52 protein-coding genes (2 of these 52 running past the window's edge) are annotated in these 56,197 nt (G+C 66.9%); 24 read left to right on the forward strand and 28 right to left on the reverse strand.

From position 1 onward, the window contains the following. Positions 1-1,417, reverse strand: partial view of a nitrite reductase large subunit NirB gene (gene nirB, locus ASC95_RS02360; protein ID WP_057296179.1) — the 5' portion only. It extends 1,118 nt beyond the left edge of the window; the window shows 1,417 of its 2,535 coding nt (coding positions 1-1,417); its start codon is at positions 1,415-1,417; its stop codon lies beyond the left edge, outside the window. 294 nt (positions 1,418-1,711) lie between these two features. Beyond that, positions 1,712-2,668, reverse strand: a complete 957-nt coding sequence (locus tag ASC95_RS02365) for an MBL fold metallo-hydrolase (RefSeq protein ID WP_057296180.1) — start codon at positions 2,666-2,668, stop codon at positions 1,712-1,714. A gap of 50 nt (positions 2,669-2,718) precedes the next feature. Between ASC95_RS02365 and def the strand changes: the two genes are divergently transcribed. Both def and ASC95_RS02375 read left to right on the forward strand, forming a co-directional pair. Then, positions 2,719-3,258: a peptide deformylase gene (def, locus tag ASC95_RS02370; RefSeq protein WP_082567426.1), complete on the forward strand. Its 540-nt coding sequence runs from the start codon at positions 2,719-2,721 to the stop codon at positions 3,256-3,258. A 77-nt stretch (positions 3,259-3,335) separates the two neighbouring features. Next, a complete protein-coding gene (locus ASC95_RS02375) occupies positions 3,336-5,315 on the forward strand; it encodes a DUF6600 domain-containing protein (RefSeq protein ID WP_057296181.1) in 1,980 nt (659 codons plus the stop codon). 22 nt (positions 5,316-5,337) lie between these two features. Here ASC95_RS02375 and ASC95_RS02380 read toward each other — a convergent pair whose 3' ends face one another. After that, a complete protein-coding gene (locus ASC95_RS02380; RefSeq protein ID WP_057296182.1) occupies positions 5,338-5,982 on the reverse strand; it encodes an arylesterase in 645 nt (214 codons plus the stop codon). Here ASC95_RS02380 and ASC95_RS02385 point away from each other — a divergent pair. Beyond that, positions 5,981-6,652: an ABC transporter ATP-binding protein gene (locus ASC95_RS02385; RefSeq protein WP_057296183.1), complete on the forward strand. Its 672-nt coding sequence runs from the start codon at positions 5,981-5,983 to the stop codon at positions 6,650-6,652. The genes ASC95_RS02380 and ASC95_RS02385 overlap by 2 nt on opposite strands. On the opposite strand, the gene ASC95_RS02390 is transcribed toward ASC95_RS02385, so the two are convergent. From ASC95_RS02390 to ASC95_RS30345, 6 genes are all read right to left on the reverse strand, one after another. Beyond that, a complete protein-coding gene (locus ASC95_RS02390; protein ID WP_057296184.1) occupies positions 6,649-7,878 on the reverse strand; it encodes a cystathionine gamma-synthase family protein in 1,230 nt (409 codons plus the stop codon). The genes ASC95_RS02385 and ASC95_RS02390 overlap by 4 nt on opposite strands. Before the next feature lie 71 nt (positions 7,879-7,949). Continuing rightward, positions 7,950-8,753 carry a peptidylprolyl isomerase gene (locus tag ASC95_RS02395; protein WP_057296185.1) on the reverse strand — a complete coding sequence of 268 codons (804 nt, stop codon included), beginning with the start codon at positions 8,751-8,753 and terminating at the stop codon, positions 7,950-7,952. Positions 8,754-8,828: 75 nt separating this feature from the next. After that, on the reverse strand, positions 8,829-9,089 hold the full coding sequence (locus ASC95_RS02400; protein ID WP_056198339.1) for a BolA family transcriptional regulator: 261 nt from the start codon (positions 9,087-9,089) through the stop codon (positions 8,829-8,831). Next, positions 9,086-9,718, reverse strand: a complete 633-nt coding sequence (locus tag ASC95_RS02405) for a septation protein A (RefSeq protein WP_057296186.1) — start codon at positions 9,716-9,718, stop codon at positions 9,086-9,088. Before ASC95_RS02405 ends, ASC95_RS02400 begins: the two co-directional genes overlap by 4 nt. Beyond that, positions 9,715-10,140 (reverse strand): peptide-methionine (R)-S-oxide reductase MsrB, encoded by a 426-nt coding sequence (gene msrB, locus ASC95_RS02410; RefSeq protein WP_057296187.1) that lies wholly within the window; start codon positions 10,138-10,140, stop codon positions 9,715-9,717. Before msrB ends, ASC95_RS02405 begins: the two co-directional genes overlap by 4 nt. Further along, positions 10,137-10,328 carry a hypothetical protein gene (locus ASC95_RS30345; protein ID WP_157255921.1) on the reverse strand — a complete coding sequence of 64 codons (192 nt, stop codon included), beginning with the start codon at positions 10,326-10,328 and terminating at the stop codon, positions 10,137-10,139. The genes msrB and ASC95_RS30345 overlap by 4 nt, the downstream gene beginning before the upstream one ends. Before the next feature lie 215 nt (positions 10,329-10,543). Between ASC95_RS30345 and ASC95_RS02415 the strand changes: the two genes are divergently transcribed. The 6 genes from ASC95_RS02415 (at position 10,544) to ASC95_RS02440 (ending at position 17,446) form a co-directional block, all read left to right on the forward strand. Beyond that, entirely contained in the window at positions 10,544-12,190 is a 1,647-nt protein-coding gene (locus ASC95_RS02415) for a 3-(methylthio)propionyl-CoA ligase (protein ID WP_057296188.1), read from the forward strand. A gap of 93 nt (positions 12,191-12,283) precedes the next feature. Further along, positions 12,284-13,534: a branched-chain amino acid ABC transporter substrate-binding protein gene (locus tag ASC95_RS02420; RefSeq protein ID WP_057296189.1), complete on the forward strand. Its 1,251-nt coding sequence runs from the start codon at positions 12,284-12,286 to the stop codon at positions 13,532-13,534. A gap of 174 nt (positions 13,535-13,708) precedes the next feature. Beyond that, positions 13,709-14,668, forward strand: coding sequence for a branched-chain amino acid ABC transporter permease (locus tag ASC95_RS02425; RefSeq protein WP_235537736.1), 960 nt, complete (start codon positions 13,709-13,711; stop codon positions 14,666-14,668). A gap of 5 nt (positions 14,669-14,673) precedes the next feature. Next, positions 14,674-15,972 (forward strand): branched-chain amino acid ABC transporter permease, encoded by a 1,299-nt coding sequence (locus ASC95_RS02430; RefSeq protein WP_057296191.1) that lies wholly within the window; start codon positions 14,674-14,676, stop codon positions 15,970-15,972. Next, positions 15,969-16,739 (forward strand): ABC transporter ATP-binding protein, encoded by a 771-nt coding sequence (locus ASC95_RS02435; RefSeq protein WP_057296192.1) that lies wholly within the window; start codon positions 15,969-15,971, stop codon positions 16,737-16,739. The genes ASC95_RS02430 and ASC95_RS02435 overlap by 4 nt, the downstream gene beginning before the upstream one ends. Continuing rightward, positions 16,736-17,446, forward strand: a complete 711-nt coding sequence (locus ASC95_RS02440) for an ABC transporter ATP-binding protein (RefSeq protein ID WP_369820576.1) — start codon at positions 16,736-16,738, stop codon at positions 17,444-17,446. Before ASC95_RS02435 ends, ASC95_RS02440 begins: the two co-directional genes overlap by 4 nt. A gap of 10 nt (positions 17,447-17,456) precedes the next feature. Here ASC95_RS02440 and ASC95_RS02445 read toward each other — a convergent pair whose 3' ends face one another. After that, a complete protein-coding gene (locus ASC95_RS02445) occupies positions 17,457-17,972 on the reverse strand; it encodes a diguanylate cyclase domain-containing protein (RefSeq protein ID WP_057296193.1) in 516 nt (171 codons plus the stop codon). A gap of 243 nt (positions 17,973-18,215) precedes the next feature. On the opposite strand from ASC95_RS02445, the gene ASC95_RS02450 reads away from it, so the two are divergent. The 3 genes from ASC95_RS02450 to ASC95_RS02460 are packed head-to-tail and all read left to right on the forward strand — an operon-like array spanning position 18,216 to position 21,884. Further along, positions 18,216-18,770, forward strand: a complete 555-nt coding sequence (locus tag ASC95_RS02450; protein ID WP_057296194.1) for an ECF-type sigma factor — start codon at positions 18,216-18,218, stop codon at positions 18,768-18,770. 3 nt (positions 18,771-18,773) lie between these two features. Beyond that, positions 18,774-21,470 (forward strand): serine/threonine-protein kinase, encoded by a 2,697-nt coding sequence (locus ASC95_RS02455; protein WP_057296195.1) that lies wholly within the window; start codon positions 18,774-18,776, stop codon positions 21,468-21,470. 27 nt (positions 21,471-21,497) lie between these two features. After that, complete coding sequence (locus tag ASC95_RS02460) at positions 21,498-21,884, forward strand: hypothetical protein (protein WP_057296196.1); 387 nt, start codon at positions 21,498-21,500, stop codon at positions 21,882-21,884. Positions 21,885-21,917: 33 nt separating this feature from the next. Here the strand turns inward: ASC95_RS02460 and ASC95_RS02465 are convergent, their stop codons facing one another. Then, a complete protein-coding gene (locus ASC95_RS02465; protein WP_057296197.1) occupies positions 21,918-22,769 on the reverse strand; it encodes a J domain-containing protein in 852 nt (283 codons plus the stop codon). Between the two features lie 76 nt (positions 22,770-22,845). Then, positions 22,846-25,011 (reverse strand): sodium-translocating pyrophosphatase, encoded by a 2,166-nt coding sequence (locus ASC95_RS02470; RefSeq protein WP_057296198.1) that lies wholly within the window; start codon positions 25,009-25,011, stop codon positions 22,846-22,848. Positions 25,012-25,174: 163 nt separating this feature from the next. Here ASC95_RS02470 and ppa point away from each other — a divergent pair, with 163 nt between their 5' ends. Then, positions 25,175-25,714 carry an inorganic diphosphatase gene (gene ppa / locus ASC95_RS02475; protein WP_057296199.1) on the forward strand — a complete coding sequence of 180 codons (540 nt, stop codon included), beginning with the start codon at positions 25,175-25,177 and terminating at the stop codon, positions 25,712-25,714. 51 nt (positions 25,715-25,765) lie between these two features. Here the strand turns inward: ppa and ASC95_RS02480 are convergent, their stop codons facing one another. Both ASC95_RS02480 and ASC95_RS02485 read right to left on the reverse strand, forming a co-directional pair. Continuing rightward, positions 25,766-28,129, reverse strand: coding sequence for a sensor histidine kinase (locus tag ASC95_RS02480; protein WP_162250704.1), 2,364 nt, complete (start codon positions 28,127-28,129; stop codon positions 25,766-25,768). Continuing rightward, positions 28,126-28,908 carry a DNA-binding response regulator gene (locus ASC95_RS02485; RefSeq protein WP_235537662.1) on the reverse strand — a complete coding sequence of 261 codons (783 nt, stop codon included), beginning with the start codon at positions 28,906-28,908 and terminating at the stop codon, positions 28,126-28,128. The genes ASC95_RS02480 and ASC95_RS02485 overlap by 4 nt, the downstream gene beginning before the upstream one ends. A gap of 150 nt (positions 28,909-29,058) precedes the next feature. Here ASC95_RS02485 and ASC95_RS02490 point away from each other — a divergent pair, with 150 nt between their 5' ends. Continuing rightward, positions 29,059-33,942, forward strand: a complete 4,884-nt coding sequence (locus tag ASC95_RS02490) for an autotransporter-associated beta strand repeat-containing protein (RefSeq protein WP_057296201.1) — start codon at positions 29,059-29,061, stop codon at positions 33,940-33,942. 18 nt (positions 33,943-33,960) lie between these two features. On the opposite strand, the gene ASC95_RS02495 is transcribed toward ASC95_RS02490, so the two are convergent. Further along, positions 33,961-35,103: a GNAT family N-acetyltransferase gene (locus ASC95_RS02495; RefSeq protein ID WP_057296202.1), complete on the reverse strand. Its 1,143-nt coding sequence runs from the start codon at positions 35,101-35,103 to the stop codon at positions 33,961-33,963. Between the two features lie 54 nt (positions 35,104-35,157). Between ASC95_RS02495 and ASC95_RS02500 the strand changes: the two genes are divergently transcribed. Both ASC95_RS02500 and ASC95_RS02505 read left to right on the forward strand, forming a co-directional pair. After that, positions 35,158-37,161 carry an NAD(+) synthase gene (locus ASC95_RS02500; RefSeq protein ID WP_082567542.1) on the forward strand — a complete coding sequence of 668 codons (2,004 nt, stop codon included), beginning with the start codon at positions 35,158-35,160 and terminating at the stop codon, positions 37,159-37,161. A 33-nt stretch (positions 37,162-37,194) separates the two neighbouring features. Next, complete coding sequence (locus ASC95_RS02505; RefSeq protein ID WP_056198291.1) at positions 37,195-37,533, forward strand: P-II family nitrogen regulator; 339 nt, start codon at positions 37,195-37,197, stop codon at positions 37,531-37,533. Here ASC95_RS02505 and ASC95_RS02510 read toward each other — a convergent pair. From ASC95_RS02510 to ASC95_RS02540, 7 genes are all read right to left on the reverse strand, one after another. After that, complete coding sequence (locus ASC95_RS02510; protein ID WP_057296203.1) at positions 37,530-38,141, reverse strand: LysE family translocator; 612 nt, start codon at positions 38,139-38,141, stop codon at positions 37,530-37,532. The two genes, ASC95_RS02505 and ASC95_RS02510, sit on opposite strands and share 4 nt — an antisense overlap. Before the next feature lie 64 nt (positions 38,142-38,205). Then, positions 38,206-38,991 (reverse strand): AraC family transcriptional regulator, encoded by a 786-nt coding sequence (locus ASC95_RS02515; RefSeq protein WP_057296204.1) that lies wholly within the window; start codon positions 38,989-38,991, stop codon positions 38,206-38,208. A gap of 18 nt (positions 38,992-39,009) precedes the next feature. Then, a complete protein-coding gene (locus ASC95_RS02520) occupies positions 39,010-39,387 on the reverse strand; it encodes a diacylglycerol kinase (protein ID WP_057296205.1) in 378 nt (125 codons plus the stop codon). A gap of 73 nt (positions 39,388-39,460) precedes the next feature. Continuing rightward, positions 39,461-39,934 carry an RDD family protein gene (locus ASC95_RS02525; RefSeq protein WP_235537663.1) on the reverse strand — a complete coding sequence of 158 codons (474 nt, stop codon included), beginning with the start codon at positions 39,932-39,934 and terminating at the stop codon, positions 39,461-39,463. 35 nt (positions 39,935-39,969) lie between these two features. Beyond that, positions 39,970-40,824: a DUF3106 domain-containing protein gene (locus tag ASC95_RS02530; protein WP_082567430.1), complete on the reverse strand. Its 855-nt coding sequence runs from the start codon at positions 40,822-40,824 to the stop codon at positions 39,970-39,972. Further along, positions 40,811-41,326 (reverse strand): DUF3619 family protein, encoded by a 516-nt coding sequence (locus ASC95_RS02535; RefSeq protein ID WP_082567431.1) that lies wholly within the window; start codon positions 41,324-41,326, stop codon positions 40,811-40,813. Before ASC95_RS02535 ends, ASC95_RS02530 begins: the two co-directional genes overlap by 14 nt. Then, on the reverse strand, positions 41,323-41,892 hold the full coding sequence (locus ASC95_RS02540; RefSeq protein WP_056198279.1) for an RNA polymerase sigma factor: 570 nt from the start codon (positions 41,890-41,892) through the stop codon (positions 41,323-41,325). The genes ASC95_RS02535 and ASC95_RS02540 overlap by 4 nt, the downstream gene beginning before the upstream one ends. A gap of 230 nt (positions 41,893-42,122) precedes the next feature. On the opposite strand from ASC95_RS02540, the gene ASC95_RS02545 reads away from it, so the two are divergent. The 3 genes from ASC95_RS02545 (at position 42,123) to ilvC (ending at position 45,629) form a co-directional block, all read left to right on the forward strand. Beyond that, a complete protein-coding gene (locus ASC95_RS02545) occupies positions 42,123-43,907 on the forward strand; it encodes an acetolactate synthase 3 catalytic subunit (protein WP_057296208.1) in 1,785 nt (594 codons plus the stop codon). 165 nt (positions 43,908-44,072) lie between these two features. Continuing rightward, positions 44,073-44,564 (forward strand): acetolactate synthase small subunit, encoded by a 492-nt coding sequence (gene ilvN, locus ASC95_RS02550; RefSeq protein ID WP_056198275.1) that lies wholly within the window; start codon positions 44,073-44,075, stop codon positions 44,562-44,564. Positions 44,565-44,612: 48 nt separating this feature from the next. Continuing rightward, a complete protein-coding gene (gene ilvC / locus ASC95_RS02555) occupies positions 44,613-45,629 on the forward strand; it encodes a ketol-acid reductoisomerase (RefSeq protein WP_057296209.1) in 1,017 nt (338 codons plus the stop codon). A 47-nt stretch (positions 45,630-45,676) separates the two neighbouring features. Here ilvC and ASC95_RS02560 read toward each other — a convergent pair whose 3' ends face one another. Together ASC95_RS02560 and ASC95_RS02565 are read right to left on the reverse strand one after the other, a co-directional pair. Beyond that, positions 45,677-46,084 carry a DUF1810 domain-containing protein gene (locus tag ASC95_RS02560; RefSeq protein ID WP_057296210.1) on the reverse strand — a complete coding sequence of 136 codons (408 nt, stop codon included), beginning with the start codon at positions 46,082-46,084 and terminating at the stop codon, positions 45,677-45,679. Beyond that, complete coding sequence (locus ASC95_RS02565; RefSeq protein ID WP_057296211.1) at positions 46,081-46,419, reverse strand: NIPSNAP family protein; 339 nt, start codon at positions 46,417-46,419, stop codon at positions 46,081-46,083. The genes ASC95_RS02560 and ASC95_RS02565 overlap by 4 nt, the downstream gene beginning before the upstream one ends. Positions 46,420-46,489: 70 nt before the next feature. Between ASC95_RS02565 and pssA the strand changes: the two genes are divergently transcribed. From pssA to pbpG, 4 genes are all read left to right on the forward strand, one after another. Then, positions 46,490-47,314, forward strand: a complete 825-nt coding sequence (gene pssA, locus ASC95_RS02570; RefSeq protein WP_057296212.1) for a CDP-diacylglycerol--serine O-phosphatidyltransferase — start codon at positions 46,490-46,492, stop codon at positions 47,312-47,314. A 198-nt stretch (positions 47,315-47,512) separates the two neighbouring features. Next, on the forward strand, positions 47,513-49,201 hold the full coding sequence (gene leuA, locus ASC95_RS02575; RefSeq protein WP_057296213.1) for a 2-isopropylmalate synthase: 1,689 nt from the start codon (positions 47,513-47,515) through the stop codon (positions 49,199-49,201). Next, positions 49,198-50,739 (forward strand): 2-isopropylmalate synthase, encoded by a 1,542-nt coding sequence (locus tag ASC95_RS02580; RefSeq protein WP_057296214.1) that lies wholly within the window; start codon positions 49,198-49,200, stop codon positions 50,737-50,739. Before leuA ends, ASC95_RS02580 begins: the two co-directional genes overlap by 4 nt. Positions 50,740-51,129: 390 nt before the next feature. Beyond that, positions 51,130-52,125, forward strand: coding sequence for a D-alanyl-D-alanine endopeptidase (gene pbpG, locus ASC95_RS02585; RefSeq protein ID WP_235537664.1), 996 nt, complete (start codon positions 51,130-51,132; stop codon positions 52,123-52,125). A 54-nt stretch (positions 52,126-52,179) separates the two neighbouring features. Here pbpG and ASC95_RS02590 read toward each other — a convergent pair whose 3' ends face one another. Next, positions 52,180-52,950 (reverse strand): IclR family transcriptional regulator, encoded by a 771-nt coding sequence (locus ASC95_RS02590; protein WP_057296216.1) that lies wholly within the window; start codon positions 52,948-52,950, stop codon positions 52,180-52,182. Positions 52,951-53,104: 154 nt separating this feature from the next. Here ASC95_RS02590 and ASC95_RS02595 point away from each other — a divergent pair, with 154 nt between their 5' ends. Further along, positions 53,105-54,118 (forward strand): TIGR03790 family protein, encoded by a 1,014-nt coding sequence (locus ASC95_RS02595; RefSeq protein WP_057296217.1) that lies wholly within the window; start codon positions 53,105-53,107, stop codon positions 54,116-54,118. Here ASC95_RS02595 and hpnE read toward each other — a convergent pair. The 3 genes in view from hpnE to hpnC are tightly spaced (each overlapping or abutting the next) and all read right to left on the reverse strand, a layout consistent with a single transcriptional unit that may run on beyond the window. Continuing rightward, a complete protein-coding gene (gene hpnE, locus ASC95_RS02600; protein ID WP_057296218.1) occupies positions 54,046-55,335 on the reverse strand; it encodes a hydroxysqualene dehydroxylase HpnE in 1,290 nt (429 codons plus the stop codon). The two genes, ASC95_RS02595 and hpnE, sit on opposite strands and share 73 nt — an antisense overlap. Beyond that, the gene (gene hpnD, locus ASC95_RS02605) at positions 55,332-56,180 is read right to left on the reverse strand and encodes a presqualene diphosphate synthase HpnD (protein WP_057296219.1); all 849 of its coding nucleotides are present in this window, start codon (positions 56,178-56,180) and stop codon (positions 55,332-55,334) included. The genes hpnE and hpnD overlap by 4 nt, the downstream gene beginning before the upstream one ends. Beyond that, on the reverse strand, positions 56,177-56,197 hold the end of the coding sequence (hpnC, locus tag ASC95_RS02610; protein ID WP_235537665.1) for a squalene synthase HpnC. The gene runs 807 nt beyond the window's last position; 21 of the gene's 828 nt are visible here — the last part of the coding sequence; the start codon falls outside the window, past its right edge — the gene reads right to left on this strand; its stop codon occupies positions 56,177-56,179. The genes hpnD and hpnC overlap by 4 nt, the downstream gene beginning before the upstream one ends.

The following is a 56,197-nucleotide window of genomic DNA, read 5'->3' on the forward strand; positions in this document are numbered from 1 at the left end:
CCATCTCGAACTTCATCACCTGGGTGACCAGGGGCACGCAGCCGCCGCAGGTGGCGCCGGCCTTGGTGCAGGCCTTCAGGGCGCCGATGGTGGTGGCACCGTCGCCCACAGCCGAGCAGATCTGGCCCTTGCTGACGTTGTTGCACGAGCAAAGCTGGGCGCTGTCGGGCAGCGCATCGGGGCCGATGCCGACCTTGGCCTTGCCGTCGCTGCTCGGCAGGATCAGAAACTCGGGGTCGGCCGGCAGCTTGATGCCATTGAGCGCCATCTGCTGCAGCGTGCCGTATTCCGCGGCATCGCCCACCAGCACGGCGCCAAGCAGCTTCTCGCCGTCCTCGCTGACGACGATCTTCTTGTAGACCTGCTTGCGCTCGTCCACGTACTGGTAGCTGCGGCAGTGGGGCGTCTTGCCATGGGCGTCGCCGATGCTGGCCACATCCACGCCCATCAGCTTGAGCTTGGTGGAGAGGTCGGCGCCGGGGAAGGCGGCTTCGGCGTCACCAGCGATGTGGCGGGCGGCCACGCGGGCCATCTCGTAGCCGGGGGCGACCAGGCCGTAGGTTTGCTCATTCCAGGCCGCGACCTCGCCGATGGCGTAGACGTTGCGGTCGCTGGTGCGGCAGTGGTCGTCGATGACGACGCCGCCGCGCGGGCCGATGGCCAGCACGCACTGGCGGGGCAGTTCGTCGCGCGGGCGGATGCCGGCGGAGAACACGATCATGTCGGTTTCTAGCCAGGTGCCATCGGCGAACACCATGCGGTGGCGCGCCATGGCACCGTCGGTGATCTCGACCGTGTTGCGGCCGGTGTGTACTTGCACGCCGAGGTCTTCGATCTTCTTGCGCAGCACGCGGCCGCCGCCCTCGTCGATCTGCACGGCCATCAGGCGCGGTGCGAACTCGACGACATGTGTCTGCAGGCCCATGTCGCGCAGTGCCTTGGCGCACTCCAGGCCCAGCAGGCCGCCGCCGATGACGACGCCGGTCTTGGAGACCGCGCCGCTGGCCTTCATGCCCTCCAGGTCCTCGATGGTGCGATAGACATGGCAGTGCGGGCGGTCCCGGCCCGGCACGGCCGGCACGAAGGGGTAGGAGCCGGTGGCCAGCACCAGCTTGTCGTAGTGGACGACCTCGCCGTCGGCCAGCGTGATGGTGTGGTCGCGGCGCTCGATGGCCACGGCCTTGGCGGCCAGGCGCAGCTTGAAGCCGGTCTCCTCGAAGAAGCCCTCGGGCACCAGGGACAGGTCCTCGGCCGATTTGCCCGAAAAGTATTCGGACAGGTGCACGCGGTCATAGGCCGGGCGCGGCTCCTCGCACAGTACCGTCACCTGCAAGTCGGCGGCAGCGGGCCCCTCTGCAAGGGACTCGAGAAATTTCTGGCCCACCATTCCGTGGCCGATGAGGACGATGTGCTGCATGTCTGTTCAGGGCGAAGCAGGCTGCGCCGACGGGCTTGGAGAGGCCAGATCGGAGCCACCAGTAAGAAGGCCCCGAGAGCAGCGGTCTGCTCGGTCGGGGCCGGAAAATGAGGTTCGCCGCCTTTGGCGATGCTGGGTCAGCAGAGGGCCGCTTCAGCGCAGCGCCTCACCCCCTACTTCGCAAGGACCATGCCTGCGCCAGAAATGGGCATCACCCAGGAGTTGTCGTGCACCACGCAGGGGTGGCACAGGGCCGGTGCGGCGCAATGCACCGCCAAGGGGCGCATTGCCCCGTCAGCGGGCCGGGCGGTCCAGCATCACTTCCAGGCCCTGCGCATTCAGCTCGGCGTCCAGGCCCAGCCAGTCGGCGGCCTGGGCGTCTGCCGGATGGCCGTGGGTGCGCAGGCGGGCGAGATAGCCGGCCAGCAGGCCGGCCTTGAGCTGCTCGTGACGGTCCGGTGCGGAGCGCAAGGACTCCGCCAACGCCACCATCTCGTCCACCTGCTCCAGCATCAACGCGGCCAGGCGCTGCACCTCGTCCACCGAGCCGCCGATGCGGCCGTAGTGGGTGACCTGCATGGCCAGCGGCTGTGCGGCCAGCAAGCGGGCGACGGTGGCCTTCAGCGCTTCGGGCTCGAACTGCACGGGGGTGCTCGTTGGCAGAATCCAGGCGCGGCCGTCGACGTCGAAGGCGCGATAGGACAGGCCGAAGGTATCGCCGGTGAACCAGCTGCGGCTGCGCTCGTCCCAGATCGCATGGTGATGCCGGGCGTGGCCCGGGCTGTCGATGAGGCGCAGTGGCCGGCCGGCGAGGTGGACGACCTGCTCTTCATGGCTGGCCTCGGCCCGTTCGGCCGGCACCGGCACCAGCTTGCCGTAGCTGCGTTGCATCTCCTCTTCGCCATAGACGGCCAGCGCACCCAGCCATAGCGCCTTGGGGTCGACCATATGCCGCAGGCCGCGTGGATGCACCAAGGCCTTGGCCCGGGGCAGGGCTTCCATCAGCAGGCCGACGCCCCCGGCATGGTCGAGGTGGACATGGGTCGGGATGACCCAGTCCACGGCTTCCGTCGTCAGCCCCAGTGCGTTCAGCGCCGCCAGCAGCCGCGGTACTGCGTGATTCGTGCCGGTATCGATGAAGGCAGCGCGGCCGTCCTCGACCATCAGATAGGCGGCGTCGAAGCGCGGGCGCTGGAAGCCGGTATCGATCGCGTAGATGCCGTGGCCGAGGTCTTCGATGAAATCAAGCATGAACGGGGGCTTCCTAGAATCACCGATCACGATAGCCCAAGGAGGCCGCAGTGGCGGTGCACGAGATTCTGAAGATGGGCGACCCGCGCTTGCTGCGCGTGGCCCAACCGGTCACCGCCTTCGGCACGCCGGAGCTGAAAGCGCTGATCGCCGACATGTTCGAAACCATGGCTGCCGCCAATGGCGCGGGCCTGGCGGCGCCGCAGATCGGCGTGGACCTGCGCCTGGTCATCTTTGGCTACACGAAGAATGTGCGCTACCCCGACGCGCCGCCGGTGCCGCCCACCGTATTGATCAATCCTCAGATCGAAGTGCTGGACGGCGGCCGCACCGAGGGGTGGGAAGGCTGCCTGTCGGTGCCCGGGCTGCGCGGCGTCGTCGAGCGCGATGAGCGCATCCGCTACACCGGCTTCGATGCCGAGGGCGCAGTGATCGACCGCATCGCCGAGGGTTTCCATGCCCGCGTCGTGCAGCATGAATGCGACCATCTGGACGGCATCCTCTATCCGATGCGGATCAAGGACTTCAGGCGTTTCGGCTTCACGTCGGTGCTCTTCCCGGAGCTCGACCCCACGTCCGACGACGATTAAGAGACGGAAACACTTGTAAGCGCGGTGCACCGCACTTGGATCTTGTGCGTTGCGCAGGCGCAAAGGAGCATTGGCTCATGACCACGTCCATCGAATCCAAGCTTGTCCTGAAGCGCAACCGCTGGCGTATGCTGGCTCTGGCGCTGTTCATCGCGGTCGCGCCTGGCGTTAAGGCGCAGGACACCGACCGTGATCCGCCGACCCGCGCGGCCCGGGTCGTCGACGTTGTCGGCGATGCCTGGCTGTTCGACCACGACACCCGCGAATGGACGCGGCTGTTGCGCAACCAGACCGTCGGCGAGGGTGATCGCGTGCGCACCGACGACCGCGCCCGTATCAGCCTGCGTTCCGGCTCGACGAGCATCTGGGTTGACGAACGCAGCGACCTGGAGTTGAGCCAGCTCGATGAAGGCCAGACCCTGCTGCAGATCGACCGCGGCGACGTCGCCGTGCGCCTGCGCAACCCCGAGAACGCCACCGAGACCCGGCTGCGCACCCGTGAGGGTACGGCGCAGCCCGAGCGCGAGGGCCTCTACCGCGTGGAGCAACTCGACCGCGGCAGCAAGGCCTACGTCTGGCAGGGCCGCCTGCGATTTGAATGGGCTCGCACCGCCTCGCCCGTGACGTTGGGCACCGGCGAGCAGGCCGAATTCTGGTGGCCCGACGGTCCCCGCGCCGAGCGCGGTCCGCTGTTCAGCGACGGCTTTGGCGACTGGGTGCTGGCCGAAAGCCGCGAGGAAGGTGACCGCCCCGTTGCACGCTATGTGTCTCCCGAGATGACCGGCGCCGAGGACCTGGATCGTTACGGTCGCTGGGAGACCGCGCCCGAGTACGGCACGGTCTGGATTCCGACGACCGTTGCCGTCACGGACTGGGCGCCCTACCGCTATGGCCGCTGGACCTGGACGCGTCATTGGGGCTGGACCTGGGTGGATGACGCGCCCTGGGGTTTCGCGCCCTTCCACTATGGCCGCTGGGTCAGCTGGGGCGGGCGCTGGTGCTGGGCGCCAGGCGCCTATGTGCACCGCCCGGTCTACGCACCGGCCCTGGTGGGCTGGGTCGGCGGTGGCTCCGTCAGCATCGGCATCAGCGTGGGCAGCCGCCCGCCGCCGCCACGCTTTGGCTGGTACCCGCTGGCGCCGCGTGAGGTCTATGTGCCGGCCTACCACCACAGCCCTCGCTATGTGAACCGCGTCAACGATCCGCGCGACGTGCGCGATCCCGTCACCGTGCGGCGCCCGCACCGCTACCGCGATGCACCGGCGGCCGTCAGCACCTTGCCGGCCCCCGGTGCGGCCATCCAGCCGCTGCCGGTTCGCGGCCCGGACCGCCGACCCGAGCCAGGCTGGAATCGCCCGCTGCCGACCGCACCCGGCCGTGGCGACCTGGCAGCTGTGCTGCCGGCAGCACCCACCCGGCCGCCGGAGACCGAGCTGCCGCGCCGCAATCCCCGTGCGCCGGAGGCCAATATGGGCTGGCGCAGCGAGGGCAACCAGCGGCCCCAGCGCCGCGATCAACGCGGTCCCGATGTGCAGCCGCAGGTGCCTGTGCCCACCGTGGCACAGCCGGCCGTTCCGGCCATCGCTCCGCAGCCACAGGTGCCGCAGCAGCGCCCCAGCGTCGAGCAGCCGCAGCGCAACGGCGACAACGTGCCCTGGCGCGTGCCGCAGCAGCAACAACAGCAGCAGCAACAGCTGCAACGAGAAGCGCAGCAGCGCGATACCCAGCATCGCGAAGCCCAGCAACGTGAAATGCAGCAGCGTCGCGAGGACATGCAGCAACGCGAGGCGCAGCAGCGAGATGCGCAGCAACGCGAAGCCCAACAGCGTGAGATGCAACAACGCGAGATGCAGCAGCGTCGCGAAGAGCAGCAACGCCGCGTGTCCCAGCCCGAGCCGCAGCGCCAGATCGAGGTGGCACGCCCGCAGCCTCAGCCGCAACCGCAGGCACAACCCCGTGCGCAGCCGCGCGAAGAAGGCCCGAAGCGTGGTCGCGAGGACGGCGTGCCGACGCGCGGCGACAAGCAGCCGCGGGAGCCCAAGCAGCAAGAGCGTTGAAGCGGCGGCTTGGTACGGCCGCCTAAAGCAGCGGCTTCAACGCCGGCCAGACGTTGTCCAGCATCAGCGGATGCGCCTTGGCCAGCGGGTGGATGCGGTCGCCCTGGAACCAGTCCATTGCGTCCGCCCGGTCTGCCACGCCCTTGAGCAGGAAGGGCACGAAGGCCGCGCGCGTCTGGCTCGCCACCTGCTGGAACAGGTCGGCGAACTCCTTGCCGTACGCGGTGCCGTAGTTGGGGGGCACCTGCATGCCGGCAATCAGGACCTTGGCGCCGCTTTCCTGGGCGGCGCGCGCCATGGCCAGCAGGTTGTCTCGCGTGCTCGCCAGCGGCAGGCCACGCAGCGCGTCGTTGCCACCCAGCTCGAGGATGACGATGGCAGGCTTGTGCGTGCGCAGCGCGACCGGCAGCCGGCTGCGGCCGCCTGCCGTCGTGTCGCCACTGATGCTGGCATTGACGACGCGATGCGGCTTCTTCTGTTCGGCCAGGCGCTTCTGCAGCAGGGCCACCCAGCCATCGCCGGCCTTCAGGCCGTATTCAGCGGACAGGCTGTCGCCCACGACCAGGATGACCGGCGCCTCGGCCGCCGCGGCAACCCCTGACGACCAACTACCGATCACCCCCAGGCTAAAGTGCGCCAACACCCATCGCCGCCGCAGTCCCGACATGCCCGAAGCCCTTGTTCAAGTTGACCAGATCACTAAGCGCGTGCGTGACGCGACCGGCGAGCTGACGATTCTGCATGACATCAGCTTTGAGCTGACCGCAAGGGAATCCGTGGCCATCGTCGGCGCTTCCGGCTCCGGCAAGAGCACGCTGCTGGCCATCCTCGCCGGCCTGGACACGCCCAGTGACGGCTCGGTCACGCTGCGCGGCCAGGACCTGTTCACGCTGGACGAGGACCAGCGCGCCGCCGTGCGCGCCCGCGAGCTGGGTTTTGTCTTCCAGAGCTTCCAGTTGCTGCCCAATCTGACGGCGCTGGAGAACGTCATGCTGCCGCTGGAGCTGCGCGGCGACCGCGACGCGCGCGAGCAGGCCGCCGCCATGCTGTCCCGCGTCGGCCTGGGCGAACGCCTGGGCCACTACCCACGCGTGCTGTCCGGCGGCGAGCAGCAGCGCGTGGCGCTGGCCCGTGCCTTCGTATTGCGCCCGGCGCTGCTGCTGGCCGATGAGCCCACCGGCAGCCTGGACTTCGCCACCGGCGCCTCGGTGATGGCGCTGATGTTCGAGCTGAATCGCGAGGCCGGCACGACGCTGGTGCTGGTCACCCACGACCGCGAAATCGCTGCGCGCTGCGAGCGCCAGCTGAAGATCGAGGCCGGCCGACTGGCTGCTTAGACTGCAAGCGCCTGGTCGAAATCGGCGATCAGGTCTTCGACCGCCTCGAGGCCGACCGACAGGCGCACCAAACCCTCGGCGATGCCCATCGCGGCGCGGGCCTCCTGGCCCATCTCCCAGAAGATGGTCGGCGCCACGGGGATGATCAGAGTGCGCGTGTCGGCCAGGCCGGTGGCCTTGAGGGGCAGGCGCAGGCGGTTCAACACATCGACGAGGCGCTCGGGGTCGCGCAGCTCGAAGCTCAGCATCCACGAACCGCTGCCGAACCAGGCAAGCGCCTTGTCGTGCTCGGGGTGGGTCTCGAGCATCGGGTAATGGACGTGTTCGATGGCCGGATGGGCGGCCAGGTGGCGGGCCAGCGTGAGGGCCGTGTCGCTGCTGCGTTGCAGGCGCAGCGTCAGGGTCTCGGCGCCGACAAGGATGCGGTGAGCGGCCTCGCTGGACAGCGTGCCGCCCATGTCGCGCAGGCCCTTCTTGCGGATCTGCTGCAGGCCCCAGCCGCGCGCGTCGCCCTGGCGGTAGGCCGGGAAGATGTTCGGGTAGGTCGACCAGTCGAAGCAGCCGGTGTCGGTGATTGCGCCGCCCAGCGCCTCGCCATGGCCGGCCAGCGTCTTGGTCAGGGAGTTCATCACCAGGCCAGCACCGAAGCGGCGCGGCTGGCACAGGGCTGGCGAGGTGACGGTGTTGTCGACGACGTAGAGCAGGCCGCGCTCACGGCACAGTGTGCCAATGCCTTCGAGGTCGGGAATGCGGGTGCTGGGGTTGGCGATGGTCTCGACGAAGACCAGCCGGGTCTCGGGCCGCAGCGCGGCCTGCACCGCGGCGGCCTCGCCGGCATCGACGCGGCTGACCGCGATGCCCAGCCCCTCCAACGTCTGGAACAGGCTGTTGGTGTTGCCGAAGACGCGGTTGCTGGTGACGAGATGGTCGCCCGCCTTCAGCAGCGTCAGGAAGAGGGCGCTCAGGGCCGCCATGCCGGTGGCGAAGCTGACGGTGCCGATGCCGCCTTCCATCTCCGTGACGACCGCTTCCAGAGCGGCCGTTGTCGGCGTGCCCTGGCGGGCGTAATTGAAGCTGCCTTTGCTCTTGCCCTGGAAGACGGCGATCAGGTCCTCCACCTTCTCGTAGGCGTACTGCACGGAAGGGTGGATGGGCGTATGGACGCCGCCGAACTGGCGGTCGGGGCCGCTGGCGTGGACGAGACGGGTGCTGAGAGCGTCGGACATGGTGGTATCGGGTCCAGATGGCAGAAGACCCGCCGTAGCGGGTCTTGCAACAAGCGATTGGCGGGGCCGGCTTACTTGCTGAAGGTGTAGTCGGTCTTGGCCTTCTTGATCAGGCTGTCCTGGAACTCGGCCATCTTCTGCTGCTCGATGCGCTGCTTGATCTGGGCCTTGACGTCGTCGAAGGCCGGGAAGGTCGCGGGACGGGTGTCTTCGAGCTTGATGATGTGATAGCCGAACTGGCTCTTGACCGGCTCCTGCGTCATCTCGCCCTTTTGCAGCGCCGTCATGGCCTTGCTGAATTCGGGCACGAAGTTGTTCGGGTTGGCGAAATCCAGGTCGCCGCCCTTTTCTGCGGAGCCGGTGTCCTTGGAGTTCTTCTTGGCCAGTTCCTCGAAATTGGCGCCGCCCTTGATCTGGGCGATCAGGGCCTTGGCGTCCTCTTCCTTCTCGACCAGGATGTGGCGGGCGCGGTATTCGTTGCCGGTATTGGCGGCCTTGAACTTGTCGTACTCGCCCTGGGCTTCGGCATCGGTGACCGGGTTCTTGGCCTTGAAGTCGTCCATCAGGCCGCGGATCAGCAGCATCTGGCGGGCCAGGTCCATCTGGGCCTTGTAGTCGGCGGTCTGCGGAACGCCGCGCTTCTCGGCTTCCTGCATGAAGATCTCGCGGCGCACGACCTCGTCCTTGACCTGGGCTTCCAGCTCAGGCGAGCGTTGCTGCTGGCCGCTCTTGGTGACTTGCTGGATCAGCGTCTCGACACGCGCCTTGGGCACGGGCTTGCCGTTGACGGTGGCGACGTTCTGCGCGACTGCAGCAGCCGGCAGCAGGGCCGAAATGGTGGCCGCGACGACGGCGGCGAGCGCAAGCTTCTTCATGGGTGGGGGAATTTGAATCAGGCTAAAAAAATCGCGCCCGGTACGGGGCGCGCGGTTCAATCACGCTCGACTTGATCAATGTTCACCCGGGGCGCGGGCGTCAATTGCCAGCGCGTGGATGCCGCGCTGCATCAGGTCGGACAAACAATGATAAACGAGGCGGTGCCGGGCCAATCTTTGCAGGCCGGTAAAGCGATCCGACACGACAGCCACGTGAAAGTGGCCGCCCTCGCGTGCGCCGGCATGGCCGGCGTGCTGGGCGCTGTCGTCGCGGATGCTGAGTTCCAGTGGCGCCAGCTCCGCGCGCAGGCGGGCCTCGATCTCCGCACTGATCATGGCTTGCTGTCCTCTTCCGGTGGCAGGTGCTTGCTGAGATACAGGCCCTGGGCCAGCGTGAACAGCACGATGAGGCCGGTTACGCCAAAGACCTTGAAGTTGGCCCAGGCCGAGGTCGAGAAGTGGTAGGCCACATAGAGGTTGAGCACGCCCATCGCGGCGAAGAACAGCACCCACGCGCGGTTGAGCTTGAGCCAGATCAGGTCGGGCAGGGCGAGTTCGCTGCCGAGCATGGACTGGATCAGGTTCTTGCCGAATGCTGCCTGCGAGATCCACAGCGTCAGCGCCATGGCCCAGTACAGGCCGGTGGGCTTCCACTTGATGAAGGTCTCGTTGTGGAACCAGATCGTGGCACCGCCCAGAGTCACGACCAGCACGAGGCTGATCCACAGCATCAGATCGATCTTCTTGCCGCGCAGCTTCAGGATGGCCGCCTGCGCGAGCGTGGCGATCATGACAACCAGCGTGGCCAGCAGGACCGGCGCTTCCTGGGCGCCGACGACACCGCCGGAGACCAGGAAGCCGAAATGTTCGGTCGAGAACGCTGCCGCTGCTTCGGCGTGCCCTTCAGCGCCCTTGAAAACGATGAAGAAAAGAATCAGCGGAAGAAAGTCGAGCAGCAGTTTCATGCGCCGGGATTGTCTTTCACGAAATCGATGGAAGCCGAGTTGATGCAGTAACGCTCACCCGTCGGCTCGGGCCCGTCAGGAAAGACGTGCCCGAGATGGCTGCCACATTTGTTGCATCTCACTTCGACACGCACCATGCCGTGGCTACGGTCGACGATGCGCTCGATGACTTCGCTGTTGACCGGGGCCCAATAGCTCGGCCAGCCGCAGCCGGCGTCGAACTTGGTGTCGGACTCGAACAGCGGCGTGCCGCAGCCGATGCAGTTGTAGTGGCCGTCCTTGAAGTGGTCCCAGTACTTGCCGGTGAAGGCGCGTTCCGTGCCGGCGTGGCGGGCCACCTGGTATTGCGTGGCGTCGAGTTGTTCGCGCCATTCGGCGTCGGTTTTCTGGACGAGGTAGGTCTTGCTGGAATCGTGGCTCATTGTGAACAGGACGCTTCGAGGCTTGGGGCCCAAACGGGCGGCAGGGCCGCGTCGCTGGGGAGAGCGGGTTTGTCGAATGGGAGGCTCAGAACTTTCAGCAGCCGTTCGATCGCTGTGAAATCCTTCTGCTGGGCGGCACGGATGGCGGCGGAGCGTTTGGTCCGAGCGAGGCCATCGATCAGTTGCATCGTCTTAGTTTAGTGAGAGGGCCTTTGGCCTCACTCGCCCGGGTGTTTCCCCGGGGGCCGAGGGTCGCGGTTGTGACGTTCAGGTGTCTGAACCGGGGGCTAGACTGGGTCGATAAGGAAGCGCCGAGCACGCCCTCGCGATGCGGCGCCCAAAGGGGCGACGCGGCGCTTGCGGGAGCTTGGTCAGCGCTTTCATAAACCGCCAGGAGACAACCATGGCATTGATGGGCCGGATGATGTCGGATCCGCTGCTGATCTCGTCGCTGCTGAAGCACGCCGAGCGGCATTCGGGCGAGACCGAGATCGTCAGCAAGCGGGTCGAGGGCGACCTGCATCGCAGCAATTGGCGCGAGCTGGCGCGGCGTTCGCGCCAGGCCGCGCAGGCTTTTGCACGCCTGGGATGCGAGCCTGGCGACCGCGTCGCGACGCTGGCCTGGAATGGCCACCGCCACATGGAGATCTATTACGGCAGTTCGGGCTCCGCGGTGGTCTGCCACACCATCAACCCGCGCCTCTTCCCGGAGCAGATCGTCTGGATTGCCAACGACGCGCAGGACCGCGTGCTGTGCTTTGACGCCACTTTCCTGCCGTTGGTCGAAAAGATCGCCCCGCTGCTGAAGAGCGTTCAGCACTTTGTGCTGATGACTTCGCGCGCTCACATGCCGGCGAGCAGCGGCATTCCGAACCTGCTGTGCTTTGACGATCTGCTGGCCGCTGAAACCGGCGACTACGCCTGGCCGCAGTTCGACGAGAACACCGCCTCCAGCATCTGTTACACCTCCGGCACCACGGGCAACCCCAAGGGTGCCATCTACAGCCACCGCTCGACAGTGCTGCACGCCTATGCCGCGGCGCTGCCGGATGCGATGGACTGCTCCAGCCGCGACGTCATCCTGCCCGTCGTGCCGATGTTCCATGTCAACGCATGGGGCCTGCCTTACAGCGCGGCCATCGTCGGCTGCAAGTTCGTGCTGCCCGGGCCACATCTGGACGGCAAGAGCCTGTATGAGCTGTTCGAGGGCGAGAAAGTGTCTTTCAGCGCCGGCGTGCCCACCGTCTGGCTGGGCCTGCTGAACTACGTCAAGGCCAACAACCTCAAGTTCTCGACCTTCAAGCGTACCGTCATCGGCGGCTCGGCATGCCCGCCGGCGATGATGAAGTCGCTGCAGCAGGACTATGGCGTCGAGGTCATTCACGCCTGGGGCATGACGGAGATGTCGCCGCTGGGCACGCTGTCCAAGCTGACGACGCGCCAGCTCGACCTACCGGCCGAGCAGCAGCAGCACCTGCTGGAGAAGCAGGGCCGCGTCATCTACGGCGTGGACATGGCCATCATCGACGATGAGGGCCGCTCCCTGCCCTGGGACGGCGTCAGCTCGGGCAACCTGGTCGTGCGTGGCCATTGGGTCATTGACCGCTACTACAACCACGACGAGTCACCGCTGGTCAGTGTGGATGGCGAGCCAGGGTGGTTCCCGACCGGCGACGTGGCGACCATCGATGCCGACGGTTTCATGCAGATCACCGACCGGAGCAAGGACGTCATCAAGTCGGGCGGTGAGTGGATTTCCTCCATCGACCTCGAGAACATCGCGATGGCCCACCCGGCCGTGCACGAGGCCGCCGTCATCTCTGCCAGGCACCCCAAGTGGGACGAGCGGCCGCTGCTCGTCGTCGTGAAGAAGCCCGAGGCCACCGTCACGCGCGAGGAACTGCTGGCTTTCTACGATGGCCGCATCGCCAAGTGGCAGATCCCGGACGACGTCGTCTTCGTCAGCGAGATCCCGCACACCGCCACGGGCAAGGTCCAGAAGCTCAAGCTGCGCGACCAGTTCCTGAGCCACCAGCTGCCGACGGCATGAGGGCGGTCGGCGGTCAGGGGTAAGCCCGGGACCGCGGCGCGGCCGCACTGCATTAACTTTCGTTCACATTCAGACCCACAACAGGAGACAAGCATGTTCGACATCACTTCGACCCGCTCCCCACTGCGCGCGATCGCAGCCGCCACGCTGGTGCTCGCGGCCACCGGCGCCCAGGCCCAGAAGGGCGAGACGGTCAAGCTGGCCTACATCGACGCGCTGTCCGGCCTGATGGGCCCCGTCGGCCAGAACCAGGTCAAGACCTTCCAGTTTCTCGGCGAGAAGACCAACAAGAGCAATCCCGCCGGCGTGAAGTTCGAGATCGTCACCTTCGACAACAAGCTCAGCCCCGCCGAGTCGCTGAACCTGTTGAAGGCCGCGGCCGACCAGGGCATCCGCTACATCATGCAGGGCAACGGTTCCAGCGTGGCGCTGGCGCTGAGCGATGCCGTCACCAAGCACAACGAACGCAATCCTGGCAAGGAAATCCTCTACCTGAACTACTCGGCGGTGGACCCTGACCTGACCAACAGCAAGTGCAGCTACTGGCACTTCCGCTTCGACGCCGACACGTCGATGAAGATGGAGGCGCTGACCACCTTCATGAAGGACCAGGCCGACGTCAAGAAGGTCTTCCTGCTGAACCAGAACTACGCCCACGGCCATCAAGTCGCCAAATACGCCAAGGAGATGCTGGCCCGCAAGCGCCCCGATGTGCAGATCGTCGGCGAAGACCTGCACCCGCTGGCCCAGGTGCGCGACTTCGCGCCCTATGTCGCCAAGATCAAGGCCAGCGGTGCCGACACCGTCATCACCGGCAACTGGGGCTCGGACCTGGCCCTGCTCGTCAAGGCCGCCAACGAGGCTGGCTACAACGGCAAGTTCTTCACCTACTACACCGGCGTGACTGGCACGCCGACTGCGCTGGGTACCGGCGGTGCGGGCCGCGTGTTCCAGGTGGCCTACAGCCATTACAACCTGGGCGGCCAGGCGCAGAAGGACGCCGAGGAATACAACAAGAAGTTCAACGACGACATGTACACGCTCAGCGTGCAGCACATCTATTCGCTGCTGAGCCAGGCCATGGCCAATGCCAAGTCGACCGACCCGGTCAAGGTGGCTGCAGCGATGGAAGGCCTCACCGTCAAGAGCTTCAACGGCGACGTGACGATGCGCAAGACCGACCACCAGCTGCAGCAGCCGCTGTTCATCTCGGTCTGGCAGAAGGCCGATGCCAAGTACCCCTACAGCCCCGAGAAGACGGGCATGACGCTGGCGCCGGTGAAGCAGTACGACAGCTATGTGTCGTCCACGCCCACCTCGTGCCAGATGAAAAGGCCGGGTTGATTGGTCGGGCTCACTGGTGAGCCACAGAGACACAGAGGCACGGAGAAAAGCACAGAGAAGTTTCTCTGTGTCTCTGTGGCTCCGTGGCTGTGTTCTTGGACGTAAGCGAGACGCCCCGTGGATCAAGTCTTCATCAACCTGCTGAACGGCCTGTCGTCTGGCCTGCTGCTCTTCATGCTGAGCTCGGGCCTGACCCTGATCTTCAGCATGATGGGCGTGCTGAACTTCGCCCACGCCAGCTTCTACATGGTGGGGGCCTACATCGCCTATTCGCTGGTGGGCATCATGGGCTTCTGGATGGCGCTGCTGTTCGCGCCACTGGCCGTGGGCGTGCTGGGTGCGGGCTTCGAGAGGCTGGCGCTGCGGCGGGTGCACAAGTTCGGCCATGTGCCGGAACTGCTGATCACTTTCGGCCTGTCTTACGTCGTGCTGGAACTGGTGCAGCTGATCTGGGGCCGCACCGCCGTGACCTTCACGCCGCCGGCGCTGCTCGAGGGCTCGGCGCTGACCATCGTTTCGCGCGCCCAGGAAGGCATGTCGCTGGTGCTGGGCAAGGCGTCGCCAGAGGTCTGCGCGGTGGCCAACTGCTCGACCTTCCCGGCCACCAAGGCCTTCATGATGCTGGTGGCCCTGCTGATGCTGCTGGCGCTGTGGCTGCTGCTGACGCGCACCCGCGTGGGCCTGATCATCCAGGCCTCGCTGACGCACCCTGAGATGGTCGAGGCGCTCGGGCACAACGTGCCGCGCGTGCTGATGCTGGTGTTCGGCAGCGGCTGCGCGCTGGCTGGCCTGGCCGGTGTCATCGGCGGCATCACCTTCGTGACGGAACCCAACATGGCGGCCTTCATCGGCGCCATCATCTTCGTGGTCGTGGTGGTCGGCGGCATCGGCTCGCTGGCGGGCGCCTTCGTCGGTTCCATCGTCGTGGGCCTGCTGCAGACGCTGCCCCTGACCATCAACGGCTCGCTCGCCACGCTGCTCGGCAGCCTGGGCTTCACCGTCACCCAGGCCACGCCGGGCTACCCGCTGCTGCGCCTGACGATGGCCGAGGTCGCGCCCATCCTGCCCTATCTGCTGATGGTGCTGATCCTGATCTTCCGGCCCAAGGGCCTGCTGGGCACGCGGGAAGATTGACGAGCATGAGCAAGACCAAGGATTTCCATTTCAAGCCTCACAACGTCGGGCGCTGGTTCGTCTGGGGCTTGTTTGCCCTGATCCTCTTCGTCGCGCCGCGCATCTGGACGACCGGCCTGGCGCAGACCATGCTGACGCAGATGGGCATCGGCGTCATCGCCTGCCTGGCCTACAACATCTTGCTGGGGCAGGGCGGCATGCTGAGCTTCGGCCACGCCGTCTACAGCGGCATGGGCGCCTTCCTCGCCATCCATGCGCTGAACATGGCCGGCGCCGGCACGCTGGGCATCCCCGTCAGCCTGATCCCTCTCGTCGGTGGTTTTGCGGGCCTGGTCTGCGCGGCGCTGCTGGGCTATGTGTCGACCAAGAAGGCCGGCACGCCGTTCGCGATGATCACGCTGGGCATCGGCGAGCTGGTGTTCGCGCTGACGCTGATGCTGCCGGAGTTCTCCGGTGGCGAGGGCGGCGTGTCGAGCAATCGCGTCATCGGCAAGGCCTTCATGGGCATCACCTTCGGCCCGCAGATCCAGGTCTACTACCTCGTCGCCGTCTACTGCTTCATCTGCACGGCGGCCATGTTCGCGCTGACGCGCACGCCGCTGGGCCGCATGCTGAACGCCGTGCGCGACAACCCCGAGCGTGTCGAGTTCGTCGGCTACGACACCCACTGGGTGCGCTTCATGGCCTTCGCCATCTCGGGCTTCTTCGCCGGCATTGCGGGCGGCCTGGGCGCCATCAATGCCGAGATCGTCAACGGCAGCGACGTGCTGCACGCAGCGCGCTCGGGGGCCTATCTGCTGTTCACCTTCCTGGGCGGCGCGACCTTCTTCTTCGGCCCCATCATCGGCGCAGTGCTGATGGTCTTCTGCGGCGTGCTGTTGTCCGAGCTCACCAAGGCCTGGTTGCTCTACCTCGGGCTCATCTTCCTGTTCATGGTCATGTATGCACCGGGCGGCTTTGCCAGCCTCATCCTGATGAACCTGCGCGTGGCGGCCTTCGGCAAGCTCAAGAAGCTCTGGACGTCCTACCTCGCCCTGGCCGGCACGGCGCTGGCGGCCCTCATCGGCGCGGCGACCATGATCGAGATGCTCTACCACCGCCAGCTCAACGAGGCCCTCGGCCCCGAGCTGCGCTTCATGGGCGCCACGCTGAACAGCGCCGGGCTGGACGCCTGGTTCGGCGCTGGCTTCCTCATCGTCGTCGGCGCGGGCCTGTTCGAGCTGGTGCGCCGCCACTATGTGCATGAGTGGGGCGAGGTCCAGGAAGACATCGAGAAAGAGATCAAGCGGAGGGAAGCACTATGAGCTTCGCGCTTGAGTTGCGCGACCTGCGCAAGAGCTTCGGCAAGAGCGAGATCATCCGCGGCGCCAACCTGGCTGTGCAGGCCGGGGAGCGCGTGGCCATCATCGGCCCCAACGGCGCGGGCAAGAGCACGCTGTTCAACCTCATCAGTGGCCGCTTCGGGCCCACCTCGGGCGAGATCCATCTGCATGGCCAGCGCGTTGACGGCAAGAAGCCCTACGAGATCAACCGCCTGGGCCTGTCGCGCAGCTTCCAGGTTTCCAACCTGTTCACGCGCTTGAGCGTGTTCGAGAACATCCGCTGCGCCGTGCTGTGGAGCCTGGGCCACCGCTACGCCTTCTGGAAATTCCTTGCCGACCTCGAGGACGCCAACGACCGCACTGAGCAGATCCTGGAGATGATCAAGCTCGACAGGAAGCGCGACGTGCTGGCCATGAATCTGACCTACGCCGAGGCGCGCGCACTGGAGATCGGCATCACCATCGCCGGCGGCTCCAGCGTCATCCTGCTGGACGAGCCCACGGCCGGCATGAGCAAGAGCGAGACCAAGCGGTTCATCCAGCTGATCCGCGATGTGACCGTCGGCAAGACCCTGCTGACCGTGGAGCACGACATGGGCGTCGTCTTCGGCCTGGCGGACAAGATCGCCGTGCTCGTCTACGGGGAGGTCATTGCCTTCGACACACCCGAGGCGGTGCGCGCGAACGCCCGCGTGCAGGAGGCCTATCTCGGCTCGGTGCTTGCAGAAACTCAGGCGGCGGCAGCATGACGCAAGGAAGAATCCTCAAGCTGGACAACGTCCATGCCTTCTATGGCAAGAGCCATGTGCTGCATGGCGTCAGCATGGAGGTGAGGCCGGGCGAGATCGTCAGCCTGCTGGGCCGCAACGGCGCCGGCCGCTCCACGACGGTCAAGACCATCATGGGCCAGGTCGATGCCAAGGGCTCGGTGCGCTGGGGCGACACGGAGCTGGTGGGTCGCAAGGCCTACGAGATCGCCCACATGGGTCTGGGTTACGTGCCCGAGAACCGCGACATCTTCCCCAAGCTGACCGTGCACCAGAACCTGATGCTGGGGCAGAAGTCCAAAGCCAAGAACCCGCGCTGGGGCTTCGAGGACATGTACAAGATGTTCCCGCGGCTGCGCGAGCGCCAGCATACCGAGGCGGGCGTGCTGTCCGGCGGCGAGCAGCAGATGCTGACGCTTTGCCGCACGCTGATGGGCGATCCCGACCTCATCATGATCGACGAGCCCACCGAAGGCCTGGCACCCAAGATCGTCGAGCTGGTGGCCGAGTACCTTAAGGAATTGAAGAACCGCGGCATCGCGGTGCTGCTGGTCGAGCAGAAGCTGGCCATCGCCATGGAGATCTCCGAGCGCTGCTATGTGATGGGCCACGGCCGCATCGTCTTCGAAGGCTCGCCGGCAGACCTGCGCGCGAATGCCTATATCCGCAAGGAGTGGCTGGAAGTGTGAGGAGCGCTGCTCAGTCGCCCCCAGCCGCCGGCAGATTTGCCCGTGCCGCTTCCGCCAGCTCGGCACCGTTGCGCCCGGCTTGCGGGAACACGGCGGTGGCCAGGCGCACACCCACCTGCATCAGCTGGCCATCGACGCCATAGGCGCCTCTGAGAGCTTGCCGCAGCCGCTGTTCGACGATTTCAGCCTCCGGCGCGCCGGCCGCCACCAGCAGCACGGCAAAGCAGTGCTCTCCCATGTGCACGACCTCGTCCGCGCTGCGTACACGGTTGCGCAGGCGCAGGCTCACGGTCTGGATCAGGTTGTCGCGCTCGGCAGGGCTCAGGCTCCCGTCGGGCCGCGCCGGCAACTCGATCTGCAGCCACAGCAAGGCCAGCTGCTCGCCCTTGCGGCGGCATTGGGCAAACTGACGTGACACGCGCAGGCCGAATTCGGCCGGCGAGCCCGCCTTTGGCAGCCGCGTGTGCATGCCGGCCCTGTCGGGCAGGGCGGAATCGTCTTCTGCGTACTGGGGAGCTTGGGACATGGCGTCACGGTGGGTTGGATTGCGCCTGCAGCCACTTGGCGGGCCACAGCGGGGTGAGGAGCAATGAATGGGCGGCCCGCGGCTTGTGCCGGCTCCCTGGCTTGGCTTGGACATCGCTCCTCATCCTCTTAAACGGTGGATGTCCGCCAAACCCGACATCGGGATGCAAAAAAGTTGCGCTTACCGGCAGCCGGCTCGTAACCAACCCATGCGCCTGCGTGAGCAGCCGTTAGAGTCCCGCCGGTGCAAGCCATCACCCAATTGCTGCGGGCCGCCGGCCAAGGCGACCGTGCCGCCGCCGACCAGGTGGTGGCCCAGCTCTACGTCGACCTGCAGCGCATGGCGCGCCGGCATGTGCGCGACGCGGGTCATCTCACGCTGCTTGACACGACAGCCCTGGTGCATGAGGCCTGGATGCGCGTGGCCGGCGCCCAAGGGGCTGACTTCGCGGACCGGCGCCACTTCCTGGCCTATGCCGCCCAGGCGATGCGTTCGGTGGTTGTCGACCTGGTGCGCGCCCGGCGGGCCGAGCGCCGTGGCGGTGGCGAGTTGCACCTGACGCTGGACACTGCCATCGCTGAACAATTGCCCCAGGGGGACGCAGACGTGCTGCGCGTGCACGAGGCCCTGGACGAGCTGGCCGAGGTGGAGCCCCGCCTGGCCCAGGTCGTCGAGATGCGCTATTTCGCGGGCCTGAAGGAACCGGAGATCGCCGCGGCGCTGGGCGTGACCGAACGCACCGTGCAGCGCGACTGGCAGAAGGCCCGCCTGTTCCTGTCCATGAGCCTGGCGGGCTAGTCCATGGACAGGCAACGCTGGCTTGCCCTGAGCCCTTTGCTGGACGAGCTGCTGGACCTGCCTCCGGCTGCCCGCGAGCTTCGCCTGGAGCGGCTGCAGAGCGAGGACGCCGACGCTGCCGAACAACTGCGGCGCATGCTGTCGCGCGCCGAGGAACTGCAGCAGCAAGGCTTCCTGAGCGAACCCGTCGTGGCGCAATGGCAGGAGGCGTTGGCCTCGGTGCCCGACAACACAACGCCGCCCGACATGGCCGGCCAGGCCCTCGGTCCCTATCTGCTGGAGCGCCAGCTGGGGCAGGGCGGCATGGGCACGGTCTGGCTGGCACGGCGGGCCGACGGACGCTTCGAGGGGCAGGTGGCGGTCAAGTTCCTGATGGCCGGCCTGTTCGGGCGTGGTGACGCGGGCCGCTTTGCGCGCGAAGGCGAGATCCTGGCGCGCTTGTCCCACCCCCACATCGCCCGGCTGCTTGACGCTGGCCTGCACCAGGGCCAGCAGCCCTATCTGGTGCTGGAGTATGTCGATGGCCAGCCCATTGACGTCTACTGCCGCCAGCAGCAGCTTGACGTCGAGGCCCGGGTGCGCCTGTTCCTCGACGTGCTGGGCGCCGTGGCCCATGCCCATGCGCGGCTGATCCTGCACCGCGACCTCAAGCCCAGCAACATCCTCGTGACGCGCGAGGGCGAGGTGAAGCTGCTGGACTTCGGCATCGCCAAGCTGCTGGCGGATGCGACGCAGGCGAGCGAGGGCGCGGCCGCCACCGAACTGACGCAGCGCGCCGGCAGCGCCTTCACGCCGCAGTTCGCCGCGCCCGAGCAGGTGCAGCAGTCGGACGTGACGACGGCCACCGATGTCTATGCCCTGGGCGTGCTGCTCTATCTGCTGCTGGGAGGCCATCACCCGACTGCCGACGACACGCGCACCCAGCTGGACCGGCTGAAAGCCGTCGTCGAGCAGGTGCCCAAGCGGCTGTCGGACGTGGCTGCGAGCCAGGACGACACCCTCATCGCCGGCCAGTCGCGGCGCCTGCGCGGCGACCTCGACACCATCGTCGCCAAGGCCTTGAAGAAGACGCCGGCCGAGCGCTACGCGAACGCACAGGCGCTGGCCGACGAGCTGCTGCGCTGGCTGGCGCACGAGCCCATCCTGGCGCGGCCGGACAACCGGCTCTACGTGTTGGGCCGTTTTGCGCGGCGGCACCGCTGGGGCGTGACTGCGGGAGCGATGGCGGTGTTGGCGCTGCTCAGCCTCACGACGGTGAGCATGCTGCAGGCCCGCCGTGCCGAAGCTGCCGAGCAGCAGGCCGAGCAGCGGCGCCGGCAGTCGGATGACCTGCTGACCTATATGCTCGGCGAGTTCGCCGACAAGCTGCGCCCCATCGGCCGCCTTGAGCTGCTGGACAGCGTCGGCGGCAAGGCACTGGACCATCTGCGCGACGCCACCACGGCGCGCCCGCAGGAGCGGCTAAGCCGTGCCAAGGCGTTGACGGTCATCGGTGAGGTGCGTGTGACCCGCGGAGATCTAGACTCCGCGCTGGAGCCACTGCGCGCCGCGCGTGCGCTGCTGGAGGGCGACCCACCGGAGCCGGCACTCACGCCGGCCTGGCGCAAGGCGCAGGGTGCGGCCGACTTCTGGCTGGGCAGAAGCTGGTCCCTCAAGCGCGACCCGCAGGCCGCGTTGAAGGCCTGGGAGGACTACCGCGTTGTCAGCCAGCTCTGGCTGGACGCGTTGCCGCAGGACATGGAAGCGGTGGTGGAGCTGTCCTATGCCCATGCCAACCTGGGCAGCGCCGCGCTGGACGGGGGGCGGCTGCCGGACGCACAGCGGGCATTCACCCAATCCATCGACCTCAAGCGCCGAGCCTTGCAGGCGCTGGACCCGGCCCGCCAGGACGCGGCGACTGCGGAGCTGGCCAACAGCCTCAGCTACCTCGGCACGACACTGTTCTGGCAAGGTGAGTTCGATCACGCACTGGGCGTGTTTCAGGAGGCGCTCGCGGCCATCGCACCGGTGCGCGAAAAGCATGCTGCCGACGCTTTGTGGCTCTTCCGCGAGGCCATGCTGCGTCGCTGGATCGGCGAGACCTTGCTGGTGCGCGGGCGATCAGCGCCGGCCTACGACGCGTTGCAGGTTGCCGTGGAGCAACTCGGCGCCGCAGCGTCGCAGGACCCGGGCAACAAGACCTGGCAGGCCGACCTGCTGACGGCCCAATTCATGGCCCAGGAGGCCCGCACTGCAGCGGGACGCCCTGGCACTGCCGCCGAGCTGGCCGCGCTGCTGGGCAGGCTCCAACAGATGGAGCAGTCGGGCAACGTGGCCCTGCGCGTGCGCCGCCTGCCGGAGCGTGCGCGCTGGGCGCGCTTGCATGCCGGTCTGCCTGGCACCAGCGTGCAAGACGCCGAACGGGCACTGCAGGACACGAGGCAGCGGCTGCTGGACGCCCTGCAATCCCGGCCGGAAGACGAGCGCCTGTCGCGGGCCCTGGCCCTGCTGGACCAGGCTTGGCTGGCACGCACCCTGTCGCGAGCCGAAGCACGTGAAGAGCCGTGCAAGGCGGTCCATGCAGATATGCGCGGGATGCGTGCATTCCTGCGCGTCGATCATGTCGTGACGGTCACCTGGCTTGCCGCACAGTCCTGTCCGGGCCGCGAGGCCGACGCCGAGCTGGCGTCAACCCGAGACTGGCTATCCAGCCGCCAGTGAATCAAACCCACAGAGAGGACGCACCCAATGACCACGAGCACCTATTTCGTCCAGGCCCGCGTCAGCGACGACGGCCTGTATGCCGAGTGCAGCTACTTCTATGACAAGGCCGCGACCCAGCCCGTCGAGGGCAGCACCCTGAACATCCCCCTGGACGCCGGCGCCTGCACCATCCAGCAGGCTGATGGCTCGGCCCTGGTGCTGCTGGCGGCGTCCTTCAAGACGCTGGGGCATGCGCCCGTGATGAAGGAAAGCAACTTCGCTCCGGCCGACGACGAGGGCTCGCTCGACGTGTCCATGCCGACCACGAGCGTGGTGACCAAGGGCGTGGTGCTGCTGTTCTCCAACCCCGGAGCCGTGGAAGGCCTCTACGCCAGCTCGGACCCGGAAGTCACAAACGGCAGCGGCGCCTGAACGCGGCGGCGCCGCGCTGCAGCGGCGCCCCGTTCATTGCAGGCCGAGCCCGGTCAGGCGCTGGTAGCGCTTGCGCAGGAAGTCGGCTGCGAGGCTGGCGTCGCTGCCGACTCGCTCACCGATGTAGAGCTCCTGGCGCCGCTCGGCGATCTGCGTGCGCAGCCGCGTGGCCATGATGTCCAGCGGCTTCATGCCACCCGCCTCGGCCCGCTCGATGGCCACGCGCAGCTGGTGCATCTGCAGGTTCTGCAGCACCGCCGTCTGCGCTCGCACGATGCGGATGCGGCCCTGCACGAGGTGTTCGCACAGGCCCAGCCAGGCGCGTACCGCGTCGGCCGGGCCGCCGATGACCTTCTCCGGCAGTTCGCCCGCTGCGAGCAGCAGACTCTCCAGCCGGTGGCGGTCGCTGCTGGCATAGGCCTCGTTGACGATCATCATGCGCTGCTCGCAGACCTCGCGCTCCGGGCCGGAGGGCGCCAGGTCGGGGTGGAAGCGCATGGCCGCGCGCCGGTACAGCGTCTTCAGGCTGGGCGGCGGCAGGTCGGTCAGCGGGCCCGTGGGTTCGGGCGGCAAGGGCGTCGCGTCGGGCAGGGCGGGCACATCGGGCCAAGGCTTGGCGCGCTGGGAGGCTGACACCGGCGCGTCGACGCCCTGGCGCTTCAAAGCCTCGGACAGCAGGGCGGTGGCCTGGTGCAGCTGGGCATCGATCTCGTCGAGCTCGCGCATCAGCGGGCCCAGGGCCTCGAGATAGCGTTGGCGAAAGCCGAGCAGCTTGGCGCGAGAGCCGTCATGGTCGGCTTCCAGCACGGCGAGGTAGCGCTGCAGATCCTGCAGTTGTTCGCGTCGCCGCGACAGCTCGTGCCTCGTGATTGCCATGCTCGCCATGAGCGGCGATTTTGCCCTGGCCAGAAGTTAAAAACGGCTCGCGAGCGAGCCGTTATGCACCGGACTTACCTGGGTGTCACTGGGACGCCGCCGAAGCGGGCATGTCCGCCATGCTGGCCGCGGGTGCGGCCACGACGGCCGGAGCCGCCACGGGCTCGGGCGCCCTGCTGCCCGCGGGCATCGGCAGCAGCGGCACGATCAGCAGGGCCACGATGTTGATGATCTTGATCAGCGGGTTCACGGCCGGGCCGGCAGTGTCCTTGTAGGGGTCGCCCACGGTGTCGCCGGTCACGGCCGCCTTGTGCGCTTCCGAACCCTTCCTGTGGACCACGCCCTTGTCGTCGGTGAAACCTTCCTCGATCAGCTTCTTGGCGTTGTCCCAGGCGCCGCCGCCGGTGCACATCGAGATGCCGACGAAGAGGCCGGTCACGATGGTGCCCATCAGCAGGCCACCGAGCGCGGCCGGGCCGAGCACCATGCCGACGATGATGGGCGCGGCCACCGGCAGCAGCGACGGCACGATCATTTCCTTGATCGCGGCCGTGGTCAGCATGTCGACCGCGGCGCTGTAGTCGGGCTTGCGCTGGCCGGCCATGATGGCGCCATCGGCGAACTGCTTGCGCACTTCGACGACGACGGCGCCGGCCGCACGGCCCACCGCTTCCATGGCCATGGCGGCGAACAGGAAGGGGATCAGGCCGCCGATGAAGAGGCCGAGGATCACGAGGTGGTCCGACAGGTCGAAGCTGACGTGCATGCCGCGCGCTTCCAGCGCATGCGTGTAGTCGGCAAACAGCACCAGTGCAGCCAGGCCGGCCGAACCGATGGCATAGCCCTTGGTGACGGCCTTGGTCGTGTTGCCGACGGCGTCCAGCGGGTCGGTGACGTCACGCACGCTGGCGGGCAGCTCGGCCATTTCCGCAATGCCGCCGGCGTTGTCGGTGATGGGGCCGTAGGCGTCCAGCGCGACGATGATGCCGGCCATGCTCAGCATGGACGTGGCCGCGACGGCGATGCCGTACAGCCCTGCCAGGGCGAAGGCCGACCAGATGGCCGCACAGACGAACAGCACGGGGAAGGCGGTGGACTTCATCGACACGCCCAGGCCGGCGATCACGTTGGTGCCGTGGCCGGTGGTGGAGGCCTGGGCCACGTGCTGCACCGGATGGTACTGAGTGCCGGTGTAGTACTCCGTGATCCAGACCATGGCCGCCGTCAGCACCAGGCCGACCGCGCAGGCGCCGAACAGTGCCATCGCATTGGTCGTGCCCCCGGTGCTCAGCTCGATGGGGCCGGGGAACATCGCCTTGGTGACGAAGAAGAAGGCGATCAGGCTCAGCACGCCGGCCACGATCAGGCCCTTGTACAGCGCCGGCATCACGTTCTTCATGCCGGGGCTGGCCTTGACGAAGTAACAGCCGATGATGGAGGCGATGATGGACACGCCGCCCAGCGCCAGCGGGTAGACGACGCCGGCCAGCGCGCTGCTGCCGGTGATCATCAATGCGCCGAGCGCCATCGCGGCGATCAGCGTGACCGCGTAGGTCTCGAACAGGTCGGCGGCCATGCCGGCGCAGTCGCCGACGTTGTCGCCGACGTTGTCGGCGATCACCGCCGGGTTGCGCGGGTCATCCTCGGGAATGCCGGCCTCGACCTTGCCCACCAGGTCGGCGCCAACGTCGGCGCCCTTGGTGAAGATGCCGCCACCGAGGCGCGCAAAGATGGAGATCAGCGAGGAGCCGAAGGCCAGGCCCAGCATGGGCTTGAGCGCCGTGCTGTCATGCCCGCCGCCGATGGCCATGTAGAAGCCGCCCACGCCGAGCAGGCCCAGGCCCACCACCAGCATGCCGGTGATGGCGCCGCCCTTGAAGGCGACGTCCAGGGCCGGGCCGATGCCCTTGGAGGCGGCCTGCGCGGTGCGCACGTTGGCGCGCACCGAGATGTTCATGCCGATGAAGCCGCAGATGCCCGACAGCACCGCGCCGATGACGAAGCCGATGGCCGTCGTCGTGCCCAGGCCTGATACCGCGATGGCGATGGCCAGCACGACGCCGACCATGGCAATGGTGCGGTACTGCCGGCCGAGGTAGGCGGCGGCACCTTGCTGGATCGCCGCGGCGATCTCCTGCATGCGGGCATTGCCCGCATCCTGACTCAGGATCCAGCTTCGTTGGATGAAGCCATAAAGAACGGCCGCGAGGCCGCAAGCCAGCGCGAAATACAGCGCCATTTCCGTCGACATGTATGAGTCTCCTGTTTAGCGTGTCATCTGTGGCCCGGTGGCAGGGTATGCCGGGGCTCGGCGGCCGAGCTTAAGGGCCGGGTTTGACGGTCGGATTGCACGTTTACCAGCGATGTTGGGGAAACCTAGAATGCGGGTTTTCCTTAGCCCAAAAAAGACGACCATGAGCCTGCACAACGTGACCCCCGGCGCCAAGGTGCCTGACGAGTTCAACGTCATCATCGAGATCCCGATGAATGCCGACCCGATCAAGTACGAGGTGGACAAGGAGAGCGGTGCGCTGTTCGTCGACCGCTTCCTGACGACGCCTATGTACTACCCGTGCAACTATGGGTACATCCCCAGGACGCTGGCGGACGACGGCGACCCGGTTGACGTGCTGGTCATCACCCCGTTTGCGCTGACGCCCGGTGTCGTCGTAACCTGCCGCCCCTTGGGCGTGCTGATGATGGATGACGAGGCCGGTGGCGACGCCAAGCTGCTTGCCGTGCCCACCAGCAAGATCCTGCCCATGTACGACCACTGGCAGAAGATCGAGGACGTGAACCCGGCCCGCCTGTCAGCCATCCAGCATTTCTTCGAGCACTACAAGGACCTGGAAAAGGGCAAGTGGGTCAAGGTCAAGGGCTGGGAAGGCCCGGAAAAGGCCAAGTCCGAGATCACTGAAGGCCTGGCGAATTACGCCAAGGACCTGCCGAAGTAAGCAGGCCCTCCGGCCATTGAAGAGCGCCTGAGCGGGTCTCAGGCGCTCTTTTCACGGCGTCGCCGCGGGGCTGAGGTGCTCGGCCAGCAAGGCGGCGGCGTTGACCGGCTTGTAGAGCACGGCATCGAACAGCCCCGCCAGTTCGGGTGCGAGCGGGCGATCGACGAGGGCGATGCACCGGCGTGACGTATCGCCGGTACGCCAGTGCTGCACCTGTGCAAGGCCGTCTGCATCCAGCAGGCAAGGGTCGCACAGCAACAGGTCCGCCGGCACCAGCAGCGCGCCGGGCGCAGGCCGCAGCACCTCGACGTTGGCGGCGAACAGCAGCTCGGCGACGCGGTCGGCATGGCCCAGCGGCGCGTCGATCAGCAGCGCAAGCAGGTCGGTCTCGGCGGCCTTGACAGGCGTGAAGCCGTCGGCGGGCATCAGGACCTCCTCGGCGCGACCTGCGGTCAGCGGCAGCTGGAACATGAAGCGGCTGCCCTGGCCCACGGCGCTGTCCAGTTCGATCTGGCTGCCCATGGCCTCGACGATGTGTTTGGCCACCGCCAGGCCCAGGCCCGAGCCAGCCTCGGCGCGCTGATTCTCTTGCGGCGGAGCTTGCCAGAAGGGTTCGAACAGCCGGGCCTGGTCCGCGGGCGCAATGCCGCTGCCGGTGTCAGCCACTTCGAAGCACCAGACGCCCGGCGCCGTACTGCTTGGCATGACGCTCAGTTCGATCTGACCGCCGGTAGTGAACTTGGCGGCGTTGGACAAGAGGTTGAGCAGCACCTGGCGCAGGCGCTTGGCGTCGGCCAGCACCACGGGCGGCAGTTCCGCGTCTATGCGTGCCCGAAAGACGTTGTGGCGCTGGCGCGCCAGCAGCTCGCCTTGCTTTGCCAGCTCGTGCAGCAGGCCGTGGATGTAGAGCGGAGCGGGCACCAGGTCCAGCTCATGCAGCTCGCCGCGCGAGAACTCGACGAGCTCGTCGATCAGCGCCAACTGGTAGCCCACGCTGTGCTCCACGCTGGCGCGCAGTTGCTGGTCGCGCCGGCCGCCGCCGCCCAGCAGGCGCAGATAGCTCACCGTCGCGGCCAGCGGTGCGCGCAGGTCGTGGCCAATGAATGCCAGCAGGCGGCTGCGCTGCTGGTGCTGGCTGCGGGCCTCCTGCAGCGCGTCTCGCAATTCGCCGGTGCGCTGTGCCACCTGCCGCTCCAGCTCCTCGCTGCGCGCGGCCCGCTCCTGCAGCAGCTGCGCCTGCGCGGCCAACTCGGCGCGGCGCTGCTGCACCACCTGCTGCACCAGGGCCATCAGCAGGATCAGGTGCGACAGAAGCAGCACGACAGGCGTGGTCAGCCACATCACCGGCCCCATCTCCAGCCAGCCCAGCACATAGGCGTAACGTGGCAACGCGCCCAGCACCGCGGACGCCATCACCAGCGCGGCCCAGCCGGCCAACGGCAGGCGACGCCACCAGGCCCAGCCGGCCAGCACCAGCGTCATCAGGCCGCACAGCCCCGTCAGCGCGTTGACGAGCGGCGCCACGGCCCGGTAGTCGCTCCAGAGGGCGATGAGCAGGGTCGTGGCGATGGCGAGCCAGACCGCGATCAACGCCCAGCGCAGCACGCTCGTGGCGCGGCGCAGCGGCAGAATGGCAGCCACGGCCAGCGAATTGAGCAGCTGCGCCGTGCCCATCAACACCATCAGGCTGCGCGGCGCCCAGCCGGTGGCGTTGGGCCAGAGGTACTGGAAGCTCAGGCCGTGCAGGCTCAGCTCGTAAAGCCCGTAAGCGGCCACCGACCCCGCCATCAGCGCGAAGGCCGCCCGGCGCCAGAAGAAGAACAGCAGCAGATAGCCTGCGGCGGCCAGCATCTGGTTGCCGGCCAGCACGGCGATGGCCAGGGTGGTGTCGCGGTTCTCAGCGAAGCAGTCACGCGGCCGGCACAGCAGCGCGTCGAAGGAGGCGTAGGTGCGGCCCGCCTCGCGCAGCATCAGGCGCAGCGGCCGGCCGGGCTCCGGGCGCAGCTCGAAGCTCACGTCGCTGGTGTCCAGCGGCCATTGCTCATGCGGCACCCGCAGGCCGGCTTGGGTGTAGCGCCATTGCCCGTCGGGCGCCTGGACCCACAGCTGCGCGTGCTCGATGCGCGTCAGCGTCATCACTAGCCAGAGCGTCTCGGGTTGGGCGTCGGCGGGCAGCTCCAGCCGGGCCCACAGCGCGGTGCGCGTGTAGCCGGGGGTGCGCAGATGGCCGGTCGGCTGGTGGGGCTTGAACTCGGCGGCCCGCGCTTGCACGTCGTCCAGTGTCAGGGCGCCGCCGGGGTCTTCGAGCAACTGCCAGGCTGGTTGAGGCGTTGGTGGCGGCTGCGCATGCAATGGTGTCCAGGCGGCCGGGGCCAGCGCGAGGCTCAGCAGCCGGGTCAGCCAGCGCCGGGTCAAGCGGTGCCGCCGTCGCGCTGGTGCTGGCGCCACGCCTGCGGCGTCAGCCCCAGTCGCTCGCGGAAGGCGGTGGAGAAGTTGGACGCCGTGGTGAAACCCACATCGAAGGCAATGTCCTGCACGCTCATGGGCGTGGCGGCCAGCAGGTGGCAGCCGACGCGGATGCGCTCCTCGCTGATGAAGCCCGACACCGTCAGGCCGAGATGCCGGCGAAACAGCGTGGACAGGCGTCGCTCGCTTAAGCCCAGGCGTTCGGCCAACTCGCCCACCGAGGGCAGGTCCTCCAACTGCTCGCCAATGAGCTGGGTTGCTGCGTTGACGAAGGCCAGTTCGGGGTCGTGTGCGCCATCGCTGCGCCCCGGCGCGGTCTTGGCGCGCGGCAGATGGACGTAGACCCGCGCCAGCACCTCGTCGGCCAGAAAGGGCTTGGCGATGTAGTCCACCGCCCCCAGGCGCAAGCCGTCCAGCCGCTGCTGCGCGTTTGCCTGGGCAGAGAGAAAGATCACCGGGATCTCACAGGTGGCCGCATCGGCCTTCAACAGCCGGCACACGGCATGCCCGTCCATGCCAGGCATCACGAGGTCCAGCAGGATCAGATCGGGCCGCTGCGCCTGGGCGCGGTGAAAGCCGCCGAGCCCGTCGGCGGCATGGAGCAGCCGGTAGTGGCGGGCCAGCAGATCGCTGAGCTGGCGCAACTGCTCGGGCGCATCGTCGATCAGCAACAGCCGCGCCGCGCCTGGCGGAGCCATGTCGTCATGCGTGGCGAGAGCTTCACTCATCGCGGCGATTGTCAACCGTCTTTGCAGGCCGTTTACATCTGGATATTTTTGCTAGACGACGAACCAGCACAGGTTTTCTGCGGTTTGGCAAAGGTGGGTTGGCCAGAGTGCGGAGAAAGTCACGCTGCACCGCTATCAGGGAGAGCCACCATGAAGACACGCCAGCCCGGCAAGACCCAGCCTGCCCGCCACCCGCACACCGTCCGCGTGATGCCGGCGCTGTCGCGGCTGAGCCTGCTGATCGGCCTGGGCCTGATGCCGGGCCTGGCGGCCCAAGGCACCACCCTCAGCGACCAGGTCAGCTTCAGCGCCACGGGCCAGAGCCTGTGGGGCAATGCCGGCGGCACGGCCACCGCGAGCTATGCGCTGCAGACCAGCTGGGGCACCTATGCGGGTGTCGCCGCGCAGGAGTTGTTCAACTTCGGCGGCTTCACCAACGTTTACGACCCGATCTTCAACACGTACCTGGGCCGCTACGGCGTCGCGGCCAGCATGCAAAGCTCGGGCCGGATCGGGCTGGAGTTCTCGGCCAGCGCGCGGGGTGGATCGATGGATTTCAGCCAGAGCTTCAACCCCGTGCTGACCCTGCCCGACAGTTTTACCAAGGGGCAGAACTTCATCGTCAAAGCCCGCGACACCCTGAAAGCGGCGGCCACCCTGACGCCCTATCTGCCCAGCGTGCAGGCCTCCGTGTCCGGTCTGTTCAATTTCGATGCCAAGGTCGCGGTGCAGGGCTGCTTTGTCGATTGCACCAGCACCAGCTTCGAGTTCGGGGTGAACCCGGGCAAGTTCTCGCTGCTCAACTTCGACAGCGCCGCGAGCGCCATGCTGACGGTCCTGGGCAAGCCGGTGGCGGTGCCGGCCCTGGGCCAGGATTTCCTGATCGGCAGCACCAACACCTTCATGCTCGACACCGTCAAGGCCGGTAACTGTTCGGCGCTGACGGGCGGCGCCCTGCATTGCGGCAACGAGGTGCTGCGTGGCGGCTGGGAGCTGGGGGCCATGCTGCCGCCCCTGTACGGCGTCGCCAACCCGCTGCGCTTCAGGGGCTCCGAAAAAGGCTTCAGCCTCGAGACCAATTTCCTCAGCGTGAATGCCGGCCCGTCCATGGGCATGAACTTCGACTTCGCGCCCACCGCGCCGGTGTTCGTCAAGCTGGTGTTCGATCAGCCGGTGCAAGAGGTCATCACCGGCGCCGGCGGCGCCGAGTCCTTCATCGACCATCTGGACGGCAAGGTCAGCTTTGCTCTGGGCAGCGACATCAAGCTGCGTTTTGCCGGCACCCCCGGCAAGCTGGTGGGGCGCAACTACTTCCTCGGCGACGCCAGCATCCAGACCTCGCTGAGCGCCGACCTGGACCAAGACCTGCGTGGCCACTACGGCTGCGGCTTCGAGGTCAAAGCGGTGGGTCTCAGCCTGGGCGACACCGGGCTGAACAACTGCCTGTACGAGAGCAACTCCAACATCAGCCGCGACACGCTGAAGGTCTATTCGGGCTCGACCACGCTCAGCGGCGTGCGCACCAGCCTCACGCTGGAGGGTAACCCCACCCGCATTGACGACCTGGTGGTCACCGGCACCACCGCCTACCGCGGTGGGTCGATGCTGAGCAACCGGGGGCGCGGCGTCCTGGCCACCTTCGCAGCCGGCAGTCGCACCGAAATCAGCGATGCCGGCAGCCGCATCGACAATGGCGACCATGCGCGAGCCCTGTTCGACAGGAGCTCCTCGGTCCTTGTGATGGCTGGCGGCCGCATTGACAACAACGGCGGCGCGCAGATCGAGATCGAGCGCGACGCGGTGGTCAACGTGCTCGCCGGCGCTACGCTGTCCAATGAGAAGGCCTCGCCCGGCTACGGCGACAGCCTCATCAGCAACCGCGGCACGCTATCAGTCGCCGGCAAGCTCAGCAACCACGGCGTGATCGACAACCAGGGCAGCCTGTCCCTGGGGTCAGGCTTTGTCATGGACTCCGCCGGTGGCACCCTCAACAACGGCAACACGCTGGAGCTTCACGGCAACCTGGTGCTGGGTGCAGCCGAGGCCGGCAGCTTCAATCTGCTGGCCGGCAGCAGGCTCAATGTGTATGGCTCGCTGGGCATTGCCGCCGGCTACACACAGATCAACAGCGGCTTCCTGTGGCTGGCGCCCGGTACAGGCACGCTGAACATCCAGGGCACGCTTCAGATCGGCCAAGGTGGCAGCGATGGCCAGCTCAACGGTGACAGCACACTGGGCCCAGGGGGCAAGCTCGTCTTCAATCTCGCCGGCAACCAGGAGCATTTGAACCGGATCAGTGGTGAAGGCAGCGTGTGGAAGACGGGGCCCGGTACGGTGAACCTGAGCGCAGCCGGCCTTTACACCGGCTCCACCATCATCGACGGCGGTACGCTGCGGCTGAGTTCGACCACCCTGTCCCGCCAGTTCGACATCGGCACCAGTGGCGTGCTGGAGCTGAACCTGAACAGTGGCACGCGCGCGTTCACCAGCGACACCCGCTTCACCGGCAGCGGCGTGCTGAGCATCGTCGGCGGGGGTCAGGCGATCTGGCAGGGAAGCGCCGCCAGCTTTGCGATGGGCGCCGGCGGCCTGATCGATGTGCAGTTGGGCACCCTGGTGGGCGGCTCCTTCGGCAACGACGACTGGACCGCCAACCAGTCCCAACTGCGCGTCGGCACTTACGCGACCTTTCGTGGGGTGGAGGCGAATGTGCGGGTCGACGCCCTGAGCGGCGAGGGGCTCATTCAATCGGGTTACCAAGGTGCCGGCTACCGCAGTTTTACCTTCGGCGTGGCCAACGGCTCGGGTTCCTTCGAAGGGGTGCTGGCCGACACCGACACCGCCCAAGGCCAGATCGGCAACTTCACCAAGGTCGGCAGCGGCACCCAGACCCTCCTTGGCAACAACAGCTTTACCGGCACCCTGAGCATCGAGGCCGGCACCGTGCGTGTGGGCGAAGGCGGTGTGCGCGGCTCGCTGGCCACCCGCAGCATCGTCAACAACGGTGCCCTGGTGTTTGCGCGCAGCGGCGACATCGGCTATCAGGGCGTCATCTCCGGCAGCGGCAGCCTGCACCAGCAGGGCGCCGGCATTCTGCGGCTGAGCGGCAACCAGAGCTACACCGGCGCCACCAACGTCGAGGCCGGCTGGTTGGTGCAGGAGGGCGCATCGCGTTCAAGCGCCTTCAACCTCAGCGGCAGTACGGTGCTGGAGTTGCAGGTGAATCAGGGCACGCGCGACGGCGCAGTGGACGTGAAATTCGCCGGCAGCGCCGCCACGCTGAGAAAGACCGGCGCCGGCATGGCGGTTTGGACCGGGTCCAAAGCCGTGTTCGCGCTGGACGAGTTCAGCACCATCGACGTGCAGGGCGGCACCCTGGTCGGGGGGTCCTATGGCAACGAGGACTGGAGCGCCAACAAGAGCCGGCTGAATGTGGCTGCTGGCGCTACTTTTGAAGGTGTGGAAGCCAATGTCCGCGTGGACTCCCTCAGCGGCGCGGGCACCATCAAATCCGGTTTCAACGGCGCGGGCTACAGCGCGTTCACGATGGGCGTGGCCAATGGCTCGGACGTTTTCTCCGGCGTGCTGGGGGGCTCCGGCAACTTCGTCAAGGAAGGAACGGGCTTCCAGGGGCTGACCGGCGCCAACACCTTCACCGGCCGCCTGACCATCAACGGCGGCATGGTGCAGATCGGCAACGGCGGCATCACCGGCTCTCTGGCCACCGCGCTGGTCACCAACAACGGCACGCTGAGCTTCGCCCGCAGCGACAACATCAGCTTCGCTGGCGCGATCGACGGCACGGGCGTTCTAGTCAAGCAGAGCGCGGGTGTGCTGACGCTGGGCGCGGCCAACACCTACACCGGCCAGACCCAGGTACAAAGCGGCGTGCTGCTGCTGCAAAACAGCACCCGCTCCGCTGAGTTCTTCATCACATCACCGACCGCCACGGTGGAGCTCAATGTGGCCACCGGCACCCGCGCCAATGCCGCCGACACGCTGTTCTCTGGCAAGGGCACCCTGCGCAAGACCGGCGCCGGCGTGGCGACCTGGCAGCAGGGCAAGGCGACTTTTGCAATGGGCAGCGGCAGCCTGATCGACGTGCAGGCCGGCACTCTGGTCGGCGGCTCCCACGCCAATGAGGACTGGACCCGCAACCAGAGCCGACTGAACGTGGCCGCCAATGCCGTCTTCGATGGCGACGAGGCCAATGTCCGCGTCGATGCGCTCAGCGGCGCCGGCCGCATCAAGTCTGGCTACAACGGCTCGGGCTACAGCGCTTTCACGATGGGCGTGGCCAATGGTTCCGGCAATTTCTCCGGCGTGCTGGCGAACAGCGAATCCACCGGCAACTTCGTCAAGACGGGCACGGGCACGCAGACGCTCAGCGGCATCAACACCAACACCGGCACGACGCGGGTGCAGGCCGGCCAACTGACGCTCAACGGCTCGTCGCTGAGCAGCGCCTTCAGCGTCGACGCGGGCGCCTCGCTGGGCGGCAGCGGTGCACTGGGCAGCCTGGTGCTGGCCGGCAAGCTCGCGCCCGGCAACTCGCCGGGCCAGTTGAGCGTGGCGGGCAACGCGACGTTTGCCGAGGGCGCCAGCTATCTGTGGGAGATCGCCAATGCCAGCGCCGCCGCCGGGCTGGGGTACGACCTGCTGAGCGTCGGCGGCACGCTGAGCCTGGACGCCAGCGCGGCCAACCCGTTCACCGTCACGTTGAAGTCGCTGCTGGCGAACGGCGGCGCGGGGCTGCTGGCCGGTTTCGACGCCCGGCAGGATCACAGCTACACCCTGGCCTACGCGAGCGGCGGCATCCTGGGCTTCTCGGCCAAAGAGTTCAGCATCGACGGCAGCGGTTTCGCCAATTCGCTGATGGGCGGCCACTGGTCGGTGGCGGCCACCGGCAATGCGCTGAACCTGAACTTCACCGCCGCCGTGCCCGAGCCCGAGAGCTACGCGATGTTGCTGGCGGGCCTGCTGGTGGTGGGGCGGGTGGCCAGGCGTCGGCTGGGCGGAGTGGCTCGACCCTGAGATCGGCCATGGCCGGGTTCAAGGCACTGACTTGAACGGTTGGTGCTCGCCCAGCTCGTCGATATAGCCCGCCATCGCTTCGCCCTCGCGTGCCAGGAAGTCATTGACGGCATCGGCAAAGGAGGGGTGGGCCAGCCAGTGGCTGGACGCCGTGGGCGTGGGCAACAGCCCGCGCGCCATCTTGTGCTCACCCTGCGCGCCGCCCTCGAAGCGCTGGTAGCCATTGGCGATGCACCAGGCCAACGGCTGGTAGTAGCAGGCGTCGAAGTGCAGGTTGGGGATGTGCTCGGTTGCGCCCCAGTAGCGGCCGAAGGCGGCGTGGCGCTCGGGGTCGAGCGCGATCAGGGATGTCGCGACGCGTTCGCCGGCCCGGCGGGCCGTGAACATCAGCCAGTGCTCGGGCATGTCGCTGGCCATGCGGGCAAAGAAGTCGCGGCTCAGATAGGGCTTGCTGTGATGTTCGCGGTAGGTCTGCTGGTAGCAGCGGTAGAAGAAGTCCCAGTCCTCGACGCTGATGGCGGTGCCGACGTTTGCCTCGAACACGACCCCCGCCTCGCGCACGCGGCGCTGCTCCTGCTGGATCTTCTTGCGCTTGTCGCGCTGCAGCCGGGCCAGGAAGGCGGCGAAGTCGGCGTCTCCCTCGGCCGTCCAGTGGAACTGCACGCCGGCCCGCGCCGAGCAGCCGGCCGCCGCCAGCGCCGCTTGGTCGGCCGGGTCACCGAAAAGCACGTGCAGCGACGAGGCCTGCGCCTCTTCCGCCAGGCCGCGCAGCCCCTGCGCGAGCAGCAGGCGGGCATCGGCGTCCACGGCCAGCAGCCGGCTGCCCGGCACCGGGGTGAAGGGCACGGCGACGAGCAGCTTGGGGTAATAGCTCAGGCCATGGCGGTGGTAGGCGTCGGCCCAGGCCCAGTCGAACACGTACTCGCCGTAGGAATGCGACTTCAGCCACGCCGGGCAGGCGGCCAGCAACCGCTCGCCGTCCCAGACGCTCAGGAACATCGCTTGCCAGCCCGTTGCGGCCACGGCCGAGCCCGAGTCATGCAGGGCCTGCAGGTACTCGTGGCGCATGAAGGGCGTGGGTTGGGGACTGTCGTCGAGCAGGCGGTTCCAGGCTTCGGGCGCCAGGGCGGCGGGAGAGTCGTGCACGCGGAGGGTCGGCATGGAGGTCTATTGGAAACCACCTCTGGAACGCAGGGCTAGACTGGGGTTTTGATGATGCTGCCCATGCGTTTCGACAACCTCTACAGCCATGACTTCGCCCGCGTCGCCGTGGGCGTGCCCCGTTGCCGCGTGGCCGACCCGGTGTTCAACGCCGGGCAGACGGTCGACCTGCTCCGGCAGGCCGCAGCCGAGGGCGTGGCCGTCATGGCGTTTCCAGAGCTCGGCCTCTCGGCCTACAGCTGCGACGACCTCTTCCACCAACGCGCCCTGCTCGACGGTTGCGAGGCGGCGCTGGCCGAGGTGCTGGCCGCCACCGAATCCCTGTCCCTGGTAGCCATCGTCGGGCTGCCGCTGCGTGTCGAGCAGCGCCTGTTCAACTGCGCTGCGGTGCTGCTCCGCGGTCGCATCCTCGGCATCGTGCCCAAGACCTTTTTGCCCAACTACGGCGAGTTCTACGAGGCGCGCCAGTTCTGCTCGGGCGAGGAGGCGACCGTCGACAGCGTGTTGCTGCTCGGCCAGCGGGTGCCCTTCGGCAGCCGCCAGATCTTCGCGGCCGAGGACATGCCGCTGTTGCGCCTGCATGTGGAGATCTGCGAGGACGTGTGGACGCCGATCCCGCCGTCCTCCTTCGCAGCGCTCGCCGGGGCGACGGTGCTCGTCAACCTCTCGGCGTCCAACATCGTCGTCGGCAAGGCCGCCTACCGGCGCCAGTTGGTATCGCAGCAGTCGGCGCGCTGCCTGGCGGCGTACGTCTATTCGTCGGCCGGCACCGGTGAGTCGACCACCGACCTGGCTTGGGACGGCCAAGCCATCATCTGCGAGAACGGCGAACTGCTCGTCGAGTCCGAGCGCTTCCTGCGCGACTCGCACGTGGTGACGGCCGACGTGGACCTGGAGCGCCTGGCCCGCGAGCGCATGCGGCAGACGAGCTTCGGCGATTCGGTGCGCCTGCATGCCACGGCAGTGGGCGCCTTCCGGCAGGTCCCGTTCACGCTCGATCTGGGTCGCGATCGGCCGCTGGCCCTGCGCCGCCGCGTCGAGCGCTTCCCCTACGTGCCCGCCGACCTCAGCCGCCGCGACGAGCGCTGCCAGGAGGTCTACAACATCCAGGTCCAGGGCCTGACCCAGCGCCTGGCCTCCAGCGGCATCAGCAAGCTGGTCGTCGGCATCTCCGGCGGGCTGGACTCGACGCATGCGCTGCTCGTGGCCGCGCGTGCGATGGACGCCCTGGGCCTGCCGCGCAGCCACATCATCGGCGTGACCATGCCCGGTTTCGCCACCGGCGAGCGCACCCGCGAGCAGGCGCAGCGCCTGATGGCGGCGGTGGGTTGCGAGGCGCGTGAGATCGACATCCGGCCGAGCTGCACGCAGATGCTCAAGGACATCGGCCATCCTCACCGGGAGGACCTGCCGGTCTACGACGTCACCTTCGAGAACGTGCAGGCCGGGGAGCGGACCAGCCACCTGTTCCGTCTGGCCAATCTGACAGGCGGCATGGTGCTGGGCACGGGCGACCTGTCCGAGCTGGCGCTGGGCTGGTGCACCTACGGCGTGGGCGATCACATGTCGCACTACAACGTCAACGCCAGCGTGCCCAAGACTTTGATCCAGCACCTGGTGCGCTGGGTCGCCGAGACCGGCCAACTGGGCGCCGGCACCGACACGCAGGTGCTTCACGACATCCTCGGCACCGAGATCAGCCCGGAACTCGTCCCCGGCAGCCTGCAGAGCACGGAAGCCGCAGTCGGCCTCTATGCGCTGCAGGACTTCAACCTGTTCTTCACGCTGCGCTACGGCTACACGCCGACCAAGATCGCCTTCCTCGCCCGCCACGCCTGGGGCGAGGTCCATGCGCTCGCCGAAATCAAGCGCGTGCTGCGCATCTTCGTGCAGCGCTTCTTCAAGGGCAGCCAGTTCAAGCGCAGCTGCGTGCCGAACGCCCCCAAGGTTGGCAGCGGCGGCTCGCTTTCTCCCCGTGGCGACTGGCGCGCGCCCAGCGATTCCGAGGCCGCCGTCTGGCTCGCGGACCTGGACCGCATCCCGGACGAACATGCTTAAATCGACGCCAGACGAAATCAGGAGCCTTGTCCCATGAAGCAAATCACCGCCATCATCAAACCCTTCAAGCTCGACGAAGTGCGCGAGGCGCTGGCCGAAGTAGGCGCGTCGGGCCTGACGGTCACCGAGGTCAAGGGTTTTGGCCGCCAGAAGGGCCACACCGAGCTCTATCGCGGCGCTGAATACGTCGTCGACTTCCTGCCCAAGGTCAAGGTCGAGGTCGTCGTGAAGGACGACGAGGTCGACCGCTGCATCGACGCCATCCTGAAGGCGGCCAAGACCGGCAAGATCGGCGACGGCAAGATCTTCGTACTGCCGGTCGAGCAAGTGGTGCGCATCCGTACCGGCGAGACGGACGAAGCCGCCGTCTAACGCTGCGTCAGCGCGAGCTTCGCGCCCAGGGCGACGAAGGTCGCCGCAAAGCTGCGGCGCAGCCAGGCCATGGCGGCCTCGCTGCCCAGCACATGCTCGCGCATGCATGCAGCGAACGCGCCGTACAGCGCGAACACCCCGAAGGTCATGGCCATGAAGAGGGCCGAGAGCTGCAACATCGCCAGCGTCGGCGCCGCTTCGTCCTTGGCGATGAATTGCGGCAGGAAGGCCAGGAAGAACATAGACAGCTTGGGATTGAGCAGGTTCACGAGCACAGCGTGGCGAATGACCTCCCCATCGGATCGAGTGGTGCCATCGGCTTCGACCTTCAGCACGCCCTGTTCGCGCCAGGTCATCCAGGCGATGTAGAGCAGATAGGCCACGCCGGCGAACTTCACAGCCTCGAAGGCCAGGCTGCTGGCATGCAACAGCGCAGCCAGGCCCGTGATGGCCGCGAGCATGTGGGGCACGACGCCGAGCGTGCAACCGAAAGCCGCGATGATGGCCATGCGCGCGCCGCGGGACAGGCCGGTGGCGATGGTGACGGCCGCACCCGTGCCCGGTGAGGCGACGACGAGCAGGGACACGGTCAGGAATTCGAGGTTCATGGGGCACTCCTTGATGGAGGCGCCATGCTGCAGCCGATGCGGCCAGTGGGTCTTGAACGAAATTTCAGCGGCAGCGAGCCAGCGCCCCAGGTGTCAGGCCGAAGTTGCGCACAAAGCAGCGTGTCATGTGGCTCTGGTCCGCGAACCCGCTGGCCGCGGCGGCCTCTGCCAGTGACAGGCCCTCTCGCACGAGCCGGCGGGCGCGTTGTACGCGGCGCTGCAGCAGGTACGCGTGGGGCGGCAGGCCGGTCAGGCGCGTGAAGGCGCGCAGGAACTGGTAGCGGCTCATCGCCGCGTCGGCGGCCAGGCCTGATAGCGTCAGCTCGGCGGCGGGATCGTCGTCAATGCGCTCGCGGGCGGCGGTGACGCCGGCGCCTATGGCGGGGCGCTCTACCGACGACGGCTTGAGAAGCCGGGCGGCCAGCGTCAGCAGTTCGGCGTCGGAGTGCAGTGCGTCGTCCGTCGTCACGGCGTCGAACAGCGCGCGAAAACGCACCGTCAGCAGGGCATCGCGAATGACGGGTGCCTTGAACTCAAACGATGAGCCCGGCCCGATGTCCGCTGCCGCATCCAGCAGCCGGGCCGGATCGATGTACAGCATGCGCCAGCGTCGTCCGCTCGCATCAAAGGGCGTGCCGTCGTGCACCTCGCCGGGGTTGACCGTGATCAGGTCGCCTGCACCAGCCTCGACGACACCGCGACCGCTGGCCGATTTCTGTGCGCCACGCTCGATGAGGCCGATGCCGAACTCGTCATGCGTGTGGCGGCCGAAGGCCAGCGCCGAGTCGGCCACGACCACCTCGACGCCGTCGACGTGGCTGGGGATCAGCTTGAATCCGCGGGCCTGCATGGCCCGACTGTGTCATGGTTAGCGCAGGTGCTGCCAGACGGCAGCGGCCCAGATGCCGCCAGCCAGCACCAGCGCCATCAGCACGGCAGCGCTGGCAATGTCCTTGGCGCGCTTGGACAGTTCATGCCGCTCGAAGGACACACGGTCAACAACCGCTTCAATGGCGGAGTTCAACAACTCGACGATGAGCAGCAGCAGCAGCGAGCCCAGCAGCAACGCGGCCTGCTCCCAGGTCCGGGCCAGCCAGAAGGCCAGTGGTGCGGCAACGATGCACAGCCAGGTCTCCTGGCGGAAGGCGCTCTCGCCGGTGTAGGCGGCCTTGAGCCCAGCCCATGAGTAACCGGCGGCGTGGATGATGCGGTCCAGGCCAGTCCGGCCCTTGTGCGGGTTGGTCATGGGGCACCCTTAGGCCTGCGGCCTTGTCCCGCCAGGCGGGAGCGAGCTTGCTTGGGACGGCCCGGCGCTGCGCTCATGAACGCGCGGGAAGTTGGGTGATGACGCGCGAACCGCAGATGGCGTCGTGCAGGAATTGTCGCTGCGGGTGCAGGCGCGCGATCAGCAGATAGCCGGCGATGCCGGCCAGCAGGCTGCCGATGATGGCGCCGCCGCCATGAAGGCCCAGTGCCCAGACGCTGATCAGCGCCGGCAGGAACCACAGCCAGCTCAAGAGATAGCGCAGCAGCGCCCGGACCCAGCCCAGCGGCTGGCCCGCTGTGTCGGTGACGCGCAGATGCCAGGTCTTCATCGCCAGCGTCTGGCCTGAGCGGGTCCAGAAGCCGACAAAGTAAAAGCCCAGCACGATGAAAAGGCTAACCCCCAGGCCGGTGCGACCCTGCAGCGCATGCTGCTGGCGAGTCAGCACTGAATAGAGGAAACCGGCGAAGAAGACCACGCCGAACAGCAGCACACCTTCGTAGAGAAAGGCCGCGAAACGTCGCGCCACGCCCGCAGGCTTGGGGCCAGTCTGCACCGGCGCCGTCATGGGCGCGGGGAGGACGCAGGCGACGCCGGCTTTAGCGGCAACAGTGTGCGCGGGTCCAGCAACTTGAGGTCGACCGCCTTTGAAGGCGCGATCGCCTGACCTCTGAGCCGGGCGAGGTCTCGCGTGATGAGCACGGTTGTCGCGCCGGGTTTGGCCTGAACCAGCGTGCTGGTCACCAGCGTCGGGGATGTCAGCCTGGGTGGCGGGGGGGCGGCGCTGAACTTGGGCTTCGTCGGCGACGGCGCCGCCGCTCGTGCAGGCGCTTCGGCCAGCGCCTGGCGTCGAGCCATGGCCTTTTCGGCCAGCGCCTTGCGCTCGTCGGCGGGAAGGGCCTGGTAGGCCTCCCAACGGGCCTGGCGCTGTTCAGGCGTCAGTTGCCTGGTAACCTGGAAGCTGATGCGGGCGTTCAAGCGCTCGGACCCGCTCAGGAACGTCCAGTCGCGGATGCGGTCGTGCACGCGCTTGATCTCCTCCCCCGACATGGTCGCCAGCGTCGGGGTGGCACTGAGCCACTTGCTGCGCTGCGTGTCGGAAATCTCGGACCACTCGCGTTCCAGCGGCGCCAGCAGTGTCTGCTGCTTGGGCGTCAGGCCGCTCCAGGTGGCGGGCGGAACGCTGAGCGCCGCCGGCGCCACCGGTTTGGTCGGCGACCTTGGCTTGCCGGTGGGTTTCGCGACCTGCGCGGACGGCGCCACAGCGCTGGCACCGGATTCCGGCGCAGAGGCGGGGTCTGCCAACTGGGCAAACGCAGAAAACCCCGCTGCGCTGAGCAGCAGGGCGAGTGAGAGGTGGCAAAGAACGGGCAGCGTCAATGCGACTCGGGTCATGGCCATCCGGTCATTCTTCGGCATCTCTCAAGAATTCCGAGAAACCGGGGTCGGTGAATGCCGCAGGAGGCAGGCTGTCGCTGAGCAGGGCGGTGTCCACTTCGGCAGCCGCAGCGATCTGCCGGTTCTCCTCGCCCAACTGCATCACCAGCAGGCCGGCCGCCAGCAGCAACATTGGCAATGCAGAGATCAACATTGGCCAAAGGCCACCGCTGCCATTGCGGCCGCCACTGCCACTCAAGGCGCCGAACGGGCCGCCGCCCAGCGCCAGCGTGGAACCGTTCTGGACCAGGATGGGACTGCTGACGGCTTGGATATTGGGCTTGGCCGCAGCGGCGCGGGCCTGAGTGGCGCGTGCGAGTGCCTGTTCGCGCGCAAAGCGCAGGCGCTCTGTCACATCGTGGGGCAGGGCGGCGCTTCGCTCGGTCAGGCCGGCAGCGACGCGCAGGCCAAAGCGCCGGGTGCTGATGTCCAGGCGAGCATCCAGGCCGGCAGGGAGGGTAGAAAAATTCGACGGCGACTTCATAGCGTGATCCCCTTGGCCTTGAGCGACTTCGCCAGCGAATGGACGGCGCGGGAACAGTGAGTCTTGACACTGCCTTCCGAGCAACCCATCACAGACGCGGTCTCTGCAACATCCAGTTCCTCCCAGTAACGCAGCAGGAAGGCTTCGCGTTGACGCGTCGGCAGCTGTTCGACTTCCGTCTCGATGCGCTGCAAGATCTGCGCCCGGCTGACCTCATCTGCGGCGCTCAAGGCGCCCATGGCGCCTTCCTGGGTTTCAAGGATTTCCAGCAGATCGAAATCACCGTCGCCATCGCCGCCGCCCTCGAATTCCGACATATTCGTCATGACGGCCCGACGCGTCTTCTGGCGACGGAAATAGTCCATCGTCGCGTTCGACAGGATGCGCTGGAACAGCAGCGGCAATTCGGCCGCGGGGCGATCGAAATAGTTCTCGGCCAGCTTGATCATGGCGTCCTGGACGATGTCCAGGGCGGCATCGTCGTCTCGAACCACGTAGGCCGTGCGCTTGAAGGCGCGGCGGTCCACGGTACGCAGGAAATCGTTGAGTTCTTTGTCGGTGGCCAAGGCGGGAGGCGGGTCCGGGCGGCAGCTCAGATTATGGCATTCGTCTGATACGAAGGCTCACACGATTTTGCTCGGCATAATGCTGCTTCGCACAAAGAGTCAATGGTCTCTCAGTGGCCGCCCGACTGGGGCTCCATCTGTTGATCGCGCAGGTTCCAAATCCGCCTCACGAGGGCGAGAAGAGGGGCACCAATGGTTTTTCGTTAGAGAAATTCACAAAGGTTCTAAAAATGGACATGTCTGCCGCGGATATCAAGCGCGCCGCCCTGGCGCAGCCGAATTCCCAATCACCCAATTCCACTGCGGAGCTCAACGGCTCCGAGATCCTCGTTCGCTGCCTGCAGGCCGAAGGGGTGCGCCATCTCTGGGGTTACCCGGGCGGCGCGGTGCTCTACATCTACGACGCGCTCTACAAGCAGGAGAGCATCCAGCATGTGCTGGTGCGCCACGAGCAGGCCGCCGTGCACGCCGCCGACGGCTTTGCTCGGGCGACCGGCGAGGTTGGGGTGGCGCTGGTCACCTCGGGCCCGGGCGTCACCAACGCCGTGACCGGCATCGCGACGGCCTACATGGACTCGATCCCGATGGTCATCATCACGGGTCAAGTCCCCACGCCCGCTATCGGCCTGGACGCCTTCCAGGAATGCGACACCGTGGGCATCACGCGCCCCATCGTCAAGCACAACTTCCTCGTGAAGGACGTGCGTGACCTGGCGCTGACGCTGAAGAAGGCCTTCCACATCGCGCGCACGGGCCGGCCTGGCCCGGTCGTTGTGGACATCCCCAAGGACGTGTCGCTGGCCAAGACCAGCTTCCACTATCCGGAGCGCATCGAGATGCGCTCCTACAACCCGGTGAAAAAAGGCCACAGCGGCCAGATCCGCAAGGCCGTGCAACTGCTGCTGCAGGCCAAGCGCCCTTACATCTACACGGGCGGCGGGGTCATTCTGGGCGAAGCGACGGCCGAGCTGCGCCAGCTCGTGGACATGCTGGGCTTCCCCTGCACGAACACGCTGATGGGCCTCGGTGCCATGCCCGGCACCGACCCGCGCTTCTTGGGCATGCTGGGCATGCACGGCACGTACGAGGCCAACATGACCATGCAGCACTGCGACGTGCTGCTGGCCGTGGGCGCGCGCTTCGATGACCGCGTCATCGGCAACCCCAAGCACTTCGGTTCAGTCGAGCGCAAGATCATCCACGTGGACATCGACCCCTCGTCGATCTCCAAGCGCGTGCGCGTCGACATTCCCATTGTCGGCGACGTGAAGGACGTGCTGCAGGAGCTGATCGCCCAGCTGAAGGAAGCGCAGGCCAAGCCGGATGCGGACGCCGTCAACGCATGGTGGAATCAGATCAATGAATGGCGCGGCCGTGACTGCCTGGTCTACAAGGGCTCGGACGAGGTCATCAAGCCGCAGATGGTCGTCGACACGCTGTGGAAGCTGACCCGCGACCGCGACACCTACATCACCAGCGACGTCGGCCAGCACCAGATGTGGGCCGCGCAGTACTACAAGTTCGACCAGCCGCGCCGCTGGATCAACTCCGGCGGCCTGGGCACCATGGGCGTGGGCTTGCCCTATGCGATGGGCATCAAGCTGGCCAAGCCGGAGTCGGATGTGTTCTGCATCACCGGCGAAGGCAGCATCCAGATGTGCATCCAGGAGCTGTCGACCTGCTTCCAGTACAAGACGCCGGTCAAGATCGTCTCGCTGAACAACCGCTACCTGGGCATGGTGCGCCAGTGGCAGCAGCTGGACTACGGCGGCCGCTACTCGCACAGCTACATGGACGCGCTGCCCGACTTCGTGAAGCTGGCCGAGGCCTATGGCCACGTCGGCATCCTGGTCGAGAAGCCCAGCGACGTCGAGCCCGCGCTGAAGGAAGCGATGCGCCTGACCGACCGTACCGTCTTCCTGGACATCCGCACCGATCCGACCGAGAACGTCTGGCCCATGGTCAAGGCGGGCAAGGGCATTTCCGAGATGCTGCTGGGATCGGAAGACCTGTGAGCGCCTGAAATCGGCAGCTCTGGCTGGCGTTACCGCGCCAGTCGGGGTTGCCGCTGAAAAGCGCAAGCAGTCCGACGCCCGCAGCGATCCACTCCACTCGAACCCGCAGCCAAGGTCCGCTGGTTACCGCCAGCGGCACTGAAGAGCGCGAAGGACGAAGAACCCATGAAACACATCATTGCTTTGCTCATCGAGAACGAGCCGGGTGCGCTGTCGCGCGTCGTCGGCCTGTTCTCGGCCCGCGGCTACAACATCGAGAGCCTGACCGTCGCGCCAACGGAGGACCCGTCCCTCTCGCGCATGACCATCGTGACGACGGGCAGCGACGAGGTCATCGAGCAGATCACCAAGCACCTGAACCGCCTCATCGAGGTCGTCAAGGTGGTCGACCTGACCGAGGGCAACTACACCGAGCGTGAGCTGATGCTCATCAAGGTGCGCGCCGTCGGCAAGGAGCGCGAGGAAATCAAGCGCACCGCCGACATCTTCCGTGGTCGCGTCATCGACGTGACCGAGAAGACCTACACGATCGAGTTGACCGGCGACGCCGGCAAGCTCGACGCCTTCATCGATGCGATCGACCGTGCGTCCATCCTCGAAACCGTACGCACCGGCGCCAGCGGCATCGGCCGCGGCGAGCGCATCCTGCGCGTCTGATCCGCCTTCACCCCAACACACCACAGTTTTTTCCTGGAGCGACCCATCATGAACGTCTACTACGACAAGGACGCCGATCTCAGCCTCATCAAGGGCAAGAACGTCACCATCATCGGCTACGGCTCACAAGGCCATGCCCACGCGCAGAACCTGAACGACAGCGGCTGCAAGGTCACCGTCGCGCTGCGTCGCAGTGGCGCGTCCTGGTCCAAGGCCGAAGGCGCTGGCCTCAAGGTCGCCGAGATCGCCGACGCCGTGAAATCGGCCGACGTGGTCATGATCCTGCTGCCCGACGAGCAGATCGCCGACGTGTACAAGAACGAGGTCGAGCCCAACATCAAGGAGGGCGCTTCGCTGGCCTTTGCGCACGGCTTCAACGTCCACTACGGCCAGGTGCAGCCGCGCGCCGACCTGGATGTCTGGATGGTCGCCCCCAAGGCCCCCGGTCACACGGTGCGCAACACGTACAAGCAAGGCGGCGGCGTGCCCCACCTGATCGCCATCTACCAGGACAAGACCGGCAAGGCCCGTGACCTGGCCCTGAGTTACGCCGCAGCCAATGGCGGCGGCAAGGCCGGCATCATCCAGACCTCGTTCCGCGAAGAAACCGAGACCGACCTCTTCGGCGAGCAGGCCGTGCTGTGCGGCGGCGCCGTGGAACTGATCAAGGCGGGCTTCGAGACGCTGACGGAAGCCGGCTACGCCCCCGAGATGGCCTACTTCGAATGCCTGCACGAGCTCAAGCTCATCGTGGACCTGATCTACGAAGGCGGCATCGCCAACATGAACTACTCGATCTCGAACAACGCCGAGTACGGTGAGTACGTGACCGGCCCGCGCGTCGTCACCGAAGACACCAAGAACGCGATGCGCCAGTGCCTGAAGGACATCCAGACGGGCGAATACGCCAAGAGCTTCATCCTCGAGAACAAGGCCGGCGCTCCGACGCTGATCAGCCGCCGCCGCCTGACGGCCGAGCACCCCATCGAGCAGGTCGGCGAGAAGCTGCGCGAAATGATGCCCTGGATTAAGGCCAACAAGCTGGTCGACAAGGCGAAGAACTGAGTCTTCAACTCGTTCTCAAAGGCCGGCATCAGCCGGCCTTTTTGCTTTCAGAGCAGGGCGAGCGTGGCCTTGTCCCGCTCGCCGTCGTAGAAGGTGTCGAGCGCCTGGCTGAAGAGCGGGTCCGTCGACACTGCGTCGAACAGCGTCAGGCAGGAGCGGAACTTCAGCGCATCGATGTCGCCAAGGATGCTGGCTGCCGAACGGCTCTGGTGCGCGAGCATGGCCCGAATGCATTCGCGCAGGCGCGAGCCGAGCAGTGGGTGGGCGAGATAGACCTCGGCCTCGGCGCGATCCGCAACGCCGTACTCATGGGCCATCGCGCTGCGCCCCAGGCCGCGCAGTTGCGGCAGCACGAACCAGATCCAGTGGCTGGTCTTGCGGCCGGCCTTCAATTCGGCCAGCGCCTGCTCGTAGTGGCCCTGCTGGGCCTGGACGAAGCGATCGAGGGTGCTCATGCCAGCCCGTTGTTCGCTCGCAGCGCTTCGACGGCCTCGTCGGGCAGCCACAACAGCGTGTTCAGGTAGTCATCCAGGCAGTCCACCAGCGCCGTGCGAGGCCCTTCGCGCCACGCTGCCGAGCCATAGAAGGCGTCCTGCTGGGCGACCAGTTGCTTGCGGCTGTCATAGGCGCGGATCAGGTAGAAGCTTTCATGCTCATGGTCTGAGCGTCCGAAGGCGACGACGTCCATGCCGCTGGCACGTACCAGCGGCAGCGCTGCCTGCACTGCCGGGACAAAGCGGTCAGCGCAGCCCGGCTTGAGCTTGTAGGTGCGGACTTCGATGAGTTTCATGACGGCCTGCTGTCGTTTCGACCATCCTAAGAGCGGCATTCGCCGGGATCTGTCAGCTATCCTGCCGCCCATGATTCCCGAGCCCACCGAGGACGACGAGCCCAGCCTCGCCGTCCGCCCCCGCCGCAAAGGCATCTATGCCCTGCCCAACGCGATCACGCTGGGCGCGCTGTTCAGCGCCTTCTATGCCATCGTCATGGCCATGAACGGCCGCTTCGAGGTGGCCTGCGTTGCCATCTTCGCCGCTGCCATCCTCGACAGTCTCGATGGCCGCGTCGCCCGCATGACCAATACGCAATCGGCCTTCGGCGAGCAGATGGACAGCCTGTCCGACATGGTGGCCTTTGGCGCCGCGCCGGCGTTGATCGTCTACATGTGGGCGCTCAAGGACATGGGCAAGCCGGGCTGGATCCCGGCCTTCGTCTATATCGCCGGCGCTGCGCTGCGGCTGGCGCGCTTCAACGTCAACATCGGCGTGGTGGACAAGCGCTATTTCCAGGGACTGCCAAGCCCCGCGGCAGCGGCGATCGTGATGGGTCTGATCTGGGCCGTCGTGGACCGCAAGGAGTACGCAGGCGTTCAGCCCGGCAGTTGGATCGCCTGGGTGGCTTACGGCATCACCTTGTTCGCCGGGCTTTCGATGGTGACGAACGCTCCGTTCTACAGCTTCAAAGTCTTCGACCGGCGGCGCAGCGTGCCCTTCATCGTGCTGGTCGTGATCATGCTTGGCATCGGCCTGGCCGCACTCGACCCATCGCGGGTTCTCTTCGGTGTCTTCTGCGTCTATGGCCTGTCGGGGTATGTCATCTATGGCTGGCGCAAATCCAAGGGCAAGCCCGTCAGCGTCATCTCCACCAGCACCGACGAGCCGGATGAACGTGGCTTGCATCAATAGCCATTCATGCTAGATTCCAGACCCATGAGCCGCGCCACGCGAATTAGCCTGCTACTAGCCCTAGAGGAACCACGGGTTCGCTAGTCAGTCGCGCACGTACGCTCACACCTGACCCCAACGGCCCGTATGCAACCGCAGCGGGCCGTTCGTGTTTTCAAAGGCTGCTGGTTGCGCCACCCACCCTCGGATGGAACACCCATGTTGAAGCAACCGCAGCAAAAGTACCGCTCCTTCGCCCCGATCGCCTTGCCGGACCGCCGCTGGCCCGACGCCGTGCTGAACCGCGCGCCGATCTGGCTGAGCACCGACCTGCGTGACGGCAACCAAGCGCTGATCGAGCCCATGGACATCGCCCGCAAGCTGCGAATGTTTCAGCAGCTCGTGAAGATCGGCTTCAAGGAGATCGAGGTCGGCTTCCCGTCCGCCTCCCAGACCGAGTTCGACTTCATCCGCCTGCTGATCGACGGCGGTCACATCCCCGACGACGTGACCATCCAGGTGCTGACGCAGGCGCGCGCCCACCTGATCGAGCGCACTTTCGAGTCGCTGGACGGCGCACGGCGCGTCATCGTCCACGTCTACAACGCGGTCGCGCCCATCATGCGCCGTGTCGTGCTCGGCACGGACGAGGATGGCATCGTCGAGCTCGCGGCCTCGCACGCCCGCCAGATCAAGGAGCTGGCTGCCGCGCGACCGGGCACGGACTGGCGCTTCGAGTATTCGCCCGAGATGTTCTCCGGCACCGAGCTGGCTTTCAGCAAGCGTGTCGTCGATGCGGTCACCGCTGTCTGGGCGCCCACACCAGAGCGCAAATGCATCATCAACCTGCCGTCTACCGTAGAGCACAGCACGCCCAACATCTTTGCGGACATGATCGAGTGGATGCACCGCCACCTGGAGCGCCGCGACAGCATCGTGCTGTCAGTCCACCCGCACAACGACCGCGGCACCGGCACGGCAGCTGGCGAGTTCGCGCTGATGGCAGGCGCCGACCGCGTCGAGGGCTGCCTGTTCGGCAACGGTGAGCGCACCGGCAACGTCGATCTCGTCAACATCGCGCTCAACCTCTACACCCAGGGCGTGGACCCGCAACTCGATTTTTCCGACATCGACGAGGTGCGCCGCTGCGTCGAGCACTGCACGCAGATCCCCGTGCATCCGCGCCATCCCTACGTTGGCGACCTCGTCTACACGTCCTTCTCGGGCTCCCACCAGGACGCCATCAAGAAGGCCTTCGCGGCCCGCCGGGAGGGGGAGATTTGGGACATGCCCTACCTCCCCATCGACCCCAAGGACCTGGGCCGCAGCTATGACGCCGTCATCCGCGTGAATAGCCAGTCCGGCAAGGGCGGCATCGCCTATCTGCTCGAAGCGGAATACGGCCTGGAGTTGCCGCGGCGCCTGCAGATCGAATTCAGCCAGGCCGTGCAGCGCGTCATGGACGACGCCGGCAAGGAGCTGACGGCCGCAGACATCTACGCCATCTTCGAGCGCGAGTACGGCATTGGTGACGCTGGCGCCTCCATCGTGCAGCCGCAGATGACCGAGGTCACCGGTGGCGCGATGCGCCTGTCGGCCGAGGTCGTGCTGGGTGGCTGGATGGGACATGTGCAGGGCGAAGGCAACGGCCCCATCGATGCCTTCGTCAACGCGCTGTCGGCACGCCTGGGGCAGGAGGTGCGTGTGCTGGACTACCACGAGCATTCCATCGGCAGCGGCGCCGATGCGCGCGCTGTGGCTTACCTGGAACTGCGCGTGGGCGATGTGACTCGCCACGGCGTCGGCATTGATGGCAGCATCGTGCGTGCATCCATGCAGGCCATCCTGTCCGGCCTGTCACGCGCACCGGTCACGGTGCCGCAAACACGAGAGGAAAACGTGCGATGACCGACAAGCTGATCATCTTCGACACCACATTGCGCGACGGCGAGCAGTCGCCGGGGGCGTCGATGACGCGCGAGGAGAAGCTGCGCATCGCACGCCAGCTCGAGCGCATGAAGGTCGACATCATCGAGGCCGGCTTCGCGGCGTCGAGCAACGGCGACTTCGAGGCCGTGAAGGCCATTGCGGCGGCGGTGAAGGACAGCACGATCTGCTCGCTGGCCCGAGCCAACGACCGCGATATCTCACGAGCGGCCGAGGCCCTGGCTTCTGCGCACCGGGCGCGCATCCATACCTTCATTGCCACCAGCGAACTCCACATGGAGAAGAAGCTGCGCATGAGCCGCGAGCAAGTGCTGGAGCAGGCGACGCTGGCGGTGCGCTTTGCGCGCAACCTGTGTGGCGACATCGAATTCTCGCCCGAGGATGGCTACCGTTCCGACATCGACTTCCTGGCCCGCGTCTGCGAGGCAGTCATCAAGGAAGGTGCCGGCACCATCAACATTCCCGACACCGTCGGCTATGCCATTCCCGAGCTCTATGGCGATTTCATCCGCCGCCTGCGCGAGAAGGTACCCAACTCGGACAAGGCCATCTGGAGCGTGCACTGCCACAACGACCTCGGCATGGCCGTGGCCAATTCCCTGGCCGGCGTGAAGATAGGCGGCGCTCGCCAGGTCGAGTGCACCATCAATGGCCTGGGTGAGCGGGCGGGCAACTGCTCGCTCGAAGAGGTTGTCATGGCCGTCAGGACGCGGCGTGACTATTTCGGGCTGGACGTCGGCCTCGATACGTCACAGATCGTCCCGGCTTCCAGGCTGGTGTCGCAGACGACCGGCTTTGTCGTGCAGCCCAACAAGGCCGTCGTCGGTGCCAATGCCTTTGCGCATGCCAGCGGCATCCACCAGGACGGTGTGCTCAAGGCGCGCGACACCTACGAAATCATGCGCGCCGAGGACGTCGGCTGGGCCGCCAACAAGATCGTGCTGGGCAAGCTGTCGGGCCGCAATGCGTTCAAGGCACGCCTGCAGGAACTGGGCATTCAGCTGGAGAGCGAGGCTGAAGTCAACGCCGCCTTCCAGCGCTTCAAGGACCTCGCCGACCGCAAGAACGAGATCTTCGACGAGGACATCGTCGCCCTCGTCATGGACGAGTCGGTCATCAACGACGCCGAGCATTACCGCCTGCTGTCGCTGTCCCAGCGCAGCGAGACCGGGGAGCGCCCGCACGCGGCCATCGTCTTCGCCGTCGGCCACCAGGAGCACCGTGCCGAGAGCGACGGCAACGGCCCGGTGGACGCGACGTTGCGCGCCATCGAATCGGTCGTGCAGTCTGGAGCTGAGATGCTGCTGTATTCCGTCAATGCGATCACGGGTGGCAGCACGGAGTCACAGGGCGAGGTGACGGTGCGGCTGCAGCATGCCGGTCGAGTGGTGAACGGAGTGGGCGCCGACCCCGACATCATCGTGGCCTCGGCCAAGGCCTACCTGAGCGCACTGAACAAGCTGCAAAGCAAGGCCGAGCGGGTGGCGGCGCAGGGCTAGGGCTGTCGGAGGGCGCTGTAACCGGCGTGATCCTCATCACGCCCATCGCAATCGTTACCACGCGGCGTGGAATCTGGCGCGCAAACCCCCCGGTGCTCTGGGCCCAGATCGCCGGCTGCGGCCCCAGAATCTCGTCGGAGGTCACCCGCGAGCAGCGTGCGGGCGGTTGGCGAGAGTGGTTTTGGGGCTGATCCCGATACCGCTTCTTGTCAGCCAAGGCCTACTTGCATGCGTTTTGGAGCCCGTTGCGAAGCGAAAGAGCCGGTGGCAAGCCCTGGTGACAGTCCGTGAATACGGGACCAGAGTTCACTTGAGGTATCTCACTTAAGTTCTTATCTTGTCGGTACTTTTGGCGTCACGTACACTGCCGCCCTGCGTTGGGGACCTCCGTTGAAGACATTTGCCGCCGCTTTTCTGAGCCTCACCTTCCTGGCCGCGCTGCCTGGCGCCGCCACGGCCGCCGCCGACACGGCCCAATTCAGGGCCACCCGCACTCCCGCCAAGACTGCCAACGCGCCCACGCGCAAGGTGCGCTCGGTCGTGGTGCGCAAGGCGGCCGCGCCCGTCATCCCGGCTGTGCCCACATTCGGGCAGGTCGCAGGCCTGCACCAGGTTGACGATCCGCTCTCCCTGAAGTCCAGCGTCGCCTATGTGCTGGACCAGGACACGAACGAGGTACTGTTCTCCAAGAACCCCCAGGCCGTGCTGCCCATCGCCTCTATTACCAAGCTGATGACGGCCCTCGTCGTCGTCGAGGCGGGGTTGTCATTGGACGAGAAGATTTCGGTCACCGATGACGACATCGACACCGAGAAGTTCACCCGCTCCCGTCTGGCCGTTGGCACGACGCTGACGCGGGGCGACATGCTGCACCTGGCGCTGATGTCCAGCGAGAACCGCGCCGCCCATGCACTGGGACGCAACTATCCGGGTGGACTGGATGCGTTCGTCGCCGCGATGAATGCCAAGGCGCAGAGCCTGGGCATGACCGACACCCACTATGTTGAGCCCACCGGCCTGTCCAGCCGCAACCAGAGCAGTGCCGCGGACTTGGCCAAGCTGGTCAACGTGACCAGTCAGGTGCCGCTGCTGCGCGATCTGTCAACGTCCCGCGAAGCGCGCGTGGCGCTGGGCAAGCGCCTGGTGCAGTTCCACAGCACCAACGGCCTGCTGTCCAACCCCCTGTGGGACATTGGCTTGCAGAAAACCGGCTTCATCAACGAGGCGGGCAAATGCCTGGTCATGCAGGCCAGCATGGCGGGCCGCAAGCTCATCATGGTGTTCCTGGATTCCAGCGGCAAGGCATCGCGGATCGCCGATGCGGAGCGCATGCGCAAGTGGTTGGCCAGCCAGGGCGAGACGGCGACTGCCTCTGCCAAGCTCTGAGCGGTGCAACCCAAAACAAAACACGGCGCCTCGGCGCCGTGTTTTGCTTGGGCTTCAGACTCGATGGCCCAGCGCCGACGAGATTTGCGAGGCCGTTTCCTTCAGCCGGACGACCCAGCTCTCCTCCAGCCGGTCGGCGGGTGCCGAGATCGACAGGCCGGCCACCAGCTTGGCCTGATCGTCATAGATGCCGGCGGCCATGCAGCGCACACCCAGTTCCAGTTCCTCGTCGTCGCGGGCGATGCCGCGCTGCCGCACCATGGCCAGCTCCCGTTCGAGTGAGCCGATGTCGGTGAGGCTGTTGCGTGTGTGGCCCGACAGGCCGGTGCGTGTTGCGTAGGCGCGTACGCGCGGGCTGTCATCGCTGGCCAGGAAGAGCTTGCCCACTGACGTGAGGTGCAGCGGCGCCCGCCCGCCGACGGCGCGCACGACCTGCATGCCCGAGCGTTCGGAGTAGGTGCGCTCGATGTAGACGATCTCGTCACCCTGGCGCACGGACAGGTTGACGGGCTGGTGGGTGAACTTGTGCAGCTCGCGCATGGCCGGCAGGGCGGCGTCGCGCACGTCCAGGCGCGCCTTCACAAGGTTGCCCATTTCCAGCATGCGCATACCGAGTCGATAACTACCGGCTTCGGGGCGATCCACGTATCGACCGAGGGTCAGGTCATTGAGAATCCGGTGCGCCGTGGAGGGATGCAGCCCGGTGGCCTCGGACAGGGCCTTCAGCGACACAGGGTCCTGGTGGCTCGCCAGCACGTCCAGCAGCGAGAACATGCGCTCCAGCACCTGGATCGCCGGGGTCTGCTGGGCCTCTTTCGATTTCATGGCGTCATTGTGGAGGAGATTGCCGGTGTTTTGTATGGCGAAAGTGCGCTTCAGGAGATGGCAAGTCGGCCTGGCCTTGGTGCTGGCCTGTGCTGGGGCCGCCCAGGGCGCGGAGCCGGCCTCCGCGCCGCCTGCATCGGCTGAGGCTCGCTGGATGCGGGTTCCACGCCTGTATGGGCGCATCACGGCCAATGAGCTCGGCCTGGTCATCAATACGGCCGACCCCTACTCGATCGCCGTGGGTGAGTACTACGCCAGGCGCCGTGGCATCCCGGCCGAGCAGATCCTGCGGGTGCACTTGCCGCTGCGCAACAGCCTGACACGCGAGGAGTTCACCGCCCTGGATCAGGCCATTCGCGGCCAGATGCCCGAGCACGTCAACGGCCTTGCCCTGGCCTGGGTGCAGCCCTATGCCGTGGACTGCAATTCATTGACCAGCGCGCTTGGCGTGGGATTGCAACCCAATGTCTGCGCGCAGTCCTGCGCCGCCACGCGCACCAGTCCCTACACGAGTTATTTCGGCGCCAAGCCGTGGTTGGTCATCGGCGTGCGGCCGACGATGCAACTGGCGGCCCGCTCGGTGCCTGCAGCCATGGCAATGATCGAGCGCGGCATCGCCTCGGACCACATGCTGGCCGGCGGCGCGCCCGAATCGGCCGTGGCCTATCTCGCAGCGACGCCGGATGCCGCGCGCAATGTGCGGGAGCGCCTGTTTCCGCCGGCCGGTGCCGTCCCGGGCGTCACCGGCCTCGAGGTGGTTCGCGTGAAGAGCGATGCCTTGCCGGCGATGCGCCGCATCCTGGTCTATGAAACGGGCCTGATCCGCGTGCCCAAACCACTGGGTGGGGAATGGTTGCCGGGTGCGCTGGCCGACCATCTGACATCCGTGGGCGGCCTGCTCGACAAGCCGCCGGCTGATGAGGGACAGATGAACATCCTCGACTGGATTGACGCCGGCGCGACGGCCAGCTACGGCACCGTTAGCGAGCCCTGCAACCACCTGCAGAAGTTTCCGCACCCGCAGATGTTGATCCAGGCCTATGCCCAAGGGGTGAGCGCGCTGGAGGCCTATTGGCACAGTGTGGCCTGGCCGGCTCAGGGCGTGTTTGTCGGCGAGCCCCTCGCAGCGCCATTCGCTGCTCTTGCAGCGTCTGCGCCTGCGCCCTGAGCCGCCGCGCGGCCAGCCCTCACGGCGCCTTCGAGCGTGGCGGGGTAGGGGCCTTTGATGTAGTCACCGGCGACCCACAGGCCCGGTGCGATGCGCGCCGGCGCACGTACCAGGCCGGGCTTGCAGGCAAAGGTCGCGCGCTTCTCTGTCAGCACCTTGTCAATGACGGGTGGCGTGGCCCAGCACAATTCCCGCTGCGCCTGCGCGAGCACGGCCTCGGCGCAGCCGCCGCGCGCCACCCAGGCCGCTGCGCCACTGACGACGAAGGCGAAGCGGCCCGGCGCACCGCCGAGTGCGCCATGGTCGAAGACGAACTGGGCCGGCGCGTCCGGCCCCTCGCGCAGCGCCAGCATGGGCGCGGGCAGGGCGCTGCCGGGGCTGCGCAGGTAGACGGTGATGATGGGCTCGAAGCTCAGCGACTGGGCGCTGGTTGCCCAGTCCGATGCAATGGGCGCAGCCAGGCGCGCGGCCTCGACGCTGGTGCAGGCGAGCACGATGGCGTCAAAAGCCTCACCGTCAACGCGCCAGCCGGGTTCGATGTGCTGCACGCGGGTACCCAGGCGGAGCCGTTCACCCAACCAGGCCGTCGCGGGGCCAGCCAGCAATTCGGACAAAGGTCGGCGCGGCAGCAGCAGGTCTGCGCTGCCGGCGCCGCTGAAGAGGGCGTCCTTGAGCACTCGAAGGAAGACCTGGGCGCTGGCCTGGGGTGCTGGCGTGTTGAGCGCGGCGACGCAAAGCGGCTCGATCAGGTCGCGCTTCACTGTGGCCGGCAGGCCGGCGCACAGCTCGGCCACGCTCAAGTGCACATCGCAGTTGAAGCCACGTGTCAGCCAGCCGCCCGCGGCGACGAGCAGGCGCAGCCGCGCCGGCAGCGGCCAGCCGCGATGGGCCAGCACGCCGCGCGCAAAGGCGATCAGCGGTGAGCCCGGCGGTAATTGCAGACCGGGCTCGCCCGGGTAGGGCAGGGCCAGCGGCAGGCGCCTCAGCACGACCTCGGGGTCGACGCCCAGGCGGCGCATCAGCGCCAAGCTGTCGCGGTAGGCGCCGATGAGGATGTGCTGGCCGTTGTCATACGGGGGCTCGCCCGCCACGCTGCGCGCACGGCCCCCCAGCTGGGGCGCCATCTCGAAGACGGCGATGTCGTGGCCGGCATCGGCCAGCGCCACGGCGGCCGCGATGCCGGCCCAGCCGCCGCCGACGATGGCGACGCGGCTCACCGCCCGCGCCAGTTGGTTTTCATCGCGATCCAGAGCTTGCGCAACGGCGTCAGCGCGATGCGCTGGTGCAGCACCTGGAAGTTCTCGCGCTCGATCTCGACCAGCAGCGCCCGGTAGATGTTGGCCATCATGAGCCCGGGCTTCTGCGCTGCGCGGTCGCCCTGGGGCAGCAAGGCAAGCGCCTCGTCATACAGCCGATGCGCGCGTTCCGCCTGGAACTTCATCAGCGCCGTGAAGCGATCCGAATAGCCCCACGGCTTGCTGCGCAGCAGGATCTCGTTGGCCTTGACGCCGAACTGCTGCAGTTCGTTCACGGGCAGGTAGATGCGCCCGCGCCGCGCGTCGTCGCCGACGTCACGGATGATGTTGGTCAGCTGCATCGCCAGGCCCAGCTTGTGGGCGTAGTCGATGGTCTGCGGCTGCGTGCGGCCGAAGATGCCGCTGGCGACTTCGCCGACGACGCCGGCCACCAGGTGGCAGTAGCGCTGCAGTCCGGGAAAGTCGAGATAGCGCGTTTGCTGCAGGTCCATCTCGCAGCCTTCGATGACGGCGTTGAGATGCTCCAGCCGGATGTCATAAGTGGCCGTGTGCGGCATCAGTGCCTTCATGACCGGGTGACTGGGTTGGCCGGCGAAGGCACTGGCCACCTCCTTGCGCCACCAGGCCAGCTTGGTCGCCGCGACGCCGGCGTCCTGGGTCTCGTCGACGACGTCGTCCACCTCGCGGCAGAAGGCGTAGAAGGCCGTGATCGCCGCCCGCCGCACTGGCGGCAGGAACAGGAAGGCGTAATAGAAGCTCGAGCCGCTCGCGGCGGCTTTCTCTTGGACGTATTGCTCGGGGCTCATGATGCGGCCCGCATTGT

The sequence above is a fragment of the Pelomonas sp. Root1217 genome (assembly GCF_001425705.1).
Classification (GTDB): Bacteria; Pseudomonadota; Gammaproteobacteria; order Burkholderiales; family Burkholderiaceae_C; genus Pelomonas.

Bases quoted from the DNA above. Each gene is read 5' to 3' on its own strand.
- ASC95_RS02365 (WP_057296180.1), bottom strand. From the start codon at position 2,668: ATGCTTGATTTCATCGAAGACCTCGGCCACGGCATCTACGCGATCGAT.
- ASC95_RS02375 (WP_057296181.1), top strand. From the start codon at position 3,336: ATGACCACGTCCATCGAATCCAAGCTTGTCCTGAAGCGCAACCGCTGG.
- ASC95_RS02385 (WP_057296183.1), top strand. From the start codon at position 5,981: ATGCCCGAAGCCCTTGTTCAAGTTGACCAGATCACTAAGCGCGTGCGT.
- ASC95_RS02380 (WP_057296182.1), bottom strand. From the start codon at position 5,982: ATGTCGGGACTGCGGCGGCGATGGGTGTTGGCGCACTTTAGCCTGGGG.
- ASC95_RS02390 (WP_057296184.1), bottom strand. From the start codon at position 7,878: ATGTCCGACGCTCTCAGCACCCGTCTCGTCCACGCCAGCGGCCCCGAC.
- ASC95_RS02395 (WP_057296185.1), bottom strand. From the start codon at position 8,753: ATGAAGAAGCTTGCGCTCGCCGCCGTCGTCGCGGCCACCATTTCGGCC.
- ASC95_RS02400 (WP_056198339.1), bottom strand. From the start codon at position 9,089: ATGATCAGTGCGGAGATCGAGGCCCGCCTGCGCGCGGAGCTGGCGCCA.
- ASC95_RS02405 (WP_057296186.1), bottom strand. From the start codon at position 9,718: ATGAAACTGCTGCTCGACTTTCTTCCGCTGATTCTTTTCTTCATCGTT.
- msrB (WP_057296187.1), bottom strand. From the start codon at position 10,140: ATGAGCCACGATTCCAGCAAGACCTACCTCGTCCAGAAAACCGACGCC.
- ASC95_RS30345 (WP_157255921.1), bottom strand. From the start codon at position 10,328: ATGCAACTGATCGATGGCCTCGCTCGGACCAAACGCTCCGCCGCCATC.
- ASC95_RS02415 (WP_057296188.1), top strand. From the start codon at position 10,544: ATGGCATTGATGGGCCGGATGATGTCGGATCCGCTGCTGATCTCGTCG.
- ASC95_RS02420 (WP_057296189.1), top strand. From the start codon at position 12,284: ATGTTCGACATCACTTCGACCCGCTCCCCACTGCGCGCGATCGCAGCC.
- ASC95_RS02425 (WP_235537736.1), top strand. From the start codon at position 13,709: ATGCTGAGCTCGGGCCTGACCCTGATCTTCAGCATGATGGGCGTGCTG.
- ASC95_RS02430 (WP_057296191.1), top strand. From the start codon at position 14,674: ATGAGCAAGACCAAGGATTTCCATTTCAAGCCTCACAACGTCGGGCGC.
- ASC95_RS02435 (WP_057296192.1), top strand. From the start codon at position 15,969: ATGAGCTTCGCGCTTGAGTTGCGCGACCTGCGCAAGAGCTTCGGCAAG.
- ASC95_RS02440 (WP_369820576.1), top strand. From the start codon at position 16,736: ATGACGCAAGGAAGAATCCTCAAGCTGGACAACGTCCATGCCTTCTAT.
- ASC95_RS02445 (WP_057296193.1), bottom strand. From the start codon at position 17,972: ATGTCCCAAGCTCCCCAGTACGCAGAAGACGATTCCGCCCTGCCCGAC.
- ASC95_RS02455 (WP_057296195.1), top strand. From the start codon at position 18,774: ATGGACAGGCAACGCTGGCTTGCCCTGAGCCCTTTGCTGGACGAGCTG.
- ASC95_RS02460 (WP_057296196.1), top strand. From the start codon at position 21,498: ATGACCACGAGCACCTATTTCGTCCAGGCCCGCGTCAGCGACGACGGC.
- ASC95_RS02465 (WP_057296197.1), bottom strand. From the start codon at position 22,769: ATGGCGAGCATGGCAATCACGAGGCACGAGCTGTCGCGGCGACGCGAA.
- ASC95_RS02470 (WP_057296198.1), bottom strand. From the start codon at position 25,011: ATGTCGACGGAAATGGCGCTGTATTTCGCGCTGGCTTGCGGCCTCGCG.
- ppa (WP_057296199.1), top strand. From the start codon at position 25,175: ATGAGCCTGCACAACGTGACCCCCGGCGCCAAGGTGCCTGACGAGTTC.
- ASC95_RS02485 (WP_235537662.1), bottom strand. From the start codon at position 28,908: ATGAGTGAAGCTCTCGCCACGCATGACGACATGGCTCCGCCAGGCGCG.
- ASC95_RS02490 (WP_057296201.1), top strand. From the start codon at position 29,059: ATGAAGACACGCCAGCCCGGCAAGACCCAGCCTGCCCGCCACCCGCAC.
- ASC95_RS02495 (WP_057296202.1), bottom strand. From the start codon at position 35,103: ATGCCGACCCTCCGCGTGCACGACTCTCCCGCCGCCCTGGCGCCCGAA.
- ASC95_RS02500 (WP_082567542.1), top strand. From the start codon at position 35,158: ATGCTGCCCATGCGTTTCGACAACCTCTACAGCCATGACTTCGCCCGC.
- ASC95_RS02505 (WP_056198291.1), top strand. From the start codon at position 37,195: ATGAAGCAAATCACCGCCATCATCAAACCCTTCAAGCTCGACGAAGTG.
- ASC95_RS02510 (WP_057296203.1), bottom strand. From the start codon at position 38,141: ATGAACCTCGAATTCCTGACCGTGTCCCTGCTCGTCGTCGCCTCACCG.
- ASC95_RS02515 (WP_057296204.1), bottom strand. From the start codon at position 38,991: ATGCAGGCCCGCGGATTCAAGCTGATCCCCAGCCACGTCGACGGCGTC.
- ASC95_RS02520 (WP_057296205.1), bottom strand. From the start codon at position 39,387: ATGACCAACCCGCACAAGGGCCGGACTGGCCTGGACCGCATCATCCAC.
- ASC95_RS02530 (WP_082567430.1), bottom strand. From the start codon at position 40,824: ATGCCGAAGAATGACCGGATGGCCATGACCCGAGTCGCATTGACGCTG.
- ASC95_RS02535 (WP_082567431.1), bottom strand. From the start codon at position 41,326: ATGAAGTCGCCGTCGAATTTTTCTACCCTCCCTGCCGGCCTGGATGCT.
- ASC95_RS02545 (WP_057296208.1), top strand. From the start codon at position 42,123: ATGGACATGTCTGCCGCGGATATCAAGCGCGCCGCCCTGGCGCAGCCG.
- ilvN (WP_056198275.1), top strand. From the start codon at position 44,073: ATGAAACACATCATTGCTTTGCTCATCGAGAACGAGCCGGGTGCGCTG.
- ilvC (WP_057296209.1), top strand. From the start codon at position 44,613: ATGAACGTCTACTACGACAAGGACGCCGATCTCAGCCTCATCAAGGGC.
- ASC95_RS02560 (WP_057296210.1), bottom strand. From the start codon at position 46,084: ATGAGCACCCTCGATCGCTTCGTCCAGGCCCAGCAGGGCCACTACGAG.
- ASC95_RS02565 (WP_057296211.1), bottom strand. From the start codon at position 46,419: ATGAAACTCATCGAAGTCCGCACCTACAAGCTCAAGCCGGGCTGCGCT.
- pssA (WP_057296212.1), top strand. From the start codon at position 46,490: ATGATTCCCGAGCCCACCGAGGACGACGAGCCCAGCCTCGCCGTCCGC.
- leuA (WP_057296213.1), top strand. From the start codon at position 47,513: ATGTTGAAGCAACCGCAGCAAAAGTACCGCTCCTTCGCCCCGATCGCC.
- ASC95_RS02580 (WP_057296214.1), top strand. From the start codon at position 49,198: ATGACCGACAAGCTGATCATCTTCGACACCACATTGCGCGACGGCGAG.
- ASC95_RS02590 (WP_057296216.1), bottom strand. From the start codon at position 52,950: ATGAAATCGAAAGAGGCCCAGCAGACCCCGGCGATCCAGGTGCTGGAG.
- ASC95_RS02595 (WP_057296217.1), top strand. From the start codon at position 53,105: ATGCGGGTTCCACGCCTGTATGGGCGCATCACGGCCAATGAGCTCGGC.
- hpnD (WP_057296219.1), bottom strand. From the start codon at position 56,180: ATGAGCCCCGAGCAATACGTCCAAGAGAAAGCCGCCGCGAGCGGCTCG.